The following is a 56,542-nucleotide window of genomic DNA, read 5'->3' on the forward strand; positions in this document are numbered from 1 at the left end:
AGACACCCCCCCCCCCCCCCCCCCCCCCCGGGCCCGCCTTCGGGTCCACCGCGCACGTCGCGGGCCTGCTGCGCGCCCCGGTGGTGCTCGTCGTCGACGCCCGGGGGCAGTCGCAGAGCCTCGCGGCGCTGCTGCACGGGTTCCGCAGCTTCCAGCCCGGGGTGCGGTTGGCCGGGGTGATCCTCAACCAGGTCGGTTCGCCGCGCCACGAGGGGGTGCTGCGAGATGCCGCCGACTCGGTGGGGCTGCCGGTGCTCGGCTCGCTCGGGCGCACCGACGGGCTCGGCGTGCCCTCCCGGCACCTCGGGCTGATCACCGCGACCGAGCACGGCGGAGCCGCGACCGACGCGGTCGAGGCGATGTCGGACGCCGTGGAATCCGGGGTGGACCTGGACGCGGTGGTCGCGCTGGCCCGCAGCGCCCCCGCGCTCGACGGTCCCACCTGGGACCCCGGGCAGGAGGTGGCGGCGGTGCGCGACCGACCGCTGATCGCGGTCGCGGGCGGACCCGCGTTCACCTTCGCCTACACCGAGCACGTCGAGCTGCTCACCGCCGCCGGGGCCGAGGTGGCGGTGCTCGACCCGCTGCGCGACGAGCGGCTTCCGGCCGGGGCCCGGGGGCTGGTCCTGCCGGGCGGGTTCCCGGAGCAGCACGCGGCCGCGCTGTCCGCGAACACGGCGCTGCGAGCGGACATCGCCCGCTTCGCCACCTCCGGCGCGCCGGTGCACGCCGAGTGCGGGGGGCTGCTCTACCTCGCCGAGGAGCTCGACGGGCACCCGCTGTGCGGGGTGATCCCGGCGCGGGCCGCGATGTCCCCCCGGCTGACGCTGGGATACCGGGACGCGGTCGCCGCGTCCGACTCCGCGCTGTTCGCGCGCGGCTCCCGGTGCACCGGGCACGAGTTCCACCGCACCCGCCTCGAGCCCGGCGCCGGGGAGGGGCCCGCCTGGTTCTGGCGGGCCGGTTCCCCGGTGTCCGAGGGGTTCGTGCGCGGTGGGCTGCACGCCTCCTACCTGCACACCCATCCCGCCGGGGCGCCCGAGTCGGTGTCGCGGTTCGTGTCCGCCTGTTCGCGCAGCGTGATGGGGGGAGCGGGTGCGGGCGTGTGAGCCCGGCCGATCAACAGGTACGGTCTTCACCTGCGCGGCCACGGCGGGCGACGGGCTGCCCGGGGTCCGCTGCCGCCCTGACCACCGGTCCGGCCACCTCCCCCTCGGCAGTGTCCGATGTGGATGGTCGGGCGCGGCCGCACCCGGTTACGCGGAAGAGGAGAGCGAACAGTGAGTGGGCGGATCTCGTTCATCGGCGCCGGCCCCGGCGCAGCGGACCTCATTACGGTCCGCGCCGCGCGACGCATCGCCGAGGCCGACGTCGTGGTGTGGTCCGCCAGCGTGCTGGCGCCGGAATGCGTGCGCGAGCACGCGGGACCGGACGTGGAGCTGGTCGACTCCTCGCAGCTCAGCCATGATCAGGCGCTGGAGGTCTACCGCCGGGCCGAGCGCGACGGGCTGCGGGTCGTGCGGCTGCACGCGGGCGACCCCGCGCTGTGGGGATCGGTGCAGGAGCAGCACGACGCCTGTTCCCGGATGGACCTGGACGTGGAGATCGTGCCCGGCGTCAACGGGTTCTCCGCCGCCGCGGCCGCCGTGGGCCGGGAGCTCACGGTGCCGGAGTCCGCGCAGTCGGTGCTGCTGACCCGCCTCGGCGGCGGTGCGGCCAGCCCCGACGCCGAACAGGTGCGGGAGCTGGCCCGGCACGGCACCACGATGGCGGTGACCCTGCCCGCCTCGCGCTCCGCGCAGCTGGTGGAGGTGCTGCGCGCCGGAGGCTGCGCCGAGGACGTGCCGGTGCTGGTGGCCTACAAGGTGAGCTGGCCGGACGAGGTGCTGCTGAGCACCACGATCGGGGAGCTGGAGCAGGCCGTGAAGCAGCGCAAGCTGTGGGGGACCGCGCTGTTCCTCGTCGGCAAGGCACTGGTGGGAACTCCGCGCGGGCAGCGGGAATCCGGCTACCGGCGGGCGGAGACCGCGACCCGGCGCCGCGGCTACCGCTCCGCGCGGCGGCACGGCGGGGCGTCCCGGCCGGCGTCGGACGCCGGGTCGGCGCCCGCCGACCCGGGCCCGGCAGCGCCCGCCCCGGCGTCGGCCGCGCCGCCGGAAGCCCCGGTCGAGCGCCCGGTGCTCGACGCCGGGACCCCGGTGGCCGAGCCGGCCCCGGAGCCCTCGGGAGCCGGAGCGGAGGCGGAGAGCTCGGCGGTCCCGAACATCGCCTGGTGGGCGGTGCGGGAATGGCAGGAAGCCGCGCGCGGTGCCGCTCGTTCGCAGCCCAAGCAGCGGCGCGGTGAGGACCCCGCCCAGTCGCCGCTGTTCGCCCCGGCGGAGCCGGAATCCCAGGCGGAGCCGGAAACGCGACCCGAGCTCTCCGTGGTGCGGGAGGAGCCCGCAGCGGAGTCCCCGGCGCCCGAGGCGGACGCGGCCCCGGCCGAAGCCGCCGCCGAACCGGACGCGCGGGAGTCCCGGGGGAACGCGCCCACCTCGGCCGCGAGCACCACCGGCACCCGCGCCACCGCCAAGACCCGCTCCCGGTCGAAGACCCCGGCCAAGCAGTCGAAGCCGCAGGGCAAGTCCACCGCCAAAACCCGCGCCGCGAGCGCGAAATCGGCCAAGAACAAGGGCGAGGCCTCCGGCTGATCCGGCGCCCGGGCGCGGCGCGAACCCGCCCGCCGCAGGTGGCAACGTGGAGGGGTCCCGCGATCGGCGGGACCGGCCGGAGATCCGGCCTGGCAGGACGAGGTGGAAGACGTGACGGTCACGGTGATCGGGATCGACGGGGCGGAACTGCCGGAAGGCGCGGCCGAGGCGCTGGCGTCCGCGCGGATCGTGGTGGGCTCGCGCAGGAATCTCGACGCGCACGCCCCGGCGCAGGCCCGCTCGGTGGACCTGGACCGGTGGAGCCAGGCGCTCGGCGCGCTGACCTCGCTGGCGGGGGAGGAGACGGGGGTCGTCCTGGTGGACGGGGACCCCGGGTTCTTCGGGGTGCTGCGGGACCTGCGCGAGCGCGGGGTGCGCTGCGCCGTGACGCCAGCCGCGCCGAGCGTGGCGCGGCTGATGGCCCGGCTCGGCAGGCCCTGGGACGGGGTGCCGGTGGCGTCGGCCGGTGAGGCCGACCTGCCCCGGGTGCTCAACCTGTGCCGGGCCCGCCCCGCGGTGCTGGTGCTCTGCGGGCCCGGCGCCGGGCCCGCCCGGCTCGCGTCCGGTTTGGAGGGCTGGCGGCGCACCCTCGTCGTCGGCGAGGACCTCGGCGGTGAGCAGGAGCGGATCAGCACGGTCACCCCGGCCGAGGCCGCCCAGCGCACCTGGCGGCCCGACGCGGTGGTGCTCTGCGCGCGGGACCCCAAGGAGATCGGTGCCGCCAGCTGGCTCGCCGGGGGCGAGGCGCTGCCGCCCGCCCGGGGCTGGGCGCTGGCCGAGGACGAGTTCTCGCACCGCGACGGCGACGTGACTCCGGCCGAGGTGCGGGCGGTCGCGCTCGCCGAGCTCGCCCCGCGTCCCGGCGCCCTGGTGTGGGACGTGGGCGCCGGTTCCGGTTCGGTCGCGGTGGAGTGCGCGCGGCTGGGCGCGGCCACCATCGCGGTGGAGTCCGACCCGACCCAAGTGGTGCGGTTGATCACCAACGCCGCTGGTCACGGCGCGGACGTGCGGGTCGTGGAGGAGGCGGCACCGGATTCGCTGCGGTCGTTGCCGAAGCCGGACTCGGTGTTCGTCGGCGGTGGCGGTGGTGACGTGGTCGCGGCCTGCGCGCACGCGGGCGCGACCCGGATCGTGGTGGAGCTGACCGAGCTGGAGCGGGTCGGGCCGACCCGGGACGCGCTGCGCACCGCGGGCTTCGCGGTGCGGGGGGTGCAGCTGGCCGCCAGCAGGCTCGTGGAGCTCGCCGACGGCGGTTCGAAGCTGGAGCCCACCGCCCCGGTGGTGCTGGTGTCCGGCCGCCGCGAGGCGACCCCGTGATCGGGTTGTTCCCGCGCAGCCCGCAGGAGCAGCGCGTCGCGGCCGAGCTCGCCGCCCGGTGGGGGCCGGACGCCGCGCTCGTCGACGGCGGCCCCGGGCCGGCGCTGCGGCGCGCGTGGCCGGAGCTGGACGCGGTCGTGCTGTTCCTGCCCCTCGGCTCGGCGGTGCGGTTGATCGCCCCGCTGCTGCGCGACGAGCGCACCGACCCCGAGGTGGTGTGCGTGGACGAGCGGTTCGCGGTCACCGTCTCCGGCGGCGGGCAGGCCGTGGCACCGCAGATCGCCGAGGTGCTCGACCTGATCCCGGTGCGCACCAGCGGGGCGGCGGTGGGACCGCTGGACGAGCTGATCCACGACCTCGCGGCCACCGCCGACGGTGACCTCGACGGGTGTTCCCGGGCGGTCGCGGCCGAGGAACCGGTGCGGCTGGTCAACCCGCACGGCTTCCCGCTGCACGCGCTGCCCGAGAACGTCGCGCCGGACTGCGAGGAGCCGTCCTGGGAGATCGTCATCGACGACCGGCCGCCCGCCGGTGACCCCGGTCCGCGCACGGTGCGGCTGATCCCGCCGACGCTGGTGGTGGGTGTGGGCTCGGTGCGCGGCGTGCCGCGCGGCGCGGTGACCGGGCTGCTGTCCCGGCTGGACCGGGAGCGGGGGCTCGATCCGCGCTCGATCCGCGCCTTCGCCACGGCGGAGGCGAAGGGCGAGGAGCCCGGGATCGTGGATGCCGTGCAGGACCTGGGGTTCTGGCACTCGGCCGATGCCGAGGAGCTGCCGCTGCGGCTCTACCCGGCGGAGGAGCTCGCCGAGGTCGAGGTGCCGAACCCGAGCGAGCGGGTGCGCCTCGCGGCCGGGACGCCGGGCGTCGCCGAGGCCGCGGCGCTGCGCGCGGCCGCCGAACTCGCGGGGGAGGAGGGGCCGGGACGGGGAGAGCTGCCCGGCCTCGTGGAACTGGTCGTGCCGAAGGTGGCCGCGGACGGGGCGACCGTCGCCGCCGCCCGCATCCGTCCGCGCGGGCGGATCACCGCGATCGGCCTCGGGCCGGGGCCGGCGGACCTGCGCGCGCCGCGCGCGGACGCGGAACTCCGCCGGGCCGCCGCCGTGCTCGGCGCCGCCGCCGACCTCGACCTGGTCCGCGACCTGCTGCATCCCGGGGCCCGCACGCAGCTGGTCGACTCCCCGGCCGACGCGGCTCACGCCGCCGCGGAGCACGTCGCCGCCGGTCGCACCGTCGCCGTCCTCGCCCGGGGTGACGGCGCCGCCCTGCACGCCGCGCTCCGCGCCACCCCGGCCCGCCTCACCCGCGTCCCCGGCCTCCCGGCCTGACGCCCCGCGATTTCGCGAGAAATCACCACCCCCACCGCTCGGGGAGCCGCGATTTCTCGCGAAATCGCGAACCCGCCAACGTCGGTGCTGGTCAGGCGTTGCAGGTGCGTGCGGTGTCGTTGCGGGCTCGTGCCGTCGCGTTGCGGCCACGTGCAGGGGCGCCAGGTCGCGGGAGGTCGCGCGGAGTGCCGGCGGATCAGGCCATGAGGTGCACCTGGCGGTGCTGGCGTTCGCCGATGTCGTTCGCCGCCGCGTCCAGCAGCTTGTGGCCCAGTTCGAACAGCGCCCTCGCGAGGGCGATCTCGTCCCCGATCTGCGGGACGTCCGGGTCGTCCGGGTGCCGCCGCGCGGTGCCGTGCCCGTGCAGCGCCCGACCGTCGCCGGTGATCATTCCGACGTCCGCGGTGGTCCGCATCCCCGCTTCGATGACCTGCATGTCCAGGTTGAGCGTCCGGTTCGCGTGCATGGTCGCCTCCTCCGTTGGAGCCGCCCCCAGGATGCGCCGCTCTCGAACGCGCGGCAAAGCGATCCCGGTGAGAGAGGTCACCGGAGGTTTGACCTCCGTTCGCGGGCGGGCGACGATACTGCGGCCGGAACGCGCCGGAGCCCCGCTGCGCCCGCGCCCGGTGCGTCGGCCGCGGTGGGTCGGTCGCCCCGCGTCCCGCTCACCTCGGCGGTCCCGGTGGCAGGATGGCCAGGCGCCGCGCCCGGCGCGCACCCGCACCTCGGCGACGGAGCCGCGGCGAACCTCGGACGAACGACGGACGGCATGACGCACTCATCTCCGCAGCACGAGACCGGCGAGCACCACTACTTCGCGGGACTGGACCTCACCGGCAGGAGAGTGGTCGTCGTCGGTGCCGGCGGCGTCGCGCAGCGGCGGGTGCCGAGACTGATCAGCGCGGGCGCGCGGGTGGAGGTGATCTCCCCGGAGGCGACCCCCGCGGTGGAAGCGATGGCCGAGTCCGGCGAGCTGGTCTGGCACCGCCGCCCCTACGCCGAGGGCGACCTCGACGGCGCGTGGTACGCGGTGGCCTGCGCGACCGGCGCCGAGGTGAACGCCGCCGTGGCGGCGGAGGCCGAGCGCCGCCGGGTGTTCTGCGTGCGCGCCGACGACGCCGCCCGGGGCACGGCGGTGACCCCGGCGGTGGCCGAGCACGGCGGCCTGCTGCTGGGCGTGCTGGCCGGGGGCGCGCACCGGCGCTCCGCCGCGGTGCGGGACGCGCTGGTGGCGGCGCTGCGCACCGGGAAGGTCGACGAGAGCGCGGAGCGGCCCGAGCCGGGCGTGGCGCTGGTCGGCGGCGGCCCCGGAGCCCCGGACCTGATCACGGTGCGCGGCAGGCAGCTGCTCGGACGCGCCGACGTGGTGATCACCGACCGGCTGGCGCCGCGCGAGCTGCTGGAGGAGCTCGGCCCGCACGTGGAGGTGGTGGACGCCTCCAAGATCCCCTACGGCCGGGCCGCGAACCAGGACGTGATCAACGAGCTGCTGGTGGAGCACGCGCGCGCGGGCAAGTTCGTGGTGCGGCTCAAGGGCGGCGACCCGTACCTGTTCGGCCGCGGTTACGAGGAGCTGCTGGCCTGCGTGGCCGCCGGGGTGCCGGTGACGGTGGTCCCGGGGATCACCAGCGCGTTCGCCGTTCCGGCCGTCGCGGACGTGCCGGTCACGCACCGGGGGGTGGCGCACGAGGTGGTCGTGGTCTCCGGGCACGTCGGCCCGCACGACGAGACCTCGCTGGTGGACTGGCCCGCGCTGGCCCGGCTCAAGGGCACGCTGGTGCTGATGATGGCCGTCAAGCGCATCGGCGAGTTCGCGGCGGTGCTCCAGGAGCACGGCCGCGACCCGGAGTCCCCGGTGGCGATCGTGCAGGAGGGGACCACCCGCACGCAGCGCGCGGTCCGCACCACCCTCGCCTCGGCCGCCGATGCCGTCCGCGAGCACGAGATCAAGCCACCGGCGGTCATCGTCGTCGGCCCCGTCGCCGACCTGGCCCCGGCCGAACGCCGCTGATGGTCGTCCGCCGAGCGGCGGAGACCGATCGACCGCCGCACCGGGGCGAGCCCGCTCCGGCGGGCGCGCACCGGGGCGTGATCGCCGGGCTGGGCGAGACCGGCCTCGTGGCGGCGCGCTCGCCCGCCATCCCGATCTGCTGACGATCGTCGGGAGATCGCCCACGCCCCCCGGCCGGCTGAGCGGTCGGCCGCGGGCATCCGCCTCGCGCGGCCCGAGCGGTGGGCGCGGGACCACCGGATCGCCTTCGACCGCTCCCCGCGCCTCGGTCGGGCGCGCACGGGGACAGCCTCGGCGGATTCGATCCACCTGCCGCGCGGGGGAGTGCGCGACCTCCCGTCCCGGGCTCAGCTCTCCTCGGGGGCGCCGCCGAAGCGGGCCCGGTAGGACTCCAGGTCGTCTTCGGTGATCTTGGCGAACAGGACCGGCGGGACGGTGAAGTCCGCGCCCGCCGGGACGAGTTCGAGCGCGCCGGCCTCGGCGGGGGTCACCCAGCGCCGCGCCGGGTCGTCCGAGGAGAACACCGCGCGCATCGCCTGGGCCGTCGCCGGGATCAGCGGCTCGGACAGCACCGCGTACAGCTGGATCAGGTTCATCGCGGTGCGCAGCGTCAGCGCCGCCGCCTCCTGGTCGGTGCGGATCTGGATCCACGGGGCCTTCTCCTCCAGGTAGGAGTTGCCCGCGCTCCACAGGGACCGCAGCGCCTGCGCGGCCTTGCGGAAGTGCTTGGCGTCCAGGTGCTCCTGGTAGTCCTCGACCAGGCCGGAGATCTCCGCGGCGAGCCGCCGCTCCGGCTCACCGGGCTCGCCGCCGGCCGGGACCTGGTCGCCGAACCGCTTGCGGCTGAACGAGAGGACCCTGTTCACGAAGTTGCCGAGGGTGTCGGCGAGATCCTTGTTCACCACCGAGGCGAACAGCTCCCAGGAGAACGAGGCGTCGTCCGACTCGGGAGCGTTCGCGATGAGGAAGTAGCGCCAGTAGTCGGCGGGCAGCAGCTCCAGGGCCGCGTCGGTGAAGATCCCGCGCTGGTCGGTCGTGGAGAACTTCCCGCCGTAGTAGGTCAGCCAGTTGAAGGACTGGACGAAGTCGACCTTCTTCCACGGCTCGCGGGTGCCGAGCTCGGTGGCCGGGAACATCACCGTGTGGAACGGGACGTTGTCCTTGGCCATGAACTCGGTGTAGGTCACGTCCTCGGCCTCGTACCACCAGGACTTCCAGTCCCGGTCGGCCGGAGCCAGGTCGGACCACTCCTTGGTGGCGCCGATGTATCCGATCGGGGCGTCGAACCAGACGTAGAAGACCTTGCCCTCGGCGGCCAGCTCCGGCCAGGTGTCGGCGGGAACCGGCACGCCCCAGTCGAGATCGCGGGTGATCGAGCGGTCCCGCAGCCCCTCGGTGATCCACTTCCGGGCGATCGAGGAGGACAGGTTCGGCCATTCCCCGCTCGCCTCGTCCAGCCACCCCTCCACCTCGTCGGTGAGCTTCGACTGGGTGAGGAACAGGTGCCTGGTCTCCCGGACCTCCAGCTCGGTGCTGCCGCTGATCGCCGAGCGGGGCTCGACCAGGTCGGTGGGGTCCAGCACCCGGGTGCAGTTCTCGCACTGGTCGCCGCGGGCCTTCTCGTAGCCGCAGTGCGGGCAGGTGCCGATGATGTAGCGGTCCGGCAGGAACCGGCCGTCCGCCGGCGAGTAGACCTGCCGCACGGCCTGCTGCTCGATGAAGCCGTGCTCGTGCAGCTTGCGCGCGAAGTGCTGGGTGATCTCGCGGTTCTGCTCCGAGGAGCTGCGTCCGAAGTGGTCGAAGGAGAGCCCGAAGCCGCGGTAGATCTCGGCCTGGATCCGGTGCTGCTGCTCGCAGAACTCGGCCACCGGCAGCCCGGCGGCCTTCGCGGCCAGCTCGGCCGGGGTGCCGTGCTCGTCGGTGGCGCAGATGTAGAGCACCTCGTTGCCGCGCTGGCGCAGGTACCGCGAGTACACGTCGGCCGGGAGCATCGAGCCGACCATGTTGCCCAGGTGCTTGATGCCGTTGATGTACGGAAGCGCACTGGTCACGAGGTGGCGGGTCATTCCGGGATGCTCCTAAACCGGTTGCGGTGAGGCTGCGCGCCCGCGGGCGCGGAAACCGTCCGCGACGCCGCGCGGCCACCGCCGTCCGTCCCCGCTGGGGACCACCGCACCGGCGCTCTGCGCGCGTCGCGAACCAGCGCACATCCTACCGGCAGCGCCCGGGCAGCCCCGGGCGCGGTGCTCGCGGCGGGCGACCCGGCCGCGCGGGGACGTGGTCAAATGGCGGGGTGGGTGAGCAGCAGGGGGAAGGCAAGCGGCGCCGGATCCGGAATCCGGAGTGGACGCGCCAGGCGATCATCGACGCGCTGCTCTCCGCGATCAACGAGGGGCAGTACGCGCCGACGGCCCGGGACGTCGCCCAGCGGGCGGGGGTGTCGGAGCGCAGCGTGTTCACCCACTTCCGGGACTTCGACGACCTCCGGGCGGCCGCCGCGCGGCACCAGCGCAGCCGGATCCGCGCCGCGCTGGTGCCGATCTCCCCGGCGCTGCCGCTGACCGAGCGGGTGGATCTGGTGCTGGCGCAGCGGGAGGTGGTGTTCGGGCTGATGGCCCGCGTGCGCGTGGTGGTGCTCTGGCACCTTCCGGAGGGCCCTCCGCTGGACATCGACGACATGCTGCGCGGGCAGCTCGCCGAGGCGTTCGCGGCCGAGCTGGCGGTCAGCGACGACGCCGAGCAGCTGCTGGACGCGCTGGAGATCGTGTCCGGCTGGGCGCTGCGCTTCCCGCTGCAGGTGCAGCGGCAGCGCGATCCCGCGCGGGTGACCGGCGCCGCGCGCCGCGCGATGCTCGCCCTGCTCACCGCGTGAGCGGGCGACGGCCCGCGAACACCGGGCCGTCGCCCCTGCTCAGCCCGGCACCCGGTCGAGTTCCGCGAGTGCTTCGTCCCAGGGCCGGGGCTCGGCGACCAGCGCCCGCAGCGCCCGAGCCGGCTTCGGCGGCACCCCGATCGTGAGCGCCCCGCGGGCCGAATTCCCGCGCCGGTACAGCGCCGCGACCTTCGGCGACCCCGGGTCGGCGTCGTCGAGCACGCGCAACCGCACCTCGTCCGGCTCGCCCAGGTCGCCGAACGCCTGGATCTTGAACCGGTACTGGTCGGACCAGAAGTACGGCACGGGGGCGAACGGGGTCCGCTCCCCGAAGCGTTCCGGCGCCAGTTCGGCCAGCAGGTTCCGCGCGGCCGCCATGCCCTGCTCGGTGGCGTTCATCCGGTGCTCCACCCGGACCTCGCGGCCGAGCACCGGGTGCGGCCAGCGAGCCACGTCCCCGGCCGCGTAGACGCCGGGCGCCGCCGAGCAGAACTCGTCGCAGCCGACGCCGTCGGCGAGGTCCAGTCCGCTGCCCGCCAGCCAGCCCACCGCTGGTGCGGAGCCGATCGCGACCAGCACCGCGTCCCCGGTGATCTCCTCACCTCCGCTCAGCCGGACCCCGCGCGTCCGTCCCCCGTCGTGGAGCAGCCCGGCGACGGACTCACCGAGCCGCAGCTCGACGCCGTGCGCCCGGTGGGCGGCGGCCAGCACCGCGCCCGCCTCGGCACCGACTGCTCGTTCCATCGGCACCGCTTCCGGGGCGACGAGGACGACCTCGTGCCCGAGATCCCGGGCGACGGCGGCCACCTCGACGCCGAGCACACCGGCACCGACCACCACCAGCCGCCGCCCGGGGGAGGCCAGCGGTGCCCGCAGCGCCAGCGCGTCGTCGAGGGTGCGCAGCACGTGCGCGCCTGGTCCCTGCTCGGGCAACGCGCGGGCCGCGACGCCGGTCGCGATGACCACGCCGTCGCACTCCAGCGCCTCCCCGCCGAGCAGCACCCGCCGGTTCGCCACGTCCAGCCCGGTCGCGCGGGTGCCCAACCGCAGGTCGAGGTCGAGTCCGTCGAGCGCGTCGACGGCCCGCAGCTCGGCGCGCTCCGGTGCCCACGCGCCCGACAGGACCTGCTTGGACAGCGGCGGCCGGTCGTAGGGCCGGTGCGGTTCGGCGCCGATCAGCGAGATCGCCCCGTCCCAGCCGCTGCGGCGCAGCTGCTCGGCCGCGGTGAGCCCGGCGGCGGACGCGCCGATCACCGCGATGCGCGCGGCGCTCATCCGCCGACCCGCGCGGCCGGGCGCCGCCGGTCGAACGCGCGCCGATCGGTCGGGGGAGCGCTGTCCAGCGGCACCGCGGTGCCGCCCTCGTCGATGGTGATCTCCATGCTCCCTCTCTACCCGCCGCGGGTTCCGGCGTCACCAGCCGCCGCCCCGGGCGGGCGCAAACCCGACCCGCCGCCCGGCCGCGCGGGGGCGTCGGTCAGCGGTCGTAGCGGCCGGACCGGAGGGCGGCGAGGAAGTCCGCCCACTGGCGCGGGCCGGCGAGCAGCACTCCGCCGCGGCGGTGCTTGCTGTCGCGGATCGCCACGCCCCCGCCCGCGCGGCCGATCTCGACGCAGTTGCCGTTGGGGTGGGTGTAGGTCGAGGTGCGCCAGCCGGGGACGGGGTCGCTCATGCCGCTGCCTCCAGTCGGCCCGCGGTCCGCTCGATGAGGTCGGCCGTCTCCGCCGGGCTCAGCGCCAGCTCGGTGATGCGCCGCACGGCGTGCCGGTAGGCGCGCACGTCGTCATCGTCGGGCACGAAGGCGCCCGAGCTGTAGTGCTCGAAGTGCACGACCGCGGGCGCGTCGGGGAAGTCGTAGAGCACGAACGGCCCCGCGAGCCCGGGATGCCACCCGATGCGCGGTGGCACCACCTGGACGGTGATGTTGTCCCGCTCCGCCAGCACCAGCAGCCACCGGAGCTGATCGCGCATCACCTCAGCGCCGCCGATGCCGTCGAACAGCGAATCCTCGCCGATCAGCGCGGTGAAGCTCGCCGGGGACGGGCCCGTGACGACCTCGCGGCGCCGGGTGCGGACCGCGACGCGGCGCTCCGCCTCGCGCGGCGCCAGCCCGCCCGCCGCGCACACCGCGCGGGCGTACTCGGAGGTCTGCAACAGCCCGGGGATCGCCATCGGTGCCCACTCGACGATGGCGGAGGCCGAGCGCTCGCACTCCACCGCCCCGGCGAGCTGCTGCGGGATGCCGGGCATCCCGACGGTGAGCCAGTTCGGTTCGCCCGCGTGCCTGGCCAGGTCCAGCAGCCGCCGCCGCTCCGGGCCGGTGACCCCGGCCACGGCCAGCAGCGAGGCGACGTCCTCCGCCGCGGGCACCCGCCTGCCGGTCTCCCAGTGCGAGACGGTTCCGTGGCTCAGGCCCAGCCGCTTGCTCAGCTCGCGGCCGCTGATCCCGGAGTCCTCCCGCACGGAGCGGATCGCGGCGGCGAGGGCGCGGGCGCGGGGCGTGATCCCGCCGGTGTCCACAGGCATGGAGCGGATCGTAGCCAGCGGGAGGGGCGCGGAGCGTGCGCTGAAACGGGGAACGGCGGGGGCATCCGAGGGAACGCCGGGCGCGGTTCCTCCTCCCGTTCCAACGTACAGCGCACCAGGGGGCTTGCGGCAAGACCCCAGCGGTGGCGCACAATCGCCGATCGAACCCGTGACCTGCGCGCCTGGGGGAGTCGAGCGCGCGGGAGGATCCGGCATCCGCGCGCCCGCACGGCCGCGCGGCCGGTCCGGGTGGGATCCACCACCGCTCAGCGCTGCGAAAAGAACGTGTCCATTCAGGGGTATGACGAGGAACTGCGGTCCGAGCGCGAGCACGTCGCCGGGCTCTACGCGCGGCTCGACGCCGAGCGCGCGCGGGTGCGGCAGCGGTTCGCCGGGGCGCTGGCCGACCACGGCGGCACCGCCGTCGAGCGCGACGTGGAGGTGCGGTCGCTGGCCCGCGAGGCGAAGCGGCTGGACGTGGCCGACCACGGGTTGTGCTTCGGCAGGCTCGACGCCATCACGGGCGAGCGCAGCTACATCGGCCGCATCGGGCTGTTCGACGAGGACGACGACTACGAGCCGGTGCTGCTGGACTGGCGCGCCCCGGCGTCCCGGCCGTTCTACGTGGCCACCGGGGCGAACCCGGAGAACGTGCGGCGGCGCCGCCAGTTCCACAGCAGCGGCCGGCACGTCGTCGAGTTCACCGACGAGCTGCTCGGGCGGCCGGACGGGGCGGAGCACGGGGACGCGGCGCTGCTCGCGGCGGTGAACGCACCGCGCGGCGAGGGGATGCGCGACATCGTGGCCACCATCCAGGCCGAGCAGGACGACATCATCCGGCTCGACCACCCCGGCGTGCTCGTGATCGAGGGCGGCCCGGGAACCGGCAAGACGGTGGTGGCGCTGCACCGCGTCGCCTACCTGCTCTACACCCAGCGGGAGCGGATGGAGCGCCACGGCGTGCTCGTCGTCGGCCCCAACCCCGCGTTCCTCGACCACATCGGGCGGGTGCTGCCCGCGCTGGGCGAGTCGGAGGTGGTGTTCGCCACGGCCGGAGGCCTGCTGCCGGGACTGCGCGCCACCGCCGAGGACGCCCCGGACGTCGCGCGGATCAAGGGATCGCTCGCGATGCCGGAGGTGCTGGCGGCGGCGGTCGCCGCGCACCAGCGGCTGCCGGAGGAGCCGCTGCCGGTGCGGTTGGGCGGCGCGGAGCAGCGGATCACCGCGGACGTCGCGGAGTGGGCGCGGGAGGAGGCGCGGGCGTCCGGGCTCCCGCACAACGAGGCCCGCGCCGTGTTCGCGGAGATCATCACCTACGTGCTCAGCGAACGGGCGATCTCCCGGATCGGGCGCGGCTGGCTGGGATCCGAGGACCGGCCGGCGCGGGCGAAGCTGAAGGCCGAGCTGCTCGCCGAGCTCGCCGGCGACGAGCAGTTCACCGCCGCGCTCGACGCGCTGTGGCCGGTGCTGACGCCCGAGGCCGTGCTCGACGGGTTGTGCTCCAGCCCGGAGCGGCTGCGGGCCGCGGGCGCCGATCCGTCGCTGCTGCGCGCCGCCGGTGCGGGGTGGACGGTCTCGGACGTCCCGCTGCTCGACGAGCTCGTCGACCTGCTCGGCAGGGACAAGGCCGCCGAGGAGCGGGCCGCGCGCGCCGCCGACCGGGAGCGGGCCGCCGAGGCCGCGTACGCGGCCGAGGTGATGGACCAGCTCACCGGCCGCCAGGACTCGATGGACGACGAGGACCACCTCTACGCCACCGACCTGCTGCACGCCGAGGACCTGGCGGAGCGCTTCGGCGAGCACGACACCCGCGTGCTGGCCGAGCGCGCCGCCGCCGACCGGGACTGGACCTACCGGCACGTGGTGGTCGACGAGGCGCAGGAGCTCTCCGCGATGGACTGGCGGGTGCTGATGCGGCGGTGCCCGGCGCGCTCGTTCACCGTCGTCGGCGACCTCGCGCAGCGCCGCTCGGAGGCCGGGGCGCGCTCCTGGGGCGAGATGCTGGAGCCGCACGTGCCGGGCCGGTGGGAGTACCGCTCGCTCGCGGTGAACTACCGGACCCCGGCGGAGATCATGGCGGTGGCGGGCGAGCTGCTCGCCGAGTTCGCCCCCGCCAGCACGCCCCCGGAGTCGGTCCGCTCCTGCGGGGTGCGGCCCTGGGCGCGGCGGGTCGCGGACGGGGAACTGGCGGCGGCGGTCGAGGAGTTCACCCGGGAGGAAGCCGAACGCGAAGGCACCAGCGTCGTGATCGGGCCCCCGGAGGTGCCCGGCGCGGTGCCCGCCTCGGCGACCAAGGGCCTGGAGTTCGACGCGGTCCTGGTGGTGGAGCCCGAGCGGATCCTCGCCGAGGGGCCGCGCGGCGCCTCGGAGCTCTACGTCGCGCTCACCCGCGCCACGCAGCGGCTCGGCGTGCTGCACCGCGAGCCCCTGTCCCGGGCCCTGTCCGGCCTGGCCGCGGTGGAGCCCGCGAGCTAGTCGATCAGGTGGTCCTCGCCGCGGGCTGGGCGAGGGCCACCACCGCGGCCACCGCGAGGACGCCGACGGACATGAGCAGGCCCGCGGTGATCCCGCCGCCGTCGGACAGCGCCCCCGCCAGCACCGGCCCGGCGCACTGCCCGGCGGCGAACACCGCGGTGAGCGCGCCGATCGCGCCCGCCCACCGGTGCGGCGGCAGCGCGTTGCGGGCGGTGGTGGTCACCGCCGTGACCACCGACAGGAACGAGCACCCGAACAGCACCGCCGAGGCGAACTCGGCCAGCACGCCGGTGGACAGCAGCGGCAGCCCGGCTCCCGCCGCGAGCACCACCAGCAGCACCGCCAGCGCCCGCCCTCCGCGCCACCGCGCCAGCATCGGCCCCCACGCGAATCCACCCGCGATGGCCGAGGCGCCCAGCAACGACCAGAACGCCGAGATCTCCCCGGAGCTCGCGCCGCGCGCCTCCAGGTAGGCGCCGATGAAGGTCATGTACGCGATGTAGCCGACGCCGAACAGCCCGTAGGCGGCCAGGGTCGCGAGCAGCGGGCCCGGGGAGAAGCGCTCCCCGTCCGGCGCGGGCGGCGGCACCGGGGTGCGGCGCGCGGCGGGCAGCACCAGCAGCACCGAGGCGGTGGCCAGCAGCCCCAGCACCACCCAGCCCCAGCGCCAGGCGCTCTCCGGCGGGGCGCCGTGCAGCACCGGCGGCAGCGCCAGGCCGGACAGCAGCACGCCGAGACCGCCGCCGCTGAAGTAGATCCCCAGCAGCACCGCGGGCCGCCCGCCCGTGCTGCCCTGGCCGAACCGGGTGGCCAGCACGCCGCCGATGACGAAGGCCACCGCCCCGGAGGTGCCGGTCAGCAGCCGCAGCGCGAACAGCACCACCACGTTCCCGGTGCTGGCCGAGGCCAGCATGAGCAGTCCCGTCGCGATCAGCCCCCCGAGGAACAGCCGCCTCGGGTGCGCGCGGCGGCCGAGCGGTGCCGCCAGCAGCGCGCCGAGCAGGTAGCCGAGCGCGTTCGCGGTGTTCATCAGGCCCGCCGTGGCGAACGACCAGTCCAGCGCGCTGCTCATCGAGGGCAGCAGCAGGCCGTAGGCGAACCGGCCGAGTCCCTGCGCCGAGCACGAGCCGAGCGCCAGCCCGAACGCCACCAGCACGTCGATCGCGAACGGCCGCACCGCCCGAGGGGCGGGCGGGGAGAGCTCGGGATCCCGGGTCATCGGCGCCTCCGTTCCGCACCCAGCTGACCAGCCGGCGCGGCCCGAATCCACCCGACGTGCCCACCACCACCCCGAAACCGGACACCCCGGCACGCATCTCCGCGCGGCGAGCCGAACTCATCTCCGCTACCGGTCCGGGCGAAACGGTCGATCAGGGCGATTCGCCGAGCGTCGCGGAGATTTCGCGTGAAATCGTGCCTCCGGGCGCGGGAGAGGGCGCGATTTCTCGAGAAATCGCGTGCAGTTCTGCCGGGGCGTGGCGAGGTCCCACGAGATCGCGCCCTCCGAAGGCGCGATCTCGCGGGGCGGCTCGTCGATCAGGCCTTGCGGGGGCCGTCCTCCAGGTCGCCCTCGGCCTGGAGGTAGACCTCGTGCAGGGCGGCGAGGGTGTCCGGGTCCGGGGATTCCCACATCTTCCGGTTCGCCGCTTCCAGGAGGCGCTCGGTGATGCCGTGCAGCGCCCACGGGTTGGACTCGGTGAGGAACTTCTGGTTCTCCTCGTCCAGCACGTAGGTCTCGGCGAGCTTCTCGTACATCCAGTCGCCCACCACGCCGGTCGTGGCGTCGTAGCCGAACAGGTAGTCCACGGTGGCCGCCAGCTCGAACGCGCCCTTGTAGCCGTGCTTGCGCATCGCCGCGAGCCAGCGCGGGTTGACCACGCGGGCGCGGAACACCCGGGAGGTCTCCTCGGTCAGCGAGCGGGTGCGGATGGCGTCCGGGCGGCTGCTGTCGCCGATGTAGGCCGCCGGTGCCTTGCCGGTCAGCGCGCGCACCGTGGCGATCATGCCGCCGTGGTACTGGAAGTAGTCGTCGGAGTCGGCGATGTCGTGCTCGCGGGTGTCGACGTTCTTGGCCGCCACCGAGATCCGCTTGTAGGCCGATTCCATGTCGCCGCGCGCCTCGGTGCCGTCCAGGCCGCGCCCGTAGGCGTAACCGCCCCACACCGCGTAGACCTCGGCGAGGTCGGTGTCGTCGCGCCAGTTCTTGCTGTCCATCAACGGCAGCAGGCCCGCCCCGTACGCGCCGGGCTTGGAGCCGAAGACGCGGGTGGTGGCTCGCCGCTCGTCGCCGTGCTCGGCGAGGTCCGCCTGGGCGTGGGCGCGCACGAAGTTCCGCTCGTGCGGCTCGTCGAGCCCGGCCACCTGCCGCACCGCGTCGTCGAGCAGCGTGACCACGTGGGGGAACGCGTCCCGGAAGAATCCGCTGATCCGCACGGTCACGTCGACCCGGGGGCGGCCCAGCTCCTCCAGCGGGATCACTTCGAGCCCGTTGACCCGCCGCGAGGCCTCGTCCCAGGTGGGCCGCACGCCCAGCAGCGCCAGCACCTCCGCGATGTCGTCGCCGGAGGTGCGCATCGCCGAGGTGCCCCACACCGACAGGCCCACCGAGCGGGGGTACTCGCCGGTGTCGGCGAGGTAGCGCTCCAGCAGCGAGTCCGCGATGGCGTGGCCGGTCTCCCAGGCGAGCCTGCTGGGCACCGCCTTCGGGTCCACCGAGTAGAAGTTCCGGCCCGTCGGCAGCACGTTGATCAGCCCGCGCAGCGGGGAACCGCTGGGACCGGCCGGGACGTAGCCGCCGTCGAGGGCGTGCAGCGTCGCGGTCATCTCGTCGGTGGTCGAGTCCAGCCGGGGGACCACCTCGGTGACGGCGAACTCCAGCACCCGCACCACGTCGTCCGGCGCCTCGCCGAGGACCGAGCGGCTCACCTCGGGCACCGCGCCGAGCTCCCAGCCGCGCTCCTCCATCCCGGCGACGAGGTCGTGCGCGGTCCGCTCCACGTCGTCCACGGCGCCGCGGGCGGTGCTGCCGTCCTCGGCCATGCCCAGCGCCTCCCGCAGCCCGGGCAGGGCGCCGCTGCGCCCGCCCCAGACCTGCCGGGCGCGCAGCATGGCCAGCACCAGGTTCACCCGCGCCTCACCGGCCGGGGCGTCGCCGAGCACGTGCAGCCCGTCGCGGATCTGCGCGTCCTTGATCTCGCAGAGCCAGCCGTCGACGTGCAGCAGCATGTCGTCGAACTCGGCCTCGTGCGGGCGCTCGTCCAGCCCGAGGTCGTGGTCCAGCTTCGCGGCCTGCATCAGCGTCCAGATCTGGCTGCGGATCGCGGGCAGCTTCGCCGGGTCCATCGCGGAGATCTGCGCGTGCTCGTCGAGCAGCTGCTCCAGCCGCGCGATGTCGCCGTAGCTCTCCGCCCGCGCCATCGGCGGCACCAGGTGGTCCACGAGCGTGGCGTGCACCCGGCGCTTCGCCTGGGTGCCCTCACCGGGGTCGTTGACCAGGAACGGGTACACCAGCGGCAGGTCGGCCAGCGCCGCGTCCGGCGCGCAGGAGGCCGACAGGCCCGCGGTCTTGCCGGGCAGCCACTCCAGGTTGCCGTGCTTGCCCAGGTGCACCATCGCGTGCGCGCCGAACTCGTCGGTCATCCAGCGGTAGGCCGCGAGGTAGTGGTGGCTCGGCGGCAGGTCCGGGTCGTGGTAGATCGCGATCGGGTTCTCGCCGAAGCCGCGCGGCGGCTGCACCACGACCACCACGTTGCCCGCGCGCAGCGCCGCGAGCACGATCTCGCCGTCCGGGTCGTGCGAGCGGTCCACGAACTGCTCGCCCGGCGGCGGCCCCCAGTGCCGCTCGACGCTGTCCCGCAGGTCCTGCGGCAGGGTGGCGAACCAGTCGGCGTAGCGCTTCGCTGGGATGCGCACCGGGTTGCCGGACAGCTGCTCCTCGGTCAGCCAGTCCGGGTCCTGGCCCCCGGCGGCGATCAGCGCGTGCACCAGCGCGTCGCCGTCCTGCGCGGCGACGCCGGGCAGCGCGTCCGGGCCGTCCTCGGGGCCGATGTCGTACCCGGCTTCGCGGAGGCGCTGGAGCAGGCCCACCGCGCTGGCCGGGGTGTCGAGCCCGACCGCGTTGCCGATGCGGGAGTGCTTCGTCGGGTAGGCCGAGAGCATCAGCACCAGCCGCTTGTCGGCGGCCGGGACGTGCCGCAGCCGCGCGTGCTTCACGGCGATGCCCGCGACGCGCGCGGTGCGCTCCGGATCGGCCACGTACACCGGGAGGCCCTCGGAGTCGTTCTCCTTGAACGAGAACGGCACCGTGATCAGCCTGCCGTCGAACTCCGGCACCGCCACCTGGGTGGCCATGTCCAGCGGGGACAGGCCCTCGTCGTTGTCCGCCCAGGCCGCGCGGCTGGAGGTGAGCGTGAGCCCCTGCAGGATCGGCACGTCCAGCGCAGCCAGCGCCCCCACGTCCCACGCCTCGTCGTCACCCCCGGCCGAGGCGGTCGCGGGCTTCGTGCCGCCCGCCGCCAGCACCGTCACGATCAGCGCGTCCGCCTCGCGCAGCGTCTCCAGCAGGCCGGGCTCGGGGGCGCGCAGCGACGCGCAGAACACCGGCAGGGCCTGGCCCCCGGCGTCCTCGATCGCCTCCGAGAGCGCGTGCGCGAACGCGGTGTTGCCCGCCATGTGGTGCGCGCGGTAGTAGAGCACCGCCACCTTCGGGCCCTCGGTGCGGCGCGGGGTGCGCTCCAGCGGGCCCCACTTCGGCGTCTCCACCGGTGGCTCGAAGCCGTGGCCGGTGAGCAGCACGGTGTCGGAGAGGAAGTGGAACAGCTGCGCGAGGTTGTCCGGCCCGCCCTGAGCCAGGTAGGCGTGGGCCTGCGCGCACACGCCGCCGGGGACCGTGGAGCACTCCATGAGTTCCGCGTCCGGGGCCTGCTCGCCGCCGAGGACCACGACCGGGCGCGGGCCCGCGAGCAGCGCGTCCAGGCCCTCCTCCCAGGCGCGGCGGCCGCCGAGCAGCCGCACCACCACGAGGTCCGCGTCCTCCAGCAGCGGCGGCAGGTCGTCCGCGCCGAGCCGCGCCGGGTTGCCGAGCCGGAAGTCCGCACCGCTGGCGCGTGCGCTGAGCAGATCGGTGTCCGATGTGGACAGCAGCAGGATCATGCGGCACGCTCCCGGCTGGGCAGGGACGCGGGCGTGCGGGCAGGACGCATGGTCAACCTTCCTCGGGGTCCTCGCCCCGGAGTCGTCGGCTGCCCGGTGTCGACCGGGCGGTGGCGGCGCGGAGTGTCCTGGCTCCCGGATCGTCGCTCGCCCCGGCCTTCCCACCCGCAGCTCGTGCGGGCAGTGACCTCGTGCGGAGTCCGCTCCCCGGTGACAGTGGCGGGACCGCGCCGGACTCGCACCGGCTTCCTCCACTCGTCGCCGCGGACCACTCTCCGCAACGGCGCGATCGTTCGTCAAGTGCGCTGGTGCGCCGCGGCAGGAGAGATCGCGCACTGGCCGATCGCGGGGCGGTGAGGTGCGTCGCGTTGTGCCGACGTGGCCCGGGCGGGCCGTAGTATCGACGACCGCCGGTGCGCGGCGAGATCCGCGCGCCATCCCGGAATCGCGCCGTGCGCTGCGGATTCCGGTTCCGATCGGACCACGACCAGAGCGGGGAGAGCCGTGCCGCGACGAGCCGAGCCCGACCGGTGCCCCGGGGCGCTGCGGGTGCACGAGGCCGCCGACGGCGGCCTGGCCCGGGTCCGCGTGCCCGGCGGCAGGCTCAGCGCGCGCCAGGTGCGGGCGGTGGCCGCGGCCGCCGAGCTGGGCGACGGCGGCTGGGAGCTCACCTCGCGGGCGAACCTCCAGGTGCGGGGCTTGGCGGCGAGCGCGGTGCCGGAGTTCGCGGCCCGGCTCGCCGAGTCGGGCCTGCTGCCCTCGCCGACGCACGAGCGGGTCCGCAACGTGATCGCCTCCCCGCACACCGGTTGCGACGAGCTCGCGGCGCTGGACGCGGGCGCGGTGGCCGTCGAGCTCGACGAGCTGTTGTGCGCCGAACCCGCGCTGGCGGAACTGCCGGGGCGCTTCCTGTTCACCGTCGACGACGGGCGGGGCGATGTCGCCGGGCTGGGCGCCGACGTCGGGCTGGTCCCGGCGGGGGGCGCGGTGGCCGTGCTGCTGTCCGGGGCGGACGAGGGGATCCGGGTCGCGGCCGCCGACGCGGCGCGGGCCGCCGTGCTGGCCGCCGGGGAGTTCCTCGTGGAGCGGGCGCGGCAGGGCGCGGCGAGCTGGCGGCTCGCCGAGCTCTCCGAGGGCACCGGCCGGGTCGCCGGGCGCCTGCGCGCCGCGCTCGGCTCCGCCGCGCTGGGGAGCACCGCGCCGGTGTCCGCCGTCGAGCCGATGCCGACGCACGCCGGGCTGGGCGCCCGGCACCGCCGCGACGGGCTGGTCTGCCTCGCGCTGGGCGCACCGCTGGGGCGGTGCGGCGCCGCGCAGGTGCGGGTGCTGGCCGAGCTGGGCCGGCCGCTGCGGCTCACCCCGTGGCGCGCCCTGCTGCTGCCGGACGTCCCCGAGACGGCCGCTCCGCGCCTGCTGTCCGAATTGGACGGAGCCGGATTCCTGGTGGACGCGGCGGATCCGCTCGCCGGGGTGACGTCCTGCGCCGGCAGCCCGGGTTGCGCGAAGTCCCTCGCGGACGTGCGCGCCGACGCCGCGCGCGTCGCGCGCCCGGGACCTCGGCCGGTGCACTGGGCCGGGTGCGAGCGCCGCTGCGGGCGCCCGGCGGGAGACGCGGTCCTGGTGCTGGCCACCGGGAGCGGTTACGAGGTCGGCGGAGCCCCCGCCGGCGAGGTGTCAGCCGCGCTGGACGCGGCACGGAGGGCAGTGTGAGCACCGAGAACGGCTACGACTACGTCCGGGACGGGGCGGAGATCTACCGCCGCTCCTTCGCCACCATCCGCGCGGAGGCCGAGCTCGACGGCGTGCCGCCGGACGTGGCGGGAGTGGCGGTCCGCATGATCCACGCCTGCGGGATGGTGGACCTGGTGCGCGACCTCGCCTGGTCGACGGGAGCGGTCGCCGCCGCCCGCGCCGCGCTGCGCTCCGGGGCGCCGGTGCTCTGCGATGCCGCGATGGTCGCCGCCGGGATCACCCGGCGCAGGCTGCCCGCGGACAACGAGATCGTCTGCACCCTCGGCGACCCCGGGGTTCCGGAGCTGGCCGAGCGGCTGGGCACCACCCGCAGCGCGGCGGCGATGGAGCTGTGGCGGGACCGGCTGGAGGGCTCGGTGGTGGCCGTCGGCAACGCCCCGACCTCGCTGTTCCGGCTGCTGGAGATGGTCGACGCGGGCGCGGGCAGGCCCGCCGCCGTGCTCGGCCTGCCCGTCGGGTTCATCGGCGCCGCCGAGTCCAAGCAGGCCCTGGCCGACCACCCCGCGCTGGAGCACCTGGTGGTGCTGGGCCGCCGGGGCGGCAGCGCGATGGCCGTGGCGGCCGTCAACGCGATCGCGAGCGAACAGGAGTGAGCAGCACCGTGGAGCAGGCAGGCAGGTTGTTCGGCGTCGGGCTCGGCCCGGGGGACCCGGAGCTGGTCACCGTGAAGGCCGCGCGGCTGATCGGCGAGGCCGAGGTGATCGCCTATCACAGCGCCCGGCACGGCCGCAGCATCGCCCGCTCCGTCGCCGAGCCCTACCTGCGGGAGGGGCAGCTGGAGGAGCCGCTGGTCTACCCGGTGACGACGGAGACCACCGACCACCCGGGCGGCTACCAGGGCGCGATCGACGAGTTCTACGCCGAGGCCGCCGAACGCCTCGCCGCGCACCTGGCCGCCGGGCGGACCGTGGCGCTGCTGTGCGAGGGCGACCCGTTCTTCTACGGCTCCTACATGCACATGCACAAGCGGCTGGTGGGCCGCTTCGAGGTCGCGGCGATCCCGGGCGTCACCTCGGTGAGCGGGGCCGCGGCCGAGCTGGGCCGGCCGCTGGCCGAGCGGGACGAGGTGCTCACCGTGCTGCCGGGCACCCTCGACCCCGAGGTGCTGGCGGAGAAGCTGGCGGGCACCGACGCGGCCGCCGTGATGAAGCTCGGCCGCACCTTCGAGGGCGTCAGGGCCGCCTTCGAGAAGGCGGGCCGGCTGGACGAGGCGTACCTGGCCGAGCGCGCCACCACCGAGCGGCAGCGGCTGCTGCCGCTGGCCGAGGTGGATCCGGAGTCGGTGCCGTACTTCTCGCTGGCGCTGCTGCCCAGCCCGGTGAACGCCGGCAGCCCGGTGAACCTGACCGACGCCGCCGGCGCCCCGCTGGAGCGGGAGCGCGCCGCCCCCGTCGCGGGGGAGCGGACCGGGGCGGGGGAGGTCGTGGTCGTCGGCCTCGGGCCCGCCGGTCCGCAGTGGACCACGCCGGAGGTGCACACCGCCGTGGCCGCCGCCGACGAGCTCATCGGCTACGGCCCCTACCTGGACCGGCTGCCGGCGAACCCGAGGCAGCGCAAGCACGCCTCGGACAACCGCGTGGAGGCCGAGCGCGCCGAGTTCGCCCTGGACCTGGCCCGGCGCGGCTCCCGGGTCGTGGTGGTGTCCTCCGGTGACCCGGGCGTGTTCGCGATGGCCAGCGCCGTGCTGGAGGTCGCGGCCGAGGATCGCTTCGCCGGGGTGCCGGTGCGGGTGCTGCCCGGGCTCACCGCGGCGCAGGCCGTGGCCTCCCGGGTCGGGGCGCCGCTGGGGCACGACTTCTGCGTGCTGTCCCTGTCGGACCGGCTCAAGCCCTGGGAGGTCATCCGCGAGCGGCTGGTCGCGGCGGCGCGGGCCGACCTGGTGCTGGCGATCTACAACCCCGCCTCGCGCAGCCGCACCTGGCAGGTCGGCGCCGCCCGGGACGCGCTGCTCGAACACCGCGCGCCGGAGACGCCGGTGGTGATCGGCCGGGACGTGGGCGGGCCGGCGGAATCGGTCCGGGTCGTGCCGCTGGCCGAGCTCGATCCGTCCGATGTGGACATGCGCTGCCTGCTGCTGGTCGGGTCGTCCACGACCCGCGCGGTCGGCGGGAGGGTCTTCACGCCGCGCCGCTACCCGGCATGACGCACCCACCGCACGGCCGCGTCGACCTGCTCCACCGTCGGCACCCCGGGCTCCGGGGGCCGCTGCACGACGACGACCCGCACGCCGAGCTCGCGGGCGGCGTCGAGCTTCGGCCGGGTCATCGGGCCGCCGCTGTTCTTGGTCACCAGCACGTCGATCCGGTGCTCGCGCAGCAGGGCCCGCTCGGCGTCGAGCCCGAACGGCCCGCGCGCCAGCACCGTCGCGGCGCGCGGCGGCAGCGGTGGATCCGGCGGGTCGACGGCGCGCAGCAGGAACCACAGGTCGAGGTGCGCGAACCGGGCGACGCCCTGGCGCCCGGTGCTGAGGAAGATCCGCTCGCCGAGGCCGGGCAGCGCGGCGGCCGCCTCGTCCAGCGAACCGGCCAGGTGCCAGTCCGGTTCGGGCTCCCACGCGGGCCTGCGCAGCACCAGCAGCGGGACGCCCGAGGTGGCGCAGGCCGCGACCGCGTGCGCGGTCATCGCGGCGGCGAAGGGGTGCGTCGCGTCCACCACGGCCGCGATGCCCTCGGCCGAGAGCCAGGCCGCCAGTCCGTCCGCGCCGCCGAAGCCGCCGATCCGCACCTCGCCCTCGGGCAGCCGCGGATCCCGCACCCGGCCGGCCAGCGAAGAGATCACCCGCACCCCCGGCTCCGCGCCGAGCCGCGCCGCGAGCTCCCGGGCCTCGCCGGTGCCGCCCAGCACCAGGACCCGCCGCACCCCGGTCGCGTCGCCGCCGCTCATGCGTGCACCCTTTCACGGTGAAGGAGGGCGCATCATGACCGGTCAGGACGGCCCCGCCCTGCGCTACGGCTGGACGACGGGCGCCTGCGCCACCGCGTGCACCGCCGCCGCCTACACCGCGCTGCTGACCGGGACCTTCCCCGACCCGGTGGAGATCCTGCTGCCGAAGGGGCACCGGCCGTCGTTCGCCCTCGCCCGGGAACGCCTCGACGCGGACGCGGCGATGGCGGGCATCGTCAAGGACGCGGGCGACGACCCGGACGTCACGCACGGCGCCGTGGTCGCGGTGACGGTGCGGGCAGCCGACCCCGGGGCGGGCGTGGTGTTCCGCGCCGGGCCCGGCGTCGGCACCGTCACCAAGCCGGGACTGCCGTTGCCGGTGGGCGAACCGGCCATCAACCCCGTGCCGCGCAGGCTGATCCGCGAGGTCGTCGAGCGCGTCGCGGCCGAGCTCGGCGGGACCGGGGACGTGGTGGTGGAGATCTCCGTGGAGGGTGGCGAGGAGCTGGCCCGGCACACCTGGAACCCGCGGCTGGGCATCCTCGGCGGGTTGTCCATCCTCGGCACCACCGGGGTCGTGGTGCCGTACTCCTGCGCGGCGTGGATCGACAGCATCCGGCGCGGGGTGGACGTGGCCCGCGCGGAAGGCCTCGCGCACGTGGCGGGCTGCACCGGCAGCACCTCGGAGAAACTGGTGGAGGACCGCTACGGCCTCGCTCCGGAGGCGCTGCTGGACATGGGCGACTTCGCCGGGGCGGTGCTGAAGTACCTGCGCCGCCACCCCGTGCCGCGCCTGACCATCGCGGGCGGCATCGGCAAGCTCGCCAAGCTCGCCGACGGGCACCTGGACCTGCACTCGAAGCGCTCGCAGGTGAACTTCGGCCTGCTGGCGGGCATCGTGGCCGGGGCGGGCGGCGCGGCGGAGCTCGTGGAGCGGGTGCGCGGGGCCAACACCGCGCTGGACGCGCTGAACCGGTGCCAGGAAGCGGGCCTCCCGCTGGGCGACCTCGTCGCCGCCCGCGCCCGCGACTTCTCCCTGAGCACCCTGCGCGGCGCACCGATCGACGTCGAGGTCCTGGTCATCGACCGGGCGGGCACCCTCGTCGGCCACGCCCCCTTCCCGGGAACCTGACGGGGCGATCTCGGCGAACTCGTTGTGCGTCGATCACCGCGGTGGTGGGATCGGACGGTGGACCTTCCTCCGTACCTCCAGCCGTTCGTGCTCGCTCCGCCCGAGATCCAGCCGGAGCGGGACGGTGCCCTCGACGTCTACCGCCCGGCGGGGAAGACCGGCGGGCCGCTGCCGGTGATCGTGTTCGTGCCCGGCGGACCCGTTCCGCCGGACCTGCGGCCGAGGCCGCGGGAGTGGCCCGTGTTCCGCGGCTACGGATCGCTGGCCGCGAGCAGCGGCGCCGTCGGGGTCGTGGTCGACCACCCGCTGCGCTCGACCACCGACTACCCCCTCGCGGCGGACGCGATCACCGCTGCGGCGGACCGGGCGCGCGGCCTGCCCGGGGTGGACTCCGGCCGGGTGGCGCTGTGGTTCTTCTCCGGTGCGGGACTGCTGACGACCGGGTGGATCGGCGCGGCGCCCGACTGGCTGCGCTGCGTCGCGACGAGCTACCCGGTGCTGGTTCCGCCGCCGGGCTGGGAGGTCGATCCCCGGTTCCGGCCGGTGGAGTCGCTGGCCGCGGCGGGTTCGCCGCCGCTCCTGCTGACCAGGGCCGGACGGGAGGATCCCGGCCTCGCGGCCGGGGTCGCCGACTTCGTCGCCGAGGCGGGCAGGCGCGGTGCGGACCTCGACGTGATCGACGTGCCGCACGGCCGTCACTCCTTCGACGTCCTCGACCACGATCCGAGCTCCCGCGCCGCCGTGACGCAGGCGATGGCCTGGACGATGCGGAAGTTGAACCGCTGACCGGGATCGCGGCGGGGACGACCCGGGCGAACGCCGCGTCGATCCCGCACCGCGCTCCCGCCACCGGAGCCGTCGTCCCGCGAGCGGCCGAGCCGCGCGGCTCCGCACCCGGACCCGGTGCGCCGGTACCACCGGGCGGAGGCGCCGGGCCGGGGGCCTCCGCGGTCAGGCCGCGTCGTCGAGCAGCCGCCGCGAGACCTCCCAGAGCCGTTCGGCGGCCTCCGGGTCCAGCGCCCACCGCCGGACCCCGCCGCCCACGGGAGTCGTCTCGGCGTCGTCGGCGATGACCGGGGACTCCGCGCAGTCCTCCAGGTACTTGCCGCCGACCTCCGCGAACTCGGGGGACAGGGCCGCGACGAGCGTGGTCGCGGCGCCCTGCTGCGGGGTCTTGAGCACCGGGTCCCGGGACCACTCGGCGCGGACCTCAGCCGGGACGTGTCGCTGGAGGTTGGTCATGATCCCGCCGGGCATCAGCGAGTTCGCGTAGATCCCGTCGCCGCTCCAGCGGCGGGTCGCCTCCACCGCGAACAGCGCGTTCGCGGTCTTGGACTGCCCGTAGGCGCTCCACGGGTCGTAGGGGCGGTGCTCGTAGTGCAGGTCGTCGAACACGACCGGCGAGGCGTGGTGACCGCTGGAGGACACCGCCACGATCCGCGCGCCCCCGGCCTCGGCGAGCGCGTCGTGCAGGCCGGTGGCCAGCTCGAAGTGGCCCAGGTGGTTGGTGGCGAACTGCCGTTCCCAGCCTTCGGGGGTGCGCCGGAGCTCCGGCACCGCCATCACCCCGGCGTTGTTGATCAGGAGGTGCAGCGGGCCGCGCCACGCCGCGGCGAACCGGCGCACGCCACCGAGGTCGAGGAGGTCGAGCTCGGCGACCCGGACCTCGGCGCCGGTGGTCGCCGCGACGTCCTCGGCGGCGGCGCGCCCCGCGACCGGGTCGCGGACGACGATGGTGACCTCCGCTCCGGCGCGGGCGAGGGCGCGCGCCGTTTCGACGCCGATCCCGGAGGCGGCCCCGGTGATGACCGCGCGCTTGCCGGTGAGGTCGTGCTCGGCGGCGACCTCGTCCGCCGTGGTGCTGAAGCCGTGAGGGGTGGTGATGAGGGACATGGGAACTCCTGCCAGACGTTGTTCTGGCAGTGTATGTCAAATGTGGCAGTGACTGTCAACTTTGGCGTCGACTGTCATTTCGCGGGCGGTGCTCCCGTCGTCGCCGAGGACGCCAGCCGGAACAGCTCGTGCAGGTCATCGGTTCCGCCCCGGGAGGCCCAGTGCATCAGGCTCGCGTGGAACGTCGCCAACGCCGACTCCAGGATCGCGCCGGCCAGCAGCTCCGGGTGCGGGGTGCCGCCCAGGCGGCGCAGGGTCTCGGGCCGCAGCAGCTCCACCCACACCCGCTGCTTCTCCTGGTGCTTCGCCGCCAGCGACGGCTCGTTCAGCACGATCGTCGAGATGCCCAGCGCCGCCGGGTTCGCGACCACCATGCCGACGAAGTCCGCCAGCGCTCCGCGCACCGCCCGCACCGCGTCCTCCTCGGCCGGGCGCGCCTCCAGCGCGTCCCGCAGCACGACGCCGTACTCCACCGGGTCGCCGGTGACGACGTCCTCCTTGGTGGGGAAGTAGCGGAAGAAGCTGCGCGCCGAGATCCCGGCCTCGGCCGCGATCTGGTCGACCGTCGTGGCGTCGAAGCCCCGCTCCAGGAACAGCGCCATCGCCACGGACTCGATCTTGCGGCGGATCGCTTGCCGGGAGATCTCCCGCGTCGAGAGCCGTTCAGCCATGCGGGCAGCTTACGGCCTCGCCCAGGACGTTCCGGCCGCGCGGCGGGCACCCCGCGCGGGGCGCTCCACCACCGGGGAGCGGAGCGGACGAGCCGGTTCTGGTGCCGGGCCGCGAACCGGGAAGGCACCCGCACCGGGGAACCGAGCGGCACCGGTGCGCCTGCCCGGTGCCGGCTCGCGGCGTCCCGTCAGCTCCGGCAGCGGTTCGCCGAGTACAGGTGGCTGTCCGGGAACGCGGAGGCCGTCAGGACCTCGCCGACCACGACCACCGCGGTGCGGGTGATCCCGGCGGCGCGCACCGACCCGGCGATGTCGGCGAGATCGCCGCGCAGCACGACCTCGTCCTCCCGGCTCGCCCCGAACACCACCGCCACCGGGCAGTCCGCGCCGTAGTTCGGCACCAGCTGCTCGACCAGCGACTCGATCCGGTTCACCGCCAGGTGCAGCACCAGCGTCGCCCGGCTGCGGCCCAGCGTCGCCAGGTCCTCCCCCTCGGGCATCGGGGTGGCCTGGGCGGACGTGCGGGTGAGCACGACGGTCTGGCCGACGCCCGGCACGGTGAACTCGCGCCGCAGCGCCGCCGCGGCGGCGGCGAAGGCGGGCACCCCGGGCACCACGTCGTAGGGCACCCCGGCGGCGTCGAGGCGCCGCATCTGCTCGGCGACCGCGCTGAACACCGAGGGATCACCGGAGTGCAACCGCGCCACGTCCACGCCGGCCTCGTGCGCGGCGACCAGCTCGGCGAGGATCTCGTCCAGGTTCAGGTTCGCGGTGTCGACCAGCCGGGCGCCGTCGGGGCAGTGCGCCAGCAGCTCCACCGGGACGAGGCTGCCCGCGTACAGGCACACCGGGGAGGCGGCCAGCACGTCCCGGCCCCGCACGGTGATCAGGTCGGCGGCCCCGGGACCCGCGCCGATGAAGTGCACGGTCATCGCGCCACCGCCCACTGGGTGACCCGCATCGCGGGCCGCCACCCGGTGAAACCGCCCACCGGGGAGGCGTGCTCCGCCGCGATCCGCACCAGCTCACCGCCGCAGCGGGCGTACCAGTCCGCCACCAGCACCTCCGATTCGATCGTCACCGCGTTCACCACCAACCGGCCGCCGGGCCGCAGCGCCGCCCAGCAGCGCTCCAGCACCCCGGGGGCCGTGGCACCGCCGCCGACGAACACCGCGTCCGGCGCGGCCAGCTCCGCCAGCGCCTCCGGCGCGGCACCGACGACCACGTCGAGCCCCGGCACGCCGAGGGCCATCGCGTTCGCGGTGATGCGGGCCGCCCGGTCCTCGCGGTGCTCCACCGCGACCGCGCGGTTCGCCGGATCGCAGCGCATCCACTCGATCGCGATGCTACCGGCGCCCGCACCCACGTCCCACAGCAGTTCACCGGGCGTCGGAGCCAACCGGGCCAGCGTCAGCGCCCGCACATCGCGCTTGGTGAGCTGCCCGTCGTGCTGGAACGCCGAGTCCGGCAGGCCCGGCGTGCGGGGGAGGCGTTCGGCCTCCGGACCGGGGACGCACCGCACCGCGATGACGTTCAGCGCCGAGACCTCCGGGTGCGGCCAGTCCCCGGCCGTGGAGTCCACCCGGGACTCCGCCGCTGAACCGAGATCCCCCAGCACCGCCAGCTCGCTGGCGCCGAACCCGCGCGCCACCAGCAGCGCCGCCACCCGGGCGGGCGTGTGCGCGTCCGAGCTGAGCACGACCAGCCTCCTGCCCGGCTGGATCTCCGGGTGCAGCAGCTCGGGATGCCTGCCGACCAGGCTCACCACCGCCACGTCCTGCTCCGCCCAGCCCAGCCGCGCGCACGCCAGCGCCACCGAGGAGACGTGCGGCAGCACCCGCAGCCGCTCCGGGCCCAGCACCCGCGCGAGGGTGGCGCCGATGCCGTGGAACTGCGGATCACCGCTGGCCAGCACGCAGATCGCGCGACCGGAGTGCGCGGCGAACAGCTCCGGCAGCGCGGGCAGCAGCGGAGCGGGCCACGGCACCCGCTCGGCCGCTCCCGGCGGCACCAGGTCGAGCTGGCGACGGCTGCCGAACACGACCTCGGCCGCCTCCACGCGGCGCCGCGCCGCCGGGGACAGCCCGTCCCAGCCGTCCGCTCCGATGCCCACGACGTCGACCGGTTCCCGCTGCTCGCTCACCCCACCACCTCACCACGGGCGGGGCCCGCGGGCGGCCCGGGGTCGCGTGCTGCCGAAGCGCACCGGCACGCCCGGGGACCACAGCACGCTCACCGGATCAGCGTCGCCGACCGGCAGGCCCGCCGCCGCCAGCAGCTCGTCCGCGCACTCCAGCAGCTCCGCCCGGTGCAGCGGCCACGGCGGGTGCTCGTTGGGCAGGTAGCGGGTGCCGCCGTACCAGGGGACGTGCATCCCCCAGCGGGCGGTGAGGAAGTGCTCCAGCGGCGTCGGTTCCGCGATCCGCTCCCCGGGCCGCACGGCGATCTCGCTGCGCGGCCCGAAGGGCAGCCGGCGGCTCGTGTAGCGGACGACGCCCCCGGCGCGGCGCACCCGCATCGACGCCCAGACGTAGGGCAGCCGCAGCGCGAGCCGCGCCACCAGCACCGGCAGCAGCCTGGCCGCGTCCAGCGACCGGAACACCACGCCCCGGCGACCGGCCTCGTCCACCGAGTACAGCCGCACGTTGGTCTCCGCGAACGATCCCAGGTACGGCACTCCCAGCCCCGGCGCCGGGCCGACCCCGCGCATCCGGAACGGGACGAGTCCCGCGTGCGCACGGCCCTCGAACAGGTCCGGGCGGGTGCCGGCGGGCAGCAGCGGCGCGACGAGCTCCGGATCGACCTGCCAGTGCAGGAACGACAGCTCGCTCCAGGACTGCGCCAGCAGCGCGCGCCGCACCGGGCGCGGGGTGCTGGCGGACACGGGCTCCACGCGAGCCGAGGCTACCCGGCCGCTCGGGCTTGCCCCTGACGCGCGGGTCAGGGGTTAGCGTCCCCGCTCCGCCATCCCCGCAGGAAGGAAACCCGATGTCCCGCACGTCCCACGAGGTCCGCCTCACCGCCCTGCCCCCGGGCCTGCCCACCGCCCGGGACTTCACCGTCGTCGAGGTGGCCGCGCCCGAGCCGGGGCCGGGGGAGCTGCTGGTGCGCAACCTCGGGTTCCAGGTGTTCGGCGCGGCCCTCACCACGGCGCTCGGGCAGGACGTCGCCGGGTTCCCCGGCCTGCGCCCGGGCGGGGTACCGGTCGGCCCCGCGGTGGGGGAGGTCGTGACCGGTGGCGGCGGGTTCCGCTCCGGAGACCTCGTCTCGCACTTCGCGGGCTGGCGGGAGTTCGCCGCGGTGCCCGCGACCGGGTGCGCGCCGCTCGGCGACGCCCTGGACGATCCGCTGCTGCACCTCGCGCACGGCTGGACCGCGTACGCGGCGCTGACCCGGATCGCACCGGTGCGCCCCGGCGACGCGGTCTTCGTCAGCAACGCGGCCGGGGCCGTCGGCTCGCTGGCGGGGCGGATCGCCCGGCTGCTCGGCGCGGGCCGCGTGGTGGGCAGCGTCGGCTCGCCGGAGAAGGCGCGGCGGCTCGTCGCGGAGCTCGGCTACGACGCGGCCGTGCTGCGCGGCGAACCGCTGCCCGAGCAGCTCGCGGCGGCCGCCCCGGACGGGCTGGACGTGGTGCTCGACCTCGTCGGCGGGGAACAGCTGCGGGCCGCCGTCGACGCCTCCCGCCCGCACGCCCGGGTCGCGCTCACCGGGGCGCTCACCGCGCAGTACGCCACCGGTGGCGACCGGACGCGCGCGCCCGTGGAGCTCGACCTCGCGCAGCTGATCATCAAGAGCGTCCGGCTGGAGGCCTTCCGGGCCGACGACCACCCGGACGCCCTGGCGGAGTGGAACGAGCGCTTCGCGGCCTGGCTGCGCAGCGGGGAGATCGACTTCCCGCACACCCGGATCACCGGAATCGACCGGGCTCCGGGGGCGTTGGAGGACGTGCTGGCCGGGCGGCACGTGGGCGCCGTGCTGGTCCGGCTGTAGGACGGGCGGCGAGGAGGAACGCGGGTGCGCATCGGCGACGCGGCGGCAGCGGCGGGCACCACCCCGCGCACGCTCCGGTTCTACGAGCAGCGCGGCCTGCTCGATCCCGCTCCGCGCACCGCGACCGGGCAGCGCACCTACCGGCGGCGGGACGTCGCGCGGGTCCGGATCATCCGGCAGCTGCTGGGGCTCGGGCTCACGGTCGAGGACGTGGCCTCGCTGGCCGGGCACCTGCACCTCGTCGAGGGCGATGCGCTGCCCGAGCACGGCGTTCCGGCCGGAGCCGGGTGGGACGAGGAGGTGCTCCGGCGGGCCGGGCAGGTCGCGGGCGACCGCCTCGCGGCGCTGGACGCGGAGATCACCCGCCTCAGCGCCCTCCGCGACCACCTCGCCGCCTGCCACGCCCACGTCGAAGCCCTCGAACCCGCCCCGAGACCGCCCGGGGCGGCGGAGCGGGGACCGGAAATCGTCTCGGGAGGAGAGCCGGGGCTGGCACGATGATCGGATGGACGGTCGGCGCGCCCGCAGCCTGCAGGACCTCATCCGGCAACGCCAGCGGGACGTGTTCATCGGCCGCCAGCGGCAGTGCGACGGCTTCCGCGCCCACCTGAACTCCGATCCGCTCGATCCGGGCCGGAGGTTCGTGTTCTCCGTGAGCGGCCAGGCGGGGATCGGGAAGACCTCGCTGCTGCGGCAGCTGCGGGCGATCGCCCTGGACCGCGGAGCGCTGACCTCGGTGATCGACGACGTCGACCCGGACGTGGTCTCCGCGCTCGCCGCGATCTCGCGCCAGTGGGCCGGGCAGGGCGGGCAGGCGCGGGCCTTCGAGCTCCGCCTGGCGGAGTACGTGCGCAGTCGCGACGAGGTCCTCGCCGACCCGCAGGCGCCACGAGCCGCCCGAGAGCTGTTCCTGACCCACGTCGTCCGCGTCGGCCGGGGGATCGCGAAGACCGCCGCGCCCGGGCTGACCGCGCTCACCGACGACTGCACCGCGGAGGAGATCGCCGCGCGCCTGGAGCAGGCACGCGCGTTCCTCGCGGGCAAGTTCCGCGCCCACGACCAGGCCCGGCTGCTGCTGGCCCCGCTCGACGAGCTCTCACCGCTGCTGGTCGAGGACATGCGGAAGCTGGCCGAGCACCGCCCGCTGGCGCTGTTCGTCGACAACTACGAGCGCGCCGCACCGCGGCTGGAACCCTGGCTGCTTCGCCTGCTGGAGGGGCGGTTCGGCGAGCTCCCGGCCGACCTGGCCGTGGTCCTCGCCGGGCAGCACCCGCTGGACGTCAACCGCTGGGGCGAGTACGCGACCATCACCGAGCACTGGCACCTCGACCCGTTCACCGAGGAGGAGATCGCGGCCCTGCTGGCCCGCCGGGGCATCGAGGACCGGACCAGTCGCGAGGTGGTGCTCCGGCTGTCCGGCGGGCTCCCGATGCTGGTGGCGATGCTCGCCGACGACGATCCGCGCGATCCGGAGCGGCTCGCCGATCCCAGCGGGGCAGCGGTGGACCGCTTCTTCCGGTGGGTCGAGGACGAGAGCGGCCGCGAGGACGCGCTGCGCGCCGCGACTCCGCGCGAGCTGGACGAGGACCTGCTGGGAGTGCTGGTCGGGCCGGACCGCGCCGGTGACGTCTTCCGGCGGCTGCGCCAGCACGCCTTCGTGCGGGAGAGCCGGGGACGCCTGCGGTACGACGACGTGGTCCGCCGCGCCGTGCTGCGCTACGAGCGGGGGCGGTCGCCGGAGCGCTTCGCGACCAGGAACCGGGCCATCGCGGAGCACTACCTCGCCAGGCGGGCAGCCCTGGGACCGGACGTCGCCCCGGCCTCGGCCGACGCGGAGTGGTGGTCGCTGCTGGTGGAGGAGTGCTACCACCGGCTCTGCGGCGGGCCGCGCGCCGCGCTGCCCGGGGTGCTGGCGCGGGGGCTGGAGCTCTGCGAGGCGGGGGACGCGGGGGCGCGCGCCTGGCTCCGGATGCTCGCGGACGCGGAGCGGGACACCGGCTCGGGGCTGCTGGGCGAGTGGTGCCATCGGCTGTCGCCGTTCGAGGCCGGTCCTGACCTGGCGGGGCTGCGACGCGCGTTGGGGCAGTTCGAGGCGCCCCCGGAGCGAGCCGGTCGCGGAGCACCGGTGGCCGACCCGGAAGCCGAGGAGGACAGCGGCCGGAGCCTGCTGCTGCAGCAGGACGACGACCGGTGGTCCGGCACGATGCCCCGCTTCGCGCCACCCGTCATCGAGTGACCGGCGCGCCGGAGATCGACCGGGCGCGGGCCGTCCTCACCCGGGAGCCGGTGCGAGCCCGGGCGCCGCCCGGCCCGGTGCGCCGCCGAGCGGTCAGCGGCCCCACCCGGGTCCGGACGCGGGAACCCGCGGGATCAGAGGTTGCTCAGGGCCCGGGTCAGGGTGATGCGCAGGACCACCCGATCCGGGTTGGGACGGGGAGGCTTGCGGTAGCGGGCGGTGGCGCGGGCTTCGGCGTCGGCGCGGAACTCCGGGTCCTCGCGGACCACCGCGAGCCCCTCCAGGGTGGCCCAGCGGCGGCCGTCCACCTGGCACAGCGCCACCCGCGCCCCGGCCCGGCCCGCCGCGCGCACCAGCCGGGCCTTGTGCGAACCGGAGGAGCACAGCACGCGGGCGGTGCCGGTGGCGAGGTCGAGCGTCGCGTTCACCGGCACCACGTGGGGCGTGCCGTCCGGCCTGATCGTCGTCAGCGTGCACACGTGCGGCTCGGCCCAGAACTCCCGGAAGCTCTCGCTCGGGTCGGACAGGTCGACGCCGCGCCCGGTCGCCACGCTCAGCCCGCCCAGGACTGCCGGGGGCGCTGCGAGCGCTGGGCGCCACCGCGCCTGCCCCGGTCCCCGCCGCGCGGGGCGCCGCCCCGCTGGTCGTCGCGGACCTGCCTCGGCTGCCGGGAGGACTGGGACTGCCGGGAGGGCTGGCCCTCGCGGGGGCGTCCCTGGCCCTGCCCGCCGCGCGGAGCGCCCTGCCTGCGGGCCTGGCCGGAGCCGCCCTGCGGCCGGGCGTCCTTGCGCGGCTCGGCCACGGCGACCCCGCTGGGCTCGCGCGCGCCGGTCAGCCGCACCAGCTCCGCGTTCTCCGGGGAGACCGCCGTGGTGGTCGCGTTGACCCCGGCCTTCGAGGCCATCTGCTGGAAGGCGACCTTCTGGTCGTCGGTCACGATGGTCACGACGGTGCCGGTGGCGCCCGCGCGCGCCGTGCGGCCCGCGCGGTGCAGGTAGTCCTTCGGGTCCGCCGGGGGCTCCACGTGCACCACGAGGCTCACGTCGTCGACGTGGATCCCGCGCGCCGCCACGTTCGTCGCGACCAGCGTCTCGGTGGTCCCGGCGCGGAACTCGTCGAGGATCCGGGTGCGAGCGTTCTGCGCCTTGCCGCCGTGCAGCGCACCGGCGCGCACCCCGGCGGCGCGCAGCTTCTTGGTGAGCCGGTCGGCGTGGTGCTTGGTGCGCACGAACATGATCGTGCGGCCGTCGCGGGCGGCGATGCGGGCGAGCACGGAGAGCTTCTCGTCCGCCGACACCAGGAACTGGTGGTGGTCCATGCTGTCCACGCTCGCCGCCGGCGGCGCGAGCGAGTGCACCACCGGGTCGTTCATGTACTCGCGCACCAGCTTGTCGACGTCGCCGTCGAGCGTCGCGGAGAACAGCAGCCGCTGACCGTCGGAGGGGATCAGGTTCAGGATCTCCCGGACCTGCGGCAGGAAGCCCATGTCCGCCATCTGGTCGGCCTCGTCGAGGGCGGTGCGCTCCACCTCGGAGAGCACGCAGGTGCCCTGCCGCACGTGGTCGGAGAGCCGGCCCGGCGTCGCCACCAGCACGTCGACCCCGCGGCGCAGCGTGTCGGCCTGCCGGTTGAACGGCATCCCGCCGACGACCTCTCGCACGTACAGCCCGAGCGACTTCGCCAGCGGTTTGAGCGCGTCCGTCACCTGGGTGGCGAGCTCGCGGGTGGGCACCAGCACCAGGCTGCGCGGGCGCAGCGGGCGGGCGCTCTCGCGCTGCATCGCGAGCAGCGGCAGGCCGAACGCGAGGGTCTTGCCGGAACCGGTCTGCCCGCGGCCGAGCACGTCGCGGCCGCTGAGCGCGTCGGGGATGGTCGCGGCCTGGATCGGGAACGCCTCCACCAACCCGGCCTCGGCCAGCGCTGCCACCAGCTTCTGGGGCAGGCCCAGCGAGTCGAACGGCGCCGGGTCCACCGCGGTCACGCCGACCTGGTCGAACAGGCTGGGCGCGGGCGCGGCGGCGGGCTTGGCGGGGCCGCGGCGGCGCGGGCGCCGGGAGCGGGTGGCGGGGGACGAGCTGGGACGCACTGCGAACCTCCGGAACTGGCACGTCTCGGGGGTCGCGCGGTCGCGCGCTGATCACAAGGACGAGCCCGGCGCGACGACGGCGCCGCTGGTGGATGTCGGAGCACCGGTACGGGAGCGGGCCGCTCGGTCGCGGCGATCCGACCTCGCCCGTCGGGTTCGTGCCCGGGAGGGCGGGGTGTCCGATGCGGACCGAAGTCTAACCGATGTGGTCACGGGTCCGAGTCGCCGGGGCTCGTCTTCAAGATCAACTAGGGTCGCGCGGCGTGTCGCGGCGGACGCGCCGGGTGAGCGTCCGCGACGACCACGACCTGCGGCGGATCAGTTCGGGACCACCGCGCACAGGCCGCGCTCGGACTCCTGCTCGACCTGGAGACCGGCCGCGCGGGTGAGCCGCAGCACGTCCGTCGCGTCCGAGGGCTCGGCCGGGGCGGTGGCCAGGATCCGCGCCAGGCGGCCCTTGTGGGACTTGTTGTGGTGGCTGACGACCTTGCGGCTGCCGTCGGCGGCCTCCGAGAGCACCCGCACCGAGACCGCGCCCGGCACGCGCGCCAGTTCCGCGTACGCCCCGGAGCGCAGGTCCACCACGAACTCCGCCGCCTCCCGCAGCACCGGCTCCAGCACCGGCCGCCACACCGTGCGCAGCCCGCCGAACCCGGGCAGCGCGCTGCCCGCCGAGAGCCGGTAGGCCGGGATCCGGTCGGTGCCGCGCACCAGCCCGAACAGCGCCGATCCGACCGCCAGCCGCGCGTCCGCGCGAGACCGCTCCGGCGCGGGCAGCGATCCGACGTCCAGCGCGTCGAACAGCACCCCGGTGTAGCGCTCCAGGGCGGGAGCGGTGGGCGCGTCGAACAGCGCCGCGTTGCGCTCCAGCTCGCCGGCCTGGCGCGTCGACAACCCCAGCGCCGCCAGGCCCGCCTCCCCGGACAGGCCGCGCACCGCCTCGGCGAGCTCGCGCCGGGTGGGCGTCAGCTCCGGGTGCGACAGGTCGTCCAGGTCCAGGGCGGGACCGGAACCGCCGGGGGCCTTGGTCTCGGAAGGAGGCAGCAGCACCAGCACGATCGGCCAGGGTAGTGACCCCCCGCGGGGCCCCGGAGATCGCCCGCCGCCCGGTAATCCGCTGGCCACCACCCGGAGCGGGGTCGATACCCTCCCAGGATCGCGCCGCCGCCGCGCGCGGACCCCGCCGAGCCAGCACGAGGAGCGCCCGCTGTGATCACGAGGATGTCGACGTTGTTCTTGCGTACCCTGCGCGAGGATCCGGCCGACGCCGAGGTGCCGAGCCACAAGCTGCTCGTGCGCGCCGGGTACGTGCGCCGCGTCGCCCCGGGCGTCTACTCCTGGCTGCCGCTGGGCCTGCGCGTGCTGCGCCACGTCGAGGAGGTCGTCCGGCAGGAGATGGACGCCATCGGCGCCCAGGAGATCCACTTCCCCGCGCTGCTGCCGCGCGAGCCCTACGAGCAGTCGAACCGCTGGACCGAGTACGGCCCGCTGCTGTTCCGGCTCAAGGACCGCAAGAACGCCGACTACCTGCTGGGTCCGACGCACGAGGAGCTGTTCACCCTCACCGTCAAGGGCGAGTACAACTCCTACAAGGACTACCCGGTGATCCTCTACCAGGTGCAGACCAAGTACCGGGACGAGGAGCGTCCCCGCGCGGGCATCCTGCGCGGCCGGGAGTTCGTCATGAAGGACTCCTACTCCTTCGACGTCGACGACGAGGGCCTGGCCAAGTCCTACCAGCTGCACCGGGACGCCTACGTCCGGATCTTCGACCGGCTCGGGCTGCGCTACGTCGTCGTCGCGGCCACCTCCGGTGCGATGGGCGGATCCGCCTCCGAGGAGTTCCTCGCCGAGAGCCCCACGGGCGAGGACACCTTCGTGCGCAGCACCGGCTCCGGCTACGCCGCGAACGTCGAGGCCGTCGTCACCCCGGCGCCCCCGGCCGAGCCCATCGAGGGCAAGCCCGCCGCGCAGGTGCACGACACACCGGACACGCCGACCATCGAGACCCTGGTCGCGCACCTCAACGCCGCCGGGCTGGGGCGCGAGTTCACCGCCGCCGACACGCTGAAGAACGTGCTGGTCAAGACGCGCGAGCCCGGCGCCGAGGACTGGAAGCTGCTGGCCGTGGCGGTGCCCGGGGACCGCGAGGTGGACTTCAAGCGCCTCGAGGCCGCGGTGGAGCCCGCCGAGGTCGCGCTCGTCGACGAGGCCGACTTCGCCGCGAACCCGTTCCTGGTGAAGGGCTACATCGGACCGAAGGCGCTGCAGGACAACGGGATCCGCTACCTCGTCGACCCGCGCGTCGTGCCCGGCACCGCCTGGGTGACCGGGGCCGACGAGACCGGTCGCCACGTGGTCGACCTGGTGTGCGGCCGGGACTTCACCCCGGACGGCACCATCGAGGCCGCCGAGGTCCGCGAGGGCGACGCCGCCCCCGACGGCGGCGGCACCCTGGTCGCGGCCCGGGGCATCGAGATCGGGCACATCTTCCAGCTCGGCCGCAAGTACGCCGACGCCTTCGGGCTGGACGCCCTCGGCCAGGACGGCAAGCCCAAGCGGATCACGATGGGCTCGTACGGCATCGGGGTGTCCCGCCTGGTCGCTTCGATCGCCGAGCAGAGCCACGACGAGCTCGGCCTGGTGTGGCCGCGCGTGGTGGCGCCCGCCGACGTGCACGTGGTCATCGCGGGCAAGGACGAGACCGTCCGCGAGGGCGGCGAGCGGCTGGCCGCCGAGCTCGACGGCGCCGGGGTGCGGGTGCTGCTCGACGACCGCACCGCCTCGCCGGGCGTGAAGTTCGCCGACGCCGAACTCGTGGGCGTGCCCACGATCCTCGTCGTCGGCAAGGGACTCGCCAAGGGCGTCGTCGAGGTCAAGGACCGCGCCACCGGCGAGCGGGAGGAGATCGCGGTGGACTCCGCCGTCGAACACCTCGTCAAGCTCGTCCGGGGCTGAGCCCGTCGCCCCCGGCCCGCGCGGCGGGTCGGGGGCGACCCGGCGCGACCCCGCGTCCGCCGCGGCTTGCCGCGCGTTCAGCCGCGCCGGGGGCGTCCGGCCGCCGACGACGTGACGAGCGGGCCACCTCGGTCCTCCGCGCTCCGCGCGTGGCGCAGGAGACCCCCGGACGCCGTCCCGCGGATCAACCGCGCACGGCGGTGAGCACGGCCTCGGTGTCGGTGAGGTCCGGCAGCACGACGTGGGCCCCGGCCTCGCGGAGGGACCGCTCGTCGCTGCGGCCGGAGGCGACGCCGATCGCCACGGCGCCGTGGTGCAGCGCGCCCGCCACGTCGCGCGGGGTGTCGCCGACGACCACCACCGACTCCGGGGGGAACTCGGTGCCGTGCTTGGCGCCCGCCTTCGCGACCGCGGTGCTGATCAGGTCGTGCCGGTGCCGCGACTCGGCGCCGAAGCCGCCGATGCCGAAGTCGACGTGCCGGTGCAGGCCGAAGGCGTCGAGCTTGTGGAACGCGACCTCGGGCAGGTTGCCGGTGACGAGCGTCTGCACCACCCCGGGCACCTCCGCCAGCGCGTCCAGCGCCCGCGCCGCCCCCGGCATCGCGGCGCCGCGCAAGGAGAGCACGTCGCGGTCGGCGAGCACGACGGAGACGAGCGCGTCGAACATGGCCCGCACGGTGTCCTCGGCGGCGTCGATGTCGTGCGCCGCGAGCACCTCACCGGTGATCGCCAGCTCCGTCTTGCCCGCCATGTCCGGCACGTGCCGCATCGCCACGCCCGTGACCTCGGCCAGCACTCGCCGGTACCAGTCGACGCCGATGCTCCGCGCGTCGATCAGCGTCAGATCCACGTCCCACAGCACCAGTCGGGCGGTCATGGCCCCATCCTGACACGCGGCGCGCATCTCATGATCAAGATGTGCGGCGTTCCCGCGTCCGCGACCACCTCGCGGCGGCGAAGGCGGCCCGCGAGGCGGGAGTCCGCTCGACCCCGCGGGCCGAATCGATCCGCGCGCCCGGCGAGCCCGGATCCGGGTCAGCCGGGCAGGAAGCTCAGCCGGACCCGCCGCACCGGGTTGTCCACGTTCGTGTCGACCAGGCACACCGATTGCCAGGTGCCCAGCGCCATCCGCCCCTCCAGCACCGGAACCGTCGCGTAGGGCGGCACCAGCGCGGGCAGCACGTGGTCCCGGCCGTGGCCGGGGGACCCGTGCCGGTGCCGCCACCGCCCGTCGGCGGGCAGCAGCTCCCGCAGCTGCGCCAGCAGGTCCTCGTCGCTGCCCGCCCCGGTCTCCAGCACCGCCAGGCCCGCCGTGGCGTGCGGCACCCACACGTTGAGCAGGCCGTCCTCGGCGCCCGCCGACCGCAGGAACCGGTCGCACTCGGCGCCCAGGTCGTAGACCACCTCGATCGAACCGGTCCGGATCTCCACTTCCTCACTCCGCATGGCGCCACCGTAGAGCGCCGGATCCACCCGCCGACCTCTGGCGCGCCGACCCCGACATCGATGAGGATCGCGGTATGCGCACCGCGTTCGGCCTCACCTTCGACGTCCCCGACGGCTACCTCAACACCGCGAGCATCGGGGTCCCGCCCACCGATGCGGTGGAGGCCGTCGCCGCCGCCGTCGCGACCTGGGGCGCGGGCGGCGCCCAGCCGACTGATTTCGACGCCGACACCGACGCGGGCCGGGAGCTGTTCGCCCGGTTCGTCGGTGTGCCCGCCGACCGGGTGGCCGTCGGCGCCACCATCTCCCAGCTCGTCGGGATCATCGCCGCCGACCTGCCCGACGGCGCCCGGGTCCTCGTCGCCGAGGACGAGTTCACCAGCGTCAGCTTCCCGTTCGCCGCCCAGGCGGACCGCGGCGTCCGCGTCGAGGAGGTCCCGCTCGACGCGATCCCGGAGAAGGCCGCGGACCACGACCTCGTGGCGGTGAGCGTCGTGCAGTCCGCCGACGGAGGACTGGTCGACCTCGACGCGCTGCGCGACGCGGTGCGGAACCGGCCGACCCGGGTGCTCCTCGACGTCACCCAGGCCGCGGGCTGGCTCCCGATGGAGCTCGGCTGGGCCGATCACGTCGTCGGAACGGGCTACAAGTGGCTGCTCGCGCCGCGCGGTGCCGCCTGGCTCGCCCAGCACCCCGAGGCGCCCGCGCCCCGGCCGAGCCACGCCAACTGGTACGCCGGGGGCGGGATGGACAGCATCTACGGACTCCCGCTGCGGCAGGCCCCCGGCGGACGCGGGCTCGACCTGTCGCCCGCGTGGCTGGCGCAGGTCGGTGCTGCCGCCTCGATGCGCGCGCTCGCCGGGCTCGACCTGGCGCGGGTGCGCGCGCACTGCGCGGGCCTGGCCGACCGGGTGCGCGCCGAACTCGGAGCCGCGCCCGAAGGCTCCGCGATCGTGAGCGTCCCCGGGGAGGACGCCGCCCGCCGGCTCACCGAGGCGGGCATCGTCTGCGCCTCCCGAGCGGGCAAGGCGCGGCTCGCGTTCCACCTGTACAACACCGAGGCCGACGTGGAGCTGGTGCTGCGCGCGTTGCGGGGCTGAGCAGCCGTAACGTCTCCGCTGCGCACGTGCTGTTCTGCGCGGGATCCACAACCGCTACCGTTAGTGCTCGTGCCGGACCCACAAGGTGCACCCGAAGAGATGACAGGCTCGCCGCAGAACGCGCAGCGAGCTGACACTGCGCCGCTGCGGCGCGACAACTCCCGGGTGAACCAGGAGCACCGCAGCGCCTCCGCGACGGACTTCAGCGCGGGCACCCTCGGCGGTCCCGGCGAGACCACCCGTCCCGCGTTCCAGCAACCGGCCGCGGCAGCCCAGCAACCGGCCGCGGCAGCCCAGCAAGGGGCCCAGCAGCCGACTTCCCAGCACCCGACCGGGGGGCAGGCCGCGAGCGGCCCGCACACCCCGCACGGGGGAGTGCCGCACGCCCAGCAGGCGCCTGGCACGTACGTCCAGCACCAGCCGACCCAGCAGCACCAGGGCGGCTGGGGCGCTCCGCACGGTGCGCAGCACCCGCCTCAGCAGGCCTACGGTCAGCCCTACGGCGCCGCGCAGCAGTACCCGCAGCAGGGCTACGGCCAGCAGGCCGCGCCGCACGGCGGTGCCCAGCAGGGCGGGATGCAGCAGGGCGGAGCGGTGCAGCAGGGCGGGATGCAGCAGGGCGGGCCACCCCAGAACACCCGGCAGAGCGCGGGAGCCCCCGGATCCGGCCAGCGCGGCCCCGCGGACGGCCGGCGGGAGTCCGGCGGGTCCCGACCCGCGACCGGCCTGGCCGGCACCTCGATCACGCCCGTCGGCTGGGCGCTGCGCGGTCTGGTGCTGGTCGGCGTGGCAGTGGTGTCCGGACTGGTGTGGATGCTCATCCAACCGTCCGGCCCGACCGAGGAGGAGGCGGCGCAGGACCCCGGCAAGCCCGGGACGCCGACGACGCAGAACCAGTTCACCGTCGAGCTGCGCGAGGAAGGCCAGCAGGGCTGCGCCAACGTCTCCACCGGCAAGATCAAGGAGTTCTTCGGCGACTACGGCTGCGAGCACCTCACCCGGGCGCTCTACACCACGACGCTCCCGGACGGGCAGCGCGTGCTCACCTCCGTGGTGACCGTCCGGATGGCCGACTCGGGAGCTGCGGCGCAGCTCAACGAGCTGGTCACCCGGGACAACACCGGGAACGTGATGGACCTCGTCTCGGCGGGGCGCGATCTGCCCGACGACTTCCCGGGGCTCAGCAGCGACGTCGGCTACTACTCCGAGCAGCAGGACCGGCTCGTGGTGGTCGGCGAGTCCGGCTACTTCTCCCAGCCCGACAACTACGAGGACCAGCGGCTCACCGAGGTCACCCGCGACGCGCTGCGCCTCGGCTGGCCCCAGGACAGCGGCTGACCGGACCGGCGGGCGTCCCGTCCCGCGCGAGCCGGGCGGGCGTCAGGGCTTGCCGGGCTCGGGCTCGGCGGCCGGGGTCTGCCCGATCGTGAGTCGCCAGCGGGTCGCCCGGGTCGCCGCCGTGGTCAGCGCGCCCAGCGCGGTGCGGCGCACCGCCGGGTCCGCGTCCGGTTCGGTCCGCTCCAGCACCGCGCGCCAGCCGATCTGGCAATCCCGCTCCGCCGCGATCAGCGCGCGGATCGCCGAGCCCTCGTCGGTGACCGGGTCCGGCAGCGAGTACGCGGGCGAGGCCGCCGGGGGAGCGGCCCCGGTGCCGCGGATCACCCGCTGCGCCTCGTCCCGGTGCCGCTCGTGCACCCCGGTGGCCTCCTCGACCGCGGCGCGCACCTGCTCGCCGGAGACGAACGCCGTCACCAGCTCGTAGGTCCACACCGCCGCGTTCTCGGCCCGCAGCGCGGAGTTCAGCGCGGCCGCGGCCTCCTCGGTCAGCTCCTCGCTCATGCCAGCACCTCCGCCAGGCTCGCGCAGCTCGCCGAGATCGATCCGGTCAGGCCGCTGCGATAGCCCGGCAGGCCCGGGCACAGCTTCGCCGCGTCCTGCTCGGCCGCGGCGAGGGAACGCCGCAGCGCGGCCTTCGCCTCCTCCGGCGCGGCGGGCACCTGCGCGGCCGGGGGCCGCCGCCGCTGCTGGTCGGGATCCGGTGGGTCCAACCGGTCCACCTCCCGCTGCAGCAGCCGCGCGTGCTCGGTCCGGATCCGCTCCACGGCTTCCGCGCCCGCCCTCAGGTCCTGATGCGCGTTCGCGACACCGCGCGCCAGCTCGGCGTCCGCGCGGGCGGCGTCGGCGAGGGCCCGCAGCGGGTCCGGCGCCTCCTCGCCACCGGCGCACCCGGCGGTCAGCGCGGCCGCCGCCGGCAGCGCCACCAGCAGCCGCAACACCGCGCGGCGACCGGGCCGCGCCGACCCGATCGGGTGAAGGTAGGAGAAGGGTGCTCGCACGCTGATCCATCCTGCCAGGCAGGTGCCCGCGCGCGGCGACGGCCCGCAGGGAGGCCATGCCGCGCCGGGCGCGGAACCGACCAGATAAGCTGGACGACCGCGGCCAGCGCGCCCCGCGCCGGACGCGGGTTTCGCGAGCCCGTCCGAAGTCGGCGCCGCCCCGCTGGGCGTCGCCGGACCGCACCGATCGGTCCGGCCCGATCACCTCGGAAACGACCCGATCACCCCGGAGCAACCCGATCATCCCCGAATCAAGGAGTGCCAACGTGTCCAGCCCGCCGCGCGATGAGGCCGTCGCGCTGCTGGAGCCCGTCGTCGCCGACGCCGTGTCCGCCGCCGGTTTCGACCTCGAGGAACTCGACGTGCAGCAGGCGGGCAGACGCCGCCTGGTGAAGGTCGTCGTGGACTCCGACGACGGGGTGAGCCTCGACGAGGTCTCCGAGCTCAGCCGTGCCGTGTCGCAGGTGCTGGACGCGCACGAGCACGTCCTCGCCGGGGCGTACACCCTCGAGGTGACGTCGCCCGGGACCGACCGCCCGCTGACCCGGCCGCGGCACTGGCGCCGCGCCCGGCACCGGCTGGTCAAGATCAAGCTCACCGCCGGCGGCGAGCTCACCGCGCGCGTCGGCGCCGCCGGTGAGGAGACCGTGCAGGTGCTGGCGGAGCAGCAGGTCCGCGAGCTCGCCTACCGCGACGTGGAGCGCGCGGTGGTCGAGGTGGAATTCCAGCAGCCACCGGCGCAGGACCTGATCCTGCTCAAGCGGGCGGCCGACGGCCCGGAAGGCGACGACCGGGAAGACACGGAGGAGTCGAGGTGAACGTCGACATCGCCGCGCTGCGAGCGATCGAACGCGACAAGGACATCCCGTTCGAGACGGTCCTGGAAGCGATCGAATCAGCGCTGCTGACGGCCTACCGGCACACCGAGGGGCACCAGCAGCACGCCCGGGTGGAGGTGGACCGCAAGACCGGTGTGGTGCGCGTGCTCGCGCACACCCTGGACGACGAGGGCGCGGTCGCGGAGGAGTGGGACGACACGCCCGAGGGCTTCGGCCGGATCGCGGCGACCACCGCCCGGCAGGTCATCCTGCAGCGGCTGCGCGACGCCGAGCACGAGCGCACCTTCGGGGAGTTCTCCACCAAGGAGGGCGAGATCCTCGGCGGGCTCGTGCAGCGCGACGCCAAGGCCAACTCGCGCGGCATGGTGATCGTCCAGGTCGGTGACAGCGAGGGCGTCATCCCCGCCGCCGAGCAGGTCCCGGGCGAGCGCTACGAGCACGGGATGCGGGTCAAGTGCTACGTCGTGGGCGTCTCCCGCAGCGCCCGGGGACCGCAGATCACTCTGTCCCGCACCCACCCCAACCTGGTGCGGCGCCTGTTCGCGCTGGAGGTCCCGGAGATCGCCGACGGCACCGTCGAGATCCCGGCGGTCGCCCGCGAGGCCGGCCACCGCTCCAAGATCGCGGTGCGTTCCACCGTCAGCGGGGTCAACGCCAAGGGCGCCTGCATCGGCCCGATGGGCTCGCGGGTGCGCAACGTGATGAGCGAGCTGGGGGGTGAGAAGATCGACATCATCGACTTCTCGGAGGACCCGGCGACGTTCGTCGGCAACGCGCTCTCCCCGGCCAAGGTGATCTCCGTCGAGGTCGTCGACGAGCGCGCCAAGACCGCGCGAGTCGTGGTGCCCGACTTCCAGCTCTCGCTGGCGATCGGCAAGGAGGGGCAGAACGCCCGCTTGGCGGCGCGGCTCACCGGCTGGCGGATCGACATCCGCAGCGACGCCGACCCCACCGCGCCCACCACGTCGGCCGGGCAGGCGGTCCCGCCACCCGCGGCCGGACCGGGCGCGGGCTCCGACGAGCTGCCCGCGGTCGGAACCGCGGAATGAGCCCGCGGCGGCCGGTCCTGGCACCGGCCGCCGCCTCCGTGCCGGACTCGGATACGAGCACCGGCGGCAACGGGTTAGAATCATTGGTGGCTCGACGCGAGGGAGCGGGAATCCACACGAAATCGTCCGGTGCGCGCGGCATCCGCCGCAGCTCAGAACCGGTGCGGACCTGTGTGGGGTGCCGCGTCCGAACGTCGGCCGCCGAGCTGCTGCGAGTGGTGGCCGAGGACGGCGTGCTCGTCCCCGACCCGCGGGGTCGGCGACCGGGTCGGGGAGCGTGGTTGCACCCCGATCCCCGCTGCCTCCGGCTCGCCGAGCGACGTCGGGCGTTCCCCCGAGCCCTCCGGGTGTCGGGGTCGCTGGACCTCTCCGCCGTGCGGGCACACGTGGATCCCGAACCGGGTTCCTGGACGCCTCCGGCGAGCGGCTCATCCCCAGACCGACGCGGGAACCTCCCGCGCGGAAGCAGTTGAAGGAAGCAGGTCGACCCGTCATGAATCAGCCGTGAAGCTGAAGACATGAACGCGCATCGGCGATAGGACGAGGTCGAGCGGGACTGCCGCCCGGCCTCACCAGATGAGGAGTGCAGTGGCAGGCAAGGCCCGCGTGCACGAGCTCGCGAAAGAGCTCGGTGTGACCAGCAAGGAAGTTCTCAACAAGCTCGCCGAGCAGGGCGAGTACGTCAAGTCGGCGTCGTCCACCGTGGAAGCCCCGGTGGCCCGTCGGCTCCGCGACGCGTACCCCAAGGCAGGCAAGCCGAACGGCCGCACCGGTGGCGCGAAGCCCGCGCCCCCGCGCAAGCCGGAGGGCCAGTCCGGCGAGGGTGCCCCCAAGCCCGGCCCCAAGCCGGGGCCGCGCCCGTCGGCGCCCGCTCCGCAGCCCGGTGGCCAGCAGGGCGGCCCGTCCGTCGGCGAGCAGCCCGGTGCCGGTGCGCCCAAGCCCGGCCCGAAGCCGGGTCCGAAGCCCGGGCCGAAGGCCCCCGCTCCGGAGACCACGCCGTTCGAGCAGGCACCCGCCGCGCAGGCGGCGCCCCAGCAGAGCGAGCCCCAGCAGGACGGTCAGCAGCGGCCCGCGGCGGCGCAGGGCGGCACGCCCGGCGCGGCCCCGCGTCCGGCCGGGCCCAAGCCCGGTCCCCGTCCCGGCCCGCGTCAGGAGTCCAAGCAGGGCGGCGACGCCGAGGGCACGGTCCCCCCGAAGCCGCAGGGCTCCAAGCCCAAGCCCGGCCCGCGCTCGCCGCGCGTCGGCAACAACCCCTTCGGCGTCGGCTCCGGTTCTCCGGCGCAGCGTCCCCCGCGGCCCGGTGGCGGCGCCGCTGGCGGGCAGCAGCGCCAGGGCGGCCAGGGCGGCCCGGGCCGCGGCGGCCCGGGGCAGCGCCCCGACCGCGGTGGTCAGGGTGGCGCGGGCAGCGCTCCGGCCGCCGGCTCCCCGGCTCCGCGCGGCGGTGGTGAGGGCGGTGGCAACCGGCCGAACCCGGGCATGATGCCGCCCCGGCCGAACCCCGGCATGATGCCGTCCCGCCCGGCCCGCTCCGGCGGTCCCGGTGGACCCGGTGGCGGTCGCGGTGGCGGTCGTCCCGGTGGCGGCCCCGGCGGTGGCCGTCCCGGTGGCGGTGCCGGCGGTGGCGGTCGTCCCGGTGGTGGCGGCGGCGGTTTCCGCGGCGGTCCCGGTGGCGGTGGCGGCGGCGCTCCCGCCGGTGGGCCCCCGGCCGGCGGTGGCTTCCGCGGTCGTCCGGGCGGCGGTGGCCGTCCCGGTGGTGGCGGTCGCGGTGGCGCGGCCGGTGCCTTCGGCCGTCCCGGTGGTCCGGCGCGTCGTGGCCGCAAGTCCAAGCGGCAGAAGCGCCAGGAGTACATGGACAACATGCAGGCGCCGTCGGTGGGCGGTGTCCGGCTCCCGCGCGGCAGCGGCGAGACGCTGCGGCTGCGCCGCGGTGCTTCGCTGACCGACTTCGCCGAGAAGATCAACGCCAACCCGGCCTCGCTGGTGCAGGCGATGTTCCACCTCGGTGAGATGGTCACCGCGACCCAGTCGGTCTCCGACGAGATCCTGGAGCTGCTCGGCCAGGAGATGAACTACCGGGTCGAGATGGTCAGCCCCGAGGACGAGGACCGGGAGCTGCTGGAGTCCTTCGACATCAACTTCGGCGACCCGGACAGCACCGAGGAGCAGCTGGCGGCCCGTCCGCCGGTCGTCACGGTCATGGGTCACGTCGACCACGGCAAGACCCGCCTGCTGGACACCATCCGGAAGGCGAACGTGCAGGCCGGCGAGGCCGGTGGGATCACCCAGCACATCGGTGCCTACCAGGTCGTGACCGAGCTGGAGGGCAACGAGCGCCCGATCACCTTCATCGACACCCCGGGTCACGAGGCGTTCACCGCCATGCGTGCCCGCGGTGCGAAGTCGACGGACATCGCCGTGCTGGTGGTCGCCGCCGACGACGGCGTCATGCCGCAGACGGTGGAGGCGATCAACCACTCGCAGGCCGCGGGCGTGCCGATCGTGGTGGCGGTCAACAAGATCGACGTCGAGGGCGCGAACCCCGACAAGATCCGCCAGCAGCTCACCGAGTACAACCTGGTGGCCGAGGAGTACGGCGGCGACACCATGTTCGTCGAGATCTCCGCCAAGCAGGGGACCAACATCGACGGTCTGCTGGAGGCGGTCCTGCTCACCGCGGACGCCGCGCTGGACCTCCGGGCCAACCCGAACATGGAGGCCCAGGGCGTCGCGATCGAGGCGCACCTGGACCGCGGTCGCGGCCCGGTGGCCACGGTGCTGGTGCAGCGCGGTTCGCTGCGGGTCGGTGACTCGATCGTCGCGGGCAACGCGCACGGCCGAGTCCGCCGGATGATCAACGAGCACGACGAGGACGTCACGGTGGCGACGCCGGCGCGACCGGTGCAGGTCATCGGTTTCACCTCGGTGCCCGGTGCCGGTGACACCTTCCTGGTGGTCGACGAGGACCGGGTGGCGCGGCAGATCGCCGACCGCCGCGGGGCTCGCATCCGGGAGGCGCAGAACGCCGCCAAGCGCAAGCGCGTCAGCCTCGAGGACCTGGACAAGGTGCTCAAGGAGACCAACCAGCTCAACCTGATCATCAAGGGTGACAACTCCGGTACCGTCGAGGCGCTGGAGGAGTCGCTCATGAAGATCGAGGTGGGCGAGGAGGTCGAGCTCCGCGTGATCCACCGCGGTGTCGGTGGCATCAACGAGTCCGACATCAACCTGGCGACCGCCGAGAACACCATCGTGCTGGGCTTCAACGTCCGCGCCGAGGGCAAGGCGGCCGAGGTCGCCAACCGCGAGGGCGTGGAGATCCGGTACTACTCGGTGATCTACCGGGCGATCGAGGAGATCGAGCAGGCGCTCAAGGGCATGCTCAAGCCGGAGTACGAGGAGGTCGAACTCGGCAGGGCTCAGGTCCGCGAGGTCTTCAAGTCCTCCAAGGTCGGCACGATCGCCGGTTGCATGGTCACCGAGGGCATCATGCGCCGGAACGCCAAGGCCCGGCTGATGCGCGACAGCGTGGTCGTCGCCGAGAACCTCAGCCTCAGCTCGCTGAAGCGGTTCAAGGACGACGCCACCGAGGTCCGCGACGGGTTCGAGTGCGGTCTCACGCTCGGCTCCTACTCCGACATCAAGGTCGACGACATGATCGAGACCTACGAGATGCGGGAGAAGCCGCGCAGCTGATCCGCTGCCGCCGGGGGTCGTCCGACGTGGACGGCCCCCGGCGGTCGTGCGGCCCGGGAGGCACGCCGATGTACGTGGGTGCGCTGGAGCTGGACGTGCTGCTCGGGGACGTCCGCTCGTTGAAGCAGAAGCGCGCCGTGGTGCGGCCCGTGGTGGCCGAGCTGCGGAGGCGCTTCGAAGTGGCCGCGGCCGAGGCGGGCGATCAGGACCTGCACCGCCGCGCCCTGATCGGGGTGAGCGTCGTGGCCGGTGACGCCGGGCACGCGCGCGAGGTGCTGGAGGCCTGCGAGCGCGCGGTCGCCGCCCGCCCCGAGCTGGAACTCCTGTCCGCCCGGCACCGGATGCTCGGTCCGGAGGACTGACCGCTCCGGGAAGACCTGACCCGCCCGGCGGGTTCCACCGGGCGGGGCCGCGCCGGTGGCGGGAGCCGCTCGGCACGAACTTCATGCTCAGGCCCGGACCACCGGGCGCAGGATCGATTGAGGAGGTGCGCCGTGGCGGATACGGCGCGCGCCCGCAGGCTCGCGAAGCGCATCGCGCAGATCGTGGCCTCGGGACTGGAACACGAGGTCAAGGACCCCCGGCTGGCGATGGTGACGATCACCGACGCGCGGGTCACCCCGGATCTGCGGGACGCCACGGTCTACTACACGGTGTTCGGCGACGAGAGCGACTACGCCTCCACGGCGGCCGCCCTGTCCAGCGCCACCGGTGTGCTGCGGACCCGGGTCGGAGCCCAGACCGGCGTGCGGTTCACCCCGACGCTCACGTTCGTCGCGGACACCGTGCCCGACGACGCGCGCCGGATGGACGAGCTGCTGGCGCGGGCCAAGGAGGCCGACGCGGAAGTGGCGCGTCTCGCGTCCGGCGCGGAACACGCGGGGGAGGCGGACCCCTACCGCGCGCCAGCGGAGGACACCGACGATGACGACGGGGAAACCACCGGTGACGAGCCGCTGACCGGCACGGATGCCGATCTGCGGCATCGGCCACACAGTGGTTGAACCGACCGCGGGAATGCGGTGCGTTGAGGGCGGCGCCGCGGCAGCGCGGTGCGTTCGGCGTGGAGGTGGACCCTGTGCACGGGCAATCCGGAACCGTACGGCCCGCTGAGGGCGGGGGCGCCGCGCTGTCGCCGGAGGACGTGGCGGGGGCGGCGGAGCTGCTGGCCGCGGCTCCCGACGTCACGCTGCTCGCCCACGTCAACCCCGACGCCGACGCGCTCGGCAGCGCCCTCGCGCTGGGCCGGGCGCTGCGCTCGCGGGGAGCCCGCGTCCGGGTGTCCTTCGGGCACCCGGAGGAGGTGCCGAGCTCCCTGCGGATGCTCGACGCCGACGGGCTGATCGTTCCCGCCGCCGAGGTTCCCGCCGCACCGCCGCTGCTGGTCGCGTGCGACGCCGGCAGCCTGCAGCGGCTGGGCGGGCTCGCCGACCGGGTGCCCGCCACCATCGCCGCCGGTGGTGCGGTGCTGATCATCGATCACCACGTGGCGAACCCCCGGTTCGGCACCCACCACCTCATCGACGACGAGGCCGAGGCCACGGTCGTGCTGGTGCTGCGGCTGCTCGACGAGCTCGGGGTGCCGCTGGACCTGCCGATCGCGCGCTGCCTGTACGCGGGACTGGTCACCGACAGCGGCCGGTTCCGCCGGGCCCGGCCCGCCACGCACCTGATGGCGGCCCGCTTGCTGGAGGCGGGCGTGGAGCCGGACGAGCTCACGCGCTCGCTGATGGACACCCATCCGTTCGCCTGGTTGCCGATGCTGTCGGTGGTGCTGCGGCAGGCCGCGCTGGAGCCCGGCGCCGCGCAGGGGCTGGGGCTGGTGCACGCCGTGGTTCGGCTGGAGCACTCCGGGCCGGTGCGCAGCGAGGAGCTCGACAGCGTCATCGACATCGTGCGCACCACGGCGGAGGCCGAGGTCGCGGTGGTGCTCAAGGAGATCTCCCCGGATCGCTGGTCGGTCTCGCTGCGCGCCGATCGCCGCATCGACGTCGGCGACGCGGCGAGTCGCTGCGGCGGGGGAGGTCACCGGCTCGCCGCCGGTTTCACGGCCGACGGGACGGCCGAGCAGGTGCTCACCTCGGTTCGCGAGGCGTTGGCGGTCGCCCCCTCGCTCTGATCCGGGGGTCCCGCTCGCTCCGCGGTGCGGTGCGCCACCGGCCAGGCTCAGTCAGGTTCGGCGGCGGGCGCGGAAGGCGGCCACGTGGACGCGGTTCGCGCAGCGGGCCGAGCAGAAGCGCTTCGCGCGGTTCGTCGAGGTGTCCAGGAAGTACGTGCCGCAGCCGTCCGCGCCGCAGCGCCCCCAGCGCTCGGTGCCGTGCACCACGACGCCCTGCGCGAGGCCCCAGGCCGCCGCGGCGGCGACCTCGGTGGCGGGCGGGGCGTCCGGGCCGGCCACGTGCACGTGCCAGTTCGTGCCGTGCCCCGACAGCCGGGGGCGCGGCGGATGCCGGTCCAGCAGCTCGTTCGCGGCGGCCTGCACGCGCTCGGCATCACCGGCGAGCATCGCCTCGAACGCGGTGCGCAGCCCGGAGGCCACGGTGCGCAGCACCGCCAGGTCGTGCTCGTGGACCCGCTCGGACCACCACGGCTCGTCGTGCAGCGCGGCCCGCAGCGAGCCGAGATCGCCGAGATCGGCGTTCGCGAGCCGCAGCGCCAGCTCCGTGTAATCGGCGCTGTCCATCTGAGCTCCTTACCGATAGCCTGCGTCAGGGGCGGAAACGCCAAGCACAGCTTACCGGGAGGACGTCGTGAGCGAGCTCGCCGAGCGGGTGCCGGTGCGAACGCTGCTCGGGCTGGCGGTGCCCGCCCTGGGCGTGCTGGCCGCCGAGCCGCTGTACGTGCTGGTCGACACCGCCGTGATCGGGCATCTGGGCGCCGTGCCGCTGGCCGGGCTCGCGCTCGGCGGCACCCTGTTCACGCTGGTGTCCAGCCAGCTCACCTTCCTGTCCTACGGCACGACCGCGCGCACGGCCCGGCTGCACGGCGCCGGGCGCCGCAAGGACGCCGTCGCCGAGGGGGTGCAGGCCACCTGGCTCGGCATCGCCCTCGGCCTGGTGCTGCTGGTGCTCGCGCAGCTGTTCGCGGTGCCCATCGCGGAACTGCTCGCGGGGGAGGGGCCGATCGCCGACGCCGCCGCCCGCTGGCTGCGGGTCGCGCTGCTCGGCGCGCCGCTGGTGCTGATCACGATGGCGGGCAACGGCTGGATGCGCGGCGTGCAGGACACCCGCAGGCCGCTGTGGTTCGTGCTGGCGGGCAACGGCACCTCGGCGGTGCTCTGCCCGCTGCTGGTCTACCCGGTGGGCTGGGGCCTGGAGGGCTCGGCGGTGGCGAACCTGATCGGCCAGTCCATCTCGGCGGCGCTGTTCCTGCGCGCTCTCGTGGTGGAGCGGGCCGGGCTGCGGCCAGACCCGGCGACGATGCGCGCCCAGCTGGGCATGGGACGCGACCTCGTGCTGCGCACCCTCGCGTTCCAGGCCTGCTTCCTGTCCGCGACCTCGGTGGCCGCGCGCACCGGGGCCGACGCCGCCGCCGCGCACCAGGTGGTGTGGCAGCTGTGGTCCTTCCTCGCGCTGGTGCTGGACTCGCTGGCGATCGCGGCGCAGTCGCTGGTCGGCGCGGCCCTCGGCGGCGGCGCGGCGCGGCGGGCGAAGAGCGTCGCGCGCCAGGTCAGCTGGTACGGGCTCGGTTTCGGGATGCTGCTCGGCGCGCTGTTCGCGGCGCTGGCCGCGGTGCTGCCGAGGGTGTTCACCAGCGACCCCGCGGTGCTCGCGCAGCTGCCGAACGCCTGGTGGTTCTTCGTGCTCCAGCAGCCCGTGGCCGGGGTCGTGTTCGCCCTCGACGGGGTGTTCCTCGGCGCGGGCGACGCCCGCTACCTGCGCACCGCGACCGTGCTCAGCGCGGCGGTCGGCTACCTGCCGCTGATCTGGCTCTCGCTCGGCTTCGGCTGGGGGCTGGCCGGGATCTGGACCGGCCTGAGCCTGTTCATGCTGCTGCGGTTGGTCACCCTGCTGCTGCGCGCGCGGTCCGGGAAGTGGGCCGTGGTCGGCGCGGAGGTGCGCGCGGCGGCGTGACCGGCGGGTCCCGGGTTCGGCCGGGCCGCCGCCGAGGGACCGGGAGCGGTCGGGGAGGATTGCCACCCGTGTCCGAGCACTCCCGCGCAGCCCGCAACCGTCCCGCCGTTCCGCCCGGCCTGCTCGTGGTGGACAAACCGGCGGGGATGACCTCGCACGACGTGGTGTCCCGCGTGCGACGCATCATGGGCACCCGCAAGGTCGGCCACGCCGGAACCCTGGACCCGATGGCCACCGGGGTGCTGGTGCTCGGGCTGGAGCGGGCCACCAAGCTGCTCGGGCACCTGGCGCTGGACACCAAGGCCTACCTGGCCACGATCCGGCTCGGCGCCGCCACCAGCACCGACGACGCCGAGGGCGAGGTCCGGGAGCGCAGCGACCCGTCCGGGGTGGCCGAGCAGGCCATCCGGGACGGCATCGCCGAGCTCACCGGCGACCTGCGGCAGGTGCCGAGCTCGGTGAGCGCCGTGAAGGTCAACGGCAAGCGAGCCTACGAACTCGCCCGCGAGGGCAAGGACGTGGAGCTCGCGGCCCGCCCGGTCACCGTGTCCCGGTTCGACCTGCTGGCGCTGCGCGCGCCCGACCCCGAGCGGGAGTTCCCCGAGGTGGAGCTCGACGTCCTCGTCGAGTGCTCCTCCGGCACCTACGTCCGCGCCCTGGCCCGCGATCTCGGCGCCCGGCTCGGCGTCGGCGGCTACCTGGGGGCGCTGCGCCGCACCCGCGTCGGTCCCTTCGGCCTGGCCACGGCCCGCACCCTGGAGGTGCTGGAGGAGGAGCCGGGCCTGTCGATGGACCTGGACCGGGCCATCGCCACCGCCTTCGCCCGGCACGACGCGGACGCCGGAACCGTCCGCGCCCTCGCGCACGGGCAGGCCATCCCGGCGACCGGCGTCGCGGGCACCTGCGGGGTGTTCGGGCCGGACGGTCGCGCGGTGGCGCTGGTGCGCGACCAGGGGACCACCGCGCGTCCCGTGCTGGTGCTGACCCCGGCGGGCTGAGCGGCCGGGCCGAGGCCAGGCAGTAGGCTTGCCTGCCGTGCAGCGTTGGCGCGGTTTGGAGCAGCTCCCGGGCGGGTGGGGCCGATGCGTCGTCACCATCGGCGTCTTCGACGGGATCCACCAGGGACACCAGCAGTTGATCGCTCACGCGGTGCGCGCGGCGCGGGAGCGCGGCGTGCCCTGCGTGCTGATGACCTTCGACCCGCACCCGGCGGAGGTGGTGCGCCCGGGCAGCCACCCCGCGCAGCTGACCACCCTGCGGCGCCGCGCGGAACTGGCCGAGGAACTCGGCGTCGACGTGTTCTGCGTGCTTCCGTTCACCGCCGAGCTGTCCCGGATGCCCGCCGACGAGTTCGTGCACGAGCTGCTCGTGGAGCGGCTGCACGCGGCGGTCGTCGTGGTCGGGGAGAACTTCACCTTCGGCCACCGCGCCGCGGGCAACATCTCGATCCTCGCGGGGCTCGGCGAGCGCTTCGGCTTCGAGGTGGCCTCCGATCGGCTGCTCAGCGGCCGCACCGAGCGCGCCGACGGCTCGGCCGAGGCGCCGGTCACCTTCTCGTCCACCTACATCCGGTCCTGCATCGACGCCGGGGACGTGGTCGCCGCGGCCTCCGCGCTCGGCCGCTACCACCGGCTCGAGGGGATCGTGGTGCGCGGCGCGGGGCGCGGCGGCAGCGAGCTCGGCTTCCCCACCGCGAACCTGTCCAGCCCCGCCTACTCCGCGGTGCCCGCCGACGGCGTCTACGCCTGCTGGTTCACCCACCGCCGCCGCGGCTCCACCGGCCCCGGGGAGACCCTGGCGGCGGCGGTGTCGGTGGGCAGCAACCCCACGTTCTCCGGCACCGAGCGGACCGTCGAGGCCTACGTGCTGGACGTGGACGCCGACTTCTACGGCGAGCACGTGGCGCTGGACTTCGTGCGCAGGCTGCGCGGAATGGAGCGGTACGACTCGGTGGAGGCGCTGGTGGCGCAGATGAACCAGGACGTCCTGGACACCCGTGACATCCTCGGCGTCCGCGGCTGACCGCGGATCCGGCGGC

The 56,542-nt window shown here is 75.2% G+C and carries 50 protein-coding genes and 1 riboswitch; of the genes, 29 read left to right on the plus strand and 21 right to left on the minus strand.

Annotated elements, in window-relative coordinates; translation table 11 throughout:
- The 4 genes from ACL03H_RS16040 to ACL03H_RS16055 all read left to right on the plus strand — a co-directional run.
- The coding region (locus ACL03H_RS16040; protein WP_412812043.1) for a cobyrinate a,c-diamide synthase at window positions 1–1,109 on the plus strand (1,109 nt) is incomplete at its 5' end.
- Between the two features lie 171 nt (window positions 1,110–1,280).
- Window positions 1,281–2,690 (plus strand): cobalt-precorrin-4/precorrin-4 C(11)-methyltransferase, encoded by a 1,410-nt coding sequence (locus ACL03H_RS16045; protein WP_412812044.1) that lies wholly within the window; start codon window positions 1,281–1,283, stop codon window positions 2,688–2,690.
- 111 nt (window positions 2,691–2,801) lie between these two features.
- Window positions 2,802–4,007, plus strand: coding sequence for a precorrin-6y C5,15-methyltransferase (decarboxylating) subunit CbiE (cbiE, locus tag ACL03H_RS16050; RefSeq protein WP_412812045.1), 1,206 nt, complete (start codon window positions 2,802–2,804; stop codon window positions 4,005–4,007).
- A complete protein-coding gene (locus ACL03H_RS16055) occupies window positions 4,004–5,332 on the plus strand; it encodes a cobalamin biosynthesis protein (RefSeq protein ID WP_412812046.1) in 1,329 nt (442 codons plus the stop codon). The genes cbiE (ACL03H_RS16050) and ACL03H_RS16055 overlap by 4 nt, the downstream gene beginning before the upstream one ends.
- Window positions 5,333–5,528: 196 nt before the next feature.
- Here the strand turns inward: ACL03H_RS16055 and ACL03H_RS16060 are convergent, their stop codons facing one another.
- Window positions 5,529–5,798, minus strand: a complete 270-nt coding sequence (locus ACL03H_RS16060; RefSeq protein ID WP_412812047.1) for a DUF1876 domain-containing protein — start codon at window positions 5,796–5,798, stop codon at window positions 5,529–5,531.
- Between the two features lie 303 nt (window positions 5,799–6,101).
- Here ACL03H_RS16060 and cobA point away from each other — a divergent pair, with 303 nt between their 5' ends.
- Together cobA and ACL03H_RS16070 are read left to right on the plus strand one after the other, a co-directional pair.
- On the plus strand, window positions 6,102–7,343 hold the full coding sequence (gene cobA, locus ACL03H_RS16065) for a uroporphyrinogen-III C-methyltransferase (RefSeq protein WP_412812048.1): 1,242 nt from the start codon (window positions 6,102–6,104) through the stop codon (window positions 7,341–7,343).
- A complete protein-coding gene (locus ACL03H_RS16070; protein WP_412812049.1) occupies window positions 7,343–7,486 on the plus strand; it encodes a hypothetical protein in 144 nt (47 codons plus the stop codon). Before cobA ends, ACL03H_RS16070 begins: the two co-directional genes overlap by 1 nt.
- 204 nt (window positions 7,487–7,690) lie before the next feature.
- Here the strand turns inward: ACL03H_RS16070 and metG are convergent, their stop codons facing one another.
- A complete protein-coding gene (metG, locus tag ACL03H_RS16075) occupies window positions 7,691–9,409 on the minus strand; it encodes a methionine--tRNA ligase (RefSeq protein ID WP_412812050.1) in 1,719 nt (572 codons plus the stop codon).
- 227 nt (window positions 9,410–9,636) lie between these two features.
- Between metG and ACL03H_RS16080 the strand changes: the two genes are divergently transcribed.
- A complete protein-coding gene (locus ACL03H_RS16080; protein WP_412812051.1) occupies window positions 9,637–10,215 on the plus strand; it encodes a TetR/AcrR family transcriptional regulator in 579 nt (192 codons plus the stop codon).
- Between the two features lie 39 nt (window positions 10,216–10,254).
- On the opposite strand, the gene ACL03H_RS16085 is transcribed toward ACL03H_RS16080, so the two are convergent.
- The 3 genes from ACL03H_RS16085 to ACL03H_RS16095 all read right to left on the minus strand — a co-directional run bounded on the left by ACL03H_RS16085 (window position 10,255) and on the right by ACL03H_RS16095 (window position 12,741).
- On the minus strand, window positions 10,255–11,490 hold the full coding sequence (locus ACL03H_RS16085) for an NAD(P)/FAD-dependent oxidoreductase (RefSeq protein WP_412812052.1): 1,236 nt from the start codon (window positions 11,488–11,490) through the stop codon (window positions 10,255–10,257).
- 202 nt (window positions 11,491–11,692) lie between these two features.
- On the minus strand, window positions 11,693–11,887 hold the full coding sequence (locus ACL03H_RS16090; RefSeq protein ID WP_412812053.1) for a DUF397 domain-containing protein: 195 nt from the start codon (window positions 11,885–11,887) through the stop codon (window positions 11,693–11,695).
- Window positions 11,884–12,741 carry a helix-turn-helix domain-containing protein gene (locus ACL03H_RS16095; RefSeq protein WP_412812054.1) on the minus strand — a complete coding sequence of 286 codons (858 nt, stop codon included), beginning with the start codon at window positions 12,739–12,741 and terminating at the stop codon, window positions 11,884–11,886. Before ACL03H_RS16095 ends, ACL03H_RS16090 begins: the two co-directional genes overlap by 4 nt.
- Window positions 12,742–13,026: 285 nt before the next feature.
- Here ACL03H_RS16095 and helR point away from each other — a divergent pair, with 285 nt between their 5' ends.
- Complete coding sequence (helR, locus tag ACL03H_RS16100) at window positions 13,027–15,216, plus strand: RNA polymerase recycling motor ATPase HelR (protein WP_412812055.1); 2,190 nt, start codon at window positions 13,027–13,029, stop codon at window positions 15,214–15,216.
- Window positions 15,217–15,220: 4 nt separating this feature from the next.
- On the opposite strand, the gene ACL03H_RS16105 is transcribed toward helR, so the two are convergent.
- A complete protein-coding gene (locus tag ACL03H_RS16105) occupies window positions 15,221–16,435 on the minus strand; it encodes a YbfB/YjiJ family MFS transporter (RefSeq protein WP_412812056.1) in 1,215 nt (404 codons plus the stop codon).
- Between the two features lie 317 nt (window positions 16,436–16,752).
- Window positions 16,753–20,367, minus strand: a complete 3,615-nt coding sequence (cobN, locus tag ACL03H_RS16110) for a cobaltochelatase subunit CobN (RefSeq protein WP_412812057.1) — start codon at window positions 20,365–20,367, stop codon at window positions 16,753–16,755.
- A 122-nt stretch (window positions 20,368–20,489) separates the two neighbouring features.
- Window positions 20,490–20,618: riboswitch (cobalamin riboswitch) on the minus strand.
- 253 nt (window positions 20,619–20,871) lie between these two features.
- On the opposite strand from cobN, the gene cobG reads away from it, so the two are divergent.
- Genes cobG through ACL03H_RS16125 form a run of 3 tightly spaced genes read left to right on the plus strand, consistent with a single transcriptional unit; the run spans window position 20,872 to window position 24,262 of the window.
- Complete coding sequence (cobG, locus tag ACL03H_RS16115; protein ID WP_412812058.1) at window positions 20,872–22,077, plus strand: precorrin-3B synthase; 1,206 nt, start codon at window positions 20,872–20,874, stop codon at window positions 22,075–22,077.
- Window positions 22,074–22,712, plus strand: coding sequence for a precorrin-8X methylmutase (locus ACL03H_RS16120; protein WP_412812059.1), 639 nt, complete (start codon window positions 22,074–22,076; stop codon window positions 22,710–22,712). Before cobG ends, ACL03H_RS16120 begins: the two co-directional genes overlap by 4 nt.
- Window positions 22,709–24,262 (plus strand): precorrin-2 C(20)-methyltransferase, encoded by a 1,554-nt coding sequence (locus tag ACL03H_RS16125; protein WP_412812060.1) that lies wholly within the window; start codon window positions 22,709–22,711, stop codon window positions 24,260–24,262. The genes ACL03H_RS16120 and ACL03H_RS16125 overlap by 4 nt, the downstream gene beginning before the upstream one ends.
- Here ACL03H_RS16125 and ACL03H_RS16130 read toward each other — a convergent pair.
- The gene (locus tag ACL03H_RS16130; protein ID WP_412812061.1) at window positions 24,250–25,002 is read right to left on the minus strand and encodes a cobalt-precorrin-6A reductase; all 753 of its coding nucleotides are present in this window, start codon (window positions 25,000–25,002) and stop codon (window positions 24,250–24,252) included. The genes ACL03H_RS16125 and ACL03H_RS16130 overlap by 13 nt on opposite strands.
- A gap of 34 nt (window positions 25,003–25,036) precedes the next feature.
- Here ACL03H_RS16130 and ACL03H_RS16135 point away from each other — a divergent pair, with 34 nt between their 5' ends.
- Window positions 25,037–26,134 carry a cobalt-precorrin-5B (C(1))-methyltransferase gene (locus ACL03H_RS16135; protein ID WP_412812062.1) on the plus strand — a complete coding sequence of 366 codons (1,098 nt, stop codon included), beginning with the start codon at window positions 25,037–25,039 and terminating at the stop codon, window positions 26,132–26,134.
- Between the two features lie 57 nt (window positions 26,135–26,191).
- Window positions 26,192–26,920, plus strand: coding sequence for an alpha/beta hydrolase (locus ACL03H_RS16140; protein ID WP_412812063.1), 729 nt, complete (start codon window positions 26,192–26,194; stop codon window positions 26,918–26,920).
- 165 nt (window positions 26,921–27,085) lie between these two features.
- Here the strand turns inward: ACL03H_RS16140 and ACL03H_RS16145 are convergent, their stop codons facing one another.
- The 5 genes from ACL03H_RS16145 to ACL03H_RS16165 all read right to left on the minus strand — a co-directional run bounded on the left by ACL03H_RS16145 (window position 27,086) and on the right by ACL03H_RS16165 (window position 31,591).
- A complete protein-coding gene (locus tag ACL03H_RS16145) occupies window positions 27,086–28,027 on the minus strand; it encodes an SDR family NAD(P)-dependent oxidoreductase (RefSeq protein WP_412812064.1) in 942 nt (313 codons plus the stop codon).
- A gap of 74 nt (window positions 28,028–28,101) precedes the next feature.
- Window positions 28,102–28,698: a TetR family transcriptional regulator gene (locus ACL03H_RS16150; RefSeq protein WP_412812065.1), complete on the minus strand. Its 597-nt coding sequence runs from the start codon at window positions 28,696–28,698 to the stop codon at window positions 28,102–28,104.
- Between the two features lie 188 nt (window positions 28,699–28,886).
- The gene (gene cobM, locus ACL03H_RS16155; protein WP_412812066.1) at window positions 28,887–29,630 is read right to left on the minus strand and encodes a precorrin-4 C(11)-methyltransferase; all 744 of its coding nucleotides are present in this window, start codon (window positions 29,628–29,630) and stop codon (window positions 28,887–28,889) included.
- Window positions 29,627–30,841, minus strand: a complete 1,215-nt coding sequence (cbiE, locus tag ACL03H_RS16160) for a precorrin-6y C5,15-methyltransferase (decarboxylating) subunit CbiE (RefSeq protein WP_412812067.1) — start codon at window positions 30,839–30,841, stop codon at window positions 29,627–29,629. Before cbiE (ACL03H_RS16160) ends, cobM begins: the two co-directional genes overlap by 4 nt.
- A gap of 9 nt (window positions 30,842–30,850) precedes the next feature.
- Window positions 30,851–31,591, minus strand: coding sequence for a YqjF family protein (locus ACL03H_RS16165; protein WP_412812068.1), 741 nt, complete (start codon window positions 31,589–31,591; stop codon window positions 30,851–30,853).
- Between the two features lie 95 nt (window positions 31,592–31,686).
- On the opposite strand from ACL03H_RS16165, the gene ACL03H_RS16170 reads away from it, so the two are divergent.
- The 3 genes from ACL03H_RS16170 to ACL03H_RS16180 are packed head-to-tail and all read left to right on the plus strand — an operon-like array spanning window position 31,687 to window position 34,924.
- Window positions 31,687–32,688: a zinc-binding dehydrogenase gene (locus tag ACL03H_RS16170; protein WP_412812069.1), complete on the plus strand. Its 1,002-nt coding sequence runs from the start codon at window positions 31,687–31,689 to the stop codon at window positions 32,686–32,688.
- 24 nt (window positions 32,689–32,712) lie between these two features.
- Entirely contained in the window at window positions 32,713–33,189 is a 477-nt protein-coding gene (locus tag ACL03H_RS16175) for a MerR family transcriptional regulator (RefSeq protein ID WP_412812070.1), read from the plus strand.
- Between the two features lie 4 nt (window positions 33,190–33,193).
- Window positions 33,194–34,924, plus strand: coding sequence for an ATP-binding protein (locus tag ACL03H_RS16180; RefSeq protein ID WP_412812071.1), 1,731 nt, complete (start codon window positions 33,194–33,196; stop codon window positions 34,922–34,924).
- Window positions 34,925–35,058: 134 nt separating this feature from the next.
- Here ACL03H_RS16180 and ACL03H_RS16185 read toward each other — a convergent pair whose 3' ends face one another.
- From ACL03H_RS16185 to yaaA, 3 genes are all read right to left on the minus strand, one after another.
- Window positions 35,059–35,475 carry a pyridoxamine 5'-phosphate oxidase family protein gene (locus ACL03H_RS16185; protein WP_412812072.1) on the minus strand — a complete coding sequence of 139 codons (417 nt, stop codon included), beginning with the start codon at window positions 35,473–35,475 and terminating at the stop codon, window positions 35,059–35,061.
- A gap of 2 nt (window positions 35,476–35,477) precedes the next feature.
- Window positions 35,478–37,010 carry a DEAD/DEAH box helicase gene (locus ACL03H_RS16190; RefSeq protein ID WP_412812073.1) on the minus strand — a complete coding sequence of 511 codons (1,533 nt, stop codon included), beginning with the start codon at window positions 37,008–37,010 and terminating at the stop codon, window positions 35,478–35,480.
- 318 nt (window positions 37,011–37,328) lie between these two features.
- Window positions 37,329–38,066, minus strand: coding sequence for a peroxide stress protein YaaA (gene yaaA, locus ACL03H_RS16195; protein ID WP_412812074.1), 738 nt, complete (start codon window positions 38,064–38,066; stop codon window positions 37,329–37,331).
- A 153-nt stretch (window positions 38,067–38,219) separates the two neighbouring features.
- On the opposite strand from yaaA, the gene ACL03H_RS16200 reads away from it, so the two are divergent.
- Window positions 38,220–39,968, plus strand: a complete 1,749-nt coding sequence (locus tag ACL03H_RS16200; RefSeq protein WP_412812075.1) for a proline--tRNA ligase — start codon at window positions 38,220–38,222, stop codon at window positions 39,966–39,968.
- A 184-nt stretch (window positions 39,969–40,152) separates the two neighbouring features.
- Here the strand turns inward: ACL03H_RS16200 and ACL03H_RS16205 are convergent, their stop codons facing one another.
- Window positions 40,153–40,845: an HAD family hydrolase gene (locus tag ACL03H_RS16205; protein ID WP_412812076.1), complete on the minus strand. Its 693-nt coding sequence runs from the start codon at window positions 40,843–40,845 to the stop codon at window positions 40,153–40,155.
- A gap of 158 nt (window positions 40,846–41,003) precedes the next feature.
- Window positions 41,004–41,414 (minus strand): YjbQ family protein, encoded by a 411-nt coding sequence (locus ACL03H_RS16210; protein ID WP_412812077.1) that lies wholly within the window; start codon window positions 41,412–41,414, stop codon window positions 41,004–41,006.
- A 74-nt stretch (window positions 41,415–41,488) separates the two neighbouring features.
- Here ACL03H_RS16210 and ACL03H_RS16215 point away from each other — a divergent pair, with 74 nt between their 5' ends.
- Together ACL03H_RS16215 and ACL03H_RS16220 are read left to right on the plus strand one after the other, a co-directional pair.
- Entirely contained in the window at window positions 41,489–42,514 is a 1,026-nt protein-coding gene (locus tag ACL03H_RS16215) for an aminotransferase class V-fold PLP-dependent enzyme (RefSeq protein WP_412812078.1), read from the plus strand.
- Between the two features lie 99 nt (window positions 42,515–42,613).
- The gene (locus ACL03H_RS16220) at window positions 42,614–43,852 is read left to right on the plus strand and encodes a hypothetical protein (protein WP_412812079.1); all 1,239 of its coding nucleotides are present in this window, start codon (window positions 42,614–42,616) and stop codon (window positions 43,850–43,852) included.
- Window positions 43,853–43,894: 42 nt separating this feature from the next.
- On the opposite strand, the gene ACL03H_RS16225 is transcribed toward ACL03H_RS16220, so the two are convergent.
- Window positions 43,895–44,353 carry a DUF4439 domain-containing protein gene (locus ACL03H_RS16225; RefSeq protein WP_412812080.1) on the minus strand — a complete coding sequence of 153 codons (459 nt, stop codon included), beginning with the start codon at window positions 44,351–44,353 and terminating at the stop codon, window positions 43,895–43,897.
- A complete protein-coding gene (locus tag ACL03H_RS16230) occupies window positions 44,350–44,850 on the minus strand; it encodes a hypothetical protein (RefSeq protein ID WP_412812081.1) in 501 nt (166 codons plus the stop codon). The genes ACL03H_RS16225 and ACL03H_RS16230 overlap by 4 nt, the downstream gene beginning before the upstream one ends.
- 266 nt (window positions 44,851–45,116) lie before the next feature.
- Between ACL03H_RS16230 and rimP the strand changes: the two genes are divergently transcribed.
- From rimP to ACL03H_RS16265, 7 genes are all read left to right on the plus strand, one after another.
- Window positions 45,117–45,668, plus strand: a complete 552-nt coding sequence (gene rimP / locus ACL03H_RS16235) for a ribosome maturation factor RimP (protein ID WP_412812082.1) — start codon at window positions 45,117–45,119, stop codon at window positions 45,666–45,668.
- Window positions 45,665–46,738, plus strand: coding sequence for a transcription termination factor NusA (nusA, locus tag ACL03H_RS16240; protein WP_412812083.1), 1,074 nt, complete (start codon window positions 45,665–45,667; stop codon window positions 46,736–46,738). The genes rimP and nusA overlap by 4 nt, the downstream gene beginning before the upstream one ends.
- On the plus strand, window positions 46,735–47,211 hold the full coding sequence (locus ACL03H_RS16245) for a YlxR family protein (RefSeq protein WP_412812084.1): 477 nt from the start codon (window positions 46,735–46,737) through the stop codon (window positions 47,209–47,211). The genes nusA and ACL03H_RS16245 overlap by 4 nt, the downstream gene beginning before the upstream one ends.
- A gap of 115 nt (window positions 47,212–47,326) precedes the next feature.
- Window positions 47,327–50,431, plus strand: a complete 3,105-nt coding sequence (gene infB / locus ACL03H_RS16250) for a translation initiation factor IF-2 (protein WP_412812085.1) — start codon at window positions 47,327–47,329, stop codon at window positions 50,429–50,431.
- A 68-nt stretch (window positions 50,432–50,499) separates the two neighbouring features.
- Window positions 50,500–50,793 (plus strand): DUF503 domain-containing protein, encoded by a 294-nt coding sequence (locus tag ACL03H_RS16255; protein WP_412812086.1) that lies wholly within the window; start codon window positions 50,500–50,502, stop codon window positions 50,791–50,793.
- A gap of 132 nt (window positions 50,794–50,925) precedes the next feature.
- A complete protein-coding gene (gene rbfA / locus ACL03H_RS16260; protein ID WP_412812087.1) occupies window positions 50,926–51,435 on the plus strand; it encodes a 30S ribosome-binding factor RbfA in 510 nt (169 codons plus the stop codon).
- 125 nt (window positions 51,436–51,560) lie between these two features.
- Complete coding sequence (locus ACL03H_RS16265; RefSeq protein WP_412812174.1) at window positions 51,561–52,550, plus strand: DHH family phosphoesterase; 990 nt, start codon at window positions 51,561–51,563, stop codon at window positions 52,548–52,550.
- A 51-nt stretch (window positions 52,551–52,601) separates the two neighbouring features.
- On the opposite strand, the gene ACL03H_RS16270 is transcribed toward ACL03H_RS16265, so the two are convergent.
- Window positions 52,602–53,114: a CGNR zinc finger domain-containing protein gene (locus ACL03H_RS16270; RefSeq protein ID WP_412812088.1), complete on the minus strand. Its 513-nt coding sequence runs from the start codon at window positions 53,112–53,114 to the stop codon at window positions 52,602–52,604.
- 67 nt (window positions 53,115–53,181) lie between these two features.
- On the opposite strand from ACL03H_RS16270, the gene ACL03H_RS16275 reads away from it, so the two are divergent.
- The 3 genes from ACL03H_RS16275 to ACL03H_RS16285 all read left to right on the plus strand — a co-directional run bounded on the left by ACL03H_RS16275 (window position 53,182) and on the right by ACL03H_RS16285 (window position 56,526).
- On the plus strand, window positions 53,182–54,504 hold the full coding sequence (locus tag ACL03H_RS16275; RefSeq protein ID WP_412812089.1) for an MATE family efflux transporter: 1,323 nt from the start codon (window positions 53,182–53,184) through the stop codon (window positions 54,502–54,504).
- 68 nt (window positions 54,505–54,572) lie between these two features.
- The gene (gene truB, locus ACL03H_RS16280; protein WP_412812090.1) at window positions 54,573–55,502 is read left to right on the plus strand and encodes a tRNA pseudouridine(55) synthase TruB; all 930 of its coding nucleotides are present in this window, start codon (window positions 54,573–54,575) and stop codon (window positions 55,500–55,502) included.
- A 37-nt stretch (window positions 55,503–55,539) separates the two neighbouring features.
- Complete coding sequence (locus ACL03H_RS16285) at window positions 55,540–56,526, plus strand: bifunctional riboflavin kinase/FAD synthetase (protein WP_412812091.1); 987 nt, start codon at window positions 55,540–55,542, stop codon at window positions 56,524–56,526.
- Window positions 56,527–56,542: the final 16 nt, after the last annotated feature.

The organism is Saccharopolyspora antibiotica (assembly GCF_047200635.1).
Lineage (GTDB): Bacteria > Actinomycetota > Actinomycetes > Mycobacteriales > Pseudonocardiaceae > Saccharopolyspora_C.

What these genes read in the sequence shown, in the direction of transcription:
- ACL03H_RS16150 (WP_412812065.1), bottom strand. Translation starts at nt 28,698, where the DNA reads ATGGCTGAACGGCTCTCGACGCGGGAGATCTCCCGGCAAGCGATCCGC.
- ACL03H_RS16095 (WP_412812054.1), bottom strand. Translation starts at nt 12,741, where the DNA reads ATGCCTGTGGACACCGGCGGGATCACGCCCCGCGCCCGCGCCCTCGCC.
- ACL03H_RS16215 (WP_412812078.1), top strand. Translation starts at nt 41,489, where the DNA reads ATGCGCACCGCGTTCGGCCTCACCTTCGACGTCCCCGACGGCTACCTC.
- ACL03H_RS16145 (WP_412812064.1), bottom strand. Translation starts at nt 28,027, where the DNA reads ATGTCCCTCATCACCACCCCTCACGGCTTCAGCACCACGGCGGACGAG.
- ACL03H_RS16180 (WP_412812071.1), top strand. Translation starts at nt 33,194, where the DNA reads ATGGACGGTCGGCGCGCCCGCAGCCTGCAGGACCTCATCCGGCAACGC.
- ACL03H_RS16225 (WP_412812080.1), bottom strand. Translation starts at nt 44,353, where the DNA reads ATGAGCGAGGAGCTGACCGAGGAGGCCGCGGCCGCGCTGAACTCCGCG.
- ACL03H_RS16220 (WP_412812079.1), top strand. Translation starts at nt 42,614, where the DNA reads ATGACAGGCTCGCCGCAGAACGCGCAGCGAGCTGACACTGCGCCGCTG.
- ACL03H_RS16105 (WP_412812056.1), bottom strand. Translation starts at nt 16,435, where the DNA reads ATGACCCGGGATCCCGAGCTCTCCCCGCCCGCCCCTCGGGCGGTGCGG.
- metG (WP_412812050.1), bottom strand. Translation starts at nt 9,409, where the DNA reads ATGACCCGCCACCTCGTGACCAGTGCGCTTCCGTACATCAACGGCATC.
- ACL03H_RS16090 (WP_412812053.1), bottom strand. Translation starts at nt 11,887, where the DNA reads ATGAGCGACCCCGTCCCCGGCTGGCGCACCTCGACCTACACCCACCCC.
- ACL03H_RS16205 (WP_412812076.1), bottom strand. Translation starts at nt 40,845, where the DNA reads ATGACCGCCCGACTGGTGCTGTGGGACGTGGATCTGACGCTGATCGAC.
- ACL03H_RS16070 (WP_412812049.1), top strand. Translation starts at nt 7,343, where the DNA reads ATGGTCGTCCGCCGAGCGGCGGAGACCGATCGACCGCCGCACCGGGGC.
- ACL03H_RS16085 (WP_412812052.1), bottom strand. Translation starts at nt 11,490, where the DNA reads ATGAGCGCCGCGCGCATCGCGGTGATCGGCGCGTCCGCCGCCGGGCTC.
- ACL03H_RS16130 (WP_412812061.1), bottom strand. Translation starts at nt 25,002, where the DNA reads ATGAGCGGCGGCGACGCGACCGGGGTGCGGCGGGTCCTGGTGCTGGGC.
- cobA (WP_412812048.1), top strand. Translation starts at nt 6,102, where the DNA reads ATGACGCACTCATCTCCGCAGCACGAGACCGGCGAGCACCACTACTTC.
- ACL03H_RS16255 (WP_412812086.1), top strand. Translation starts at nt 50,500, where the DNA reads ATGTACGTGGGTGCGCTGGAGCTGGACGTGCTGCTCGGGGACGTCCGC.
- ACL03H_RS16245 (WP_412812084.1), top strand. Translation starts at nt 46,735, where the DNA reads ATGAGCCCGCGGCGGCCGGTCCTGGCACCGGCCGCCGCCTCCGTGCCG.
- cobN (WP_412812057.1), bottom strand. Translation starts at nt 20,367, where the DNA reads ATGATCCTGCTGCTGTCCACATCGGACACCGATCTGCTCAGCGCACGC.
- ACL03H_RS16060 (WP_412812047.1), bottom strand. Translation starts at nt 5,798, where the DNA reads ATGCACGCGAACCGGACGCTCAACCTGGACATGCAGGTCATCGAAGCG.
- ACL03H_RS16170 (WP_412812069.1), top strand. Translation starts at nt 31,687, where the DNA reads ATGTCCCGCACGTCCCACGAGGTCCGCCTCACCGCCCTGCCCCCGGGC.
- ACL03H_RS16270 (WP_412812088.1), bottom strand. Translation starts at nt 53,114, where the DNA reads ATGGACAGCGCCGATTACACGGAGCTGGCGCTGCGGCTCGCGAACGCC.
- ACL03H_RS16135 (WP_412812062.1), top strand. Translation starts at nt 25,037, where the DNA reads ATGACCGGTCAGGACGGCCCCGCCCTGCGCTACGGCTGGACGACGGGC.
- cobM (WP_412812066.1), bottom strand. Translation starts at nt 29,630, where the DNA reads ATGACCGTGCACTTCATCGGCGCGGGTCCCGGGGCCGCCGACCTGATC.
- ACL03H_RS16210 (WP_412812077.1), bottom strand. Translation starts at nt 41,414, where the DNA reads ATGCGGAGTGAGGAAGTGGAGATCCGGACCGGTTCGATCGAGGTGGTC.